Annotated in this window: 41 protein-coding genes; 28 read left to right on the forward strand and 13 right to left on the reverse strand. The window is 70.3% G+C overall.

Translation table 11 applies throughout. The features are described from left to right. Window positions 1–284 precede the first annotated feature (284 nt). The gene (locus tag Pth03_RS14970; RefSeq protein ID WP_203944866.1) at window positions 285–1544 is read left to right on the forward strand and encodes a nucleotide sugar dehydrogenase; all 1260 of its coding nucleotides are present in this window, start codon (window positions 285–287) and stop codon (window positions 1542–1544) included. A 4-nt stretch (window positions 1545–1548) separates the two neighbouring features. On the opposite strand, the gene Pth03_RS14975 is transcribed toward Pth03_RS14970, so the two are convergent. Beyond that, window positions 1549–1872, reverse strand: a complete 324-nt coding sequence (locus tag Pth03_RS14975) for a carboxymuconolactone decarboxylase family protein (RefSeq protein ID WP_203944867.1) — start codon at window positions 1870–1872, stop codon at window positions 1549–1551. 156 nt (window positions 1873–2028) lie between these two features. Next, entirely contained in the window at window positions 2029–3030 is a 1002-nt protein-coding gene (locus tag Pth03_RS14980) for a pirin family protein (RefSeq protein WP_203944868.1), read from the reverse strand. Window positions 3031–3273: 243 nt separating this feature from the next. On the opposite strand from Pth03_RS14980, the gene Pth03_RS14985 reads away from it, so the two are divergent. Together Pth03_RS14985 and Pth03_RS14990 are read left to right on the forward strand one after the other, a co-directional pair. Beyond that, window positions 3274–3945, forward strand: coding sequence for a hypothetical protein (locus Pth03_RS14985; protein WP_203944869.1), 672 nt, complete (start codon window positions 3274–3276; stop codon window positions 3943–3945). A 14-nt stretch (window positions 3946–3959) separates the two neighbouring features. Continuing rightward, the gene (locus Pth03_RS14990) at window positions 3960–6917 is read left to right on the forward strand and encodes an AAA family ATPase (RefSeq protein ID WP_203944870.1); all 2958 of its coding nucleotides are present in this window, start codon (window positions 3960–3962) and stop codon (window positions 6915–6917) included. Window positions 6918–6936: 19 nt separating this feature from the next. Here Pth03_RS14990 and Pth03_RS14995 read toward each other — a convergent pair whose 3' ends face one another. Beyond that, on the reverse strand, window positions 6937–8442 hold the full coding sequence (locus Pth03_RS14995) for an aldehyde dehydrogenase family protein (protein ID WP_203944871.1): 1506 nt from the start codon (window positions 8440–8442) through the stop codon (window positions 6937–6939). Between the two features lie 38 nt (window positions 8443–8480). Beyond that, window positions 8481–11354, reverse strand: coding sequence for a helix-turn-helix transcriptional regulator (locus Pth03_RS42100; protein ID WP_203944902.1), 2874 nt, complete (start codon window positions 11352–11354; stop codon window positions 8481–8483). 411 nt (window positions 11355–11765) lie between these two features. Between Pth03_RS42100 and Pth03_RS15005 the strand changes: the two genes are divergently transcribed. From Pth03_RS15005 to Pth03_RS15035, 7 genes are read left to right on the forward strand one after another with little or no spacing between them, the layout of a single operon-like run. Continuing rightward, window positions 11766–13115, forward strand: coding sequence for an SWIM zinc finger family protein (locus Pth03_RS15005; RefSeq protein ID WP_203944872.1), 1350 nt, complete (start codon window positions 11766–11768; stop codon window positions 13113–13115). 11 nt (window positions 13116–13126) lie between these two features. After that, the gene (locus Pth03_RS15010) at window positions 13127–14581 is read left to right on the forward strand and encodes a DUF5691 domain-containing protein (RefSeq protein ID WP_239119049.1); all 1455 of its coding nucleotides are present in this window, start codon (window positions 13127–13129) and stop codon (window positions 14579–14581) included. Further along, a complete protein-coding gene (locus Pth03_RS15015; protein WP_203944873.1) occupies window positions 14578–15645 on the forward strand; it encodes an ATP-binding protein in 1068 nt (355 codons plus the stop codon). The genes Pth03_RS15010 and Pth03_RS15015 overlap by 4 nt, the downstream gene beginning before the upstream one ends. Further along, a complete protein-coding gene (locus Pth03_RS15020; RefSeq protein ID WP_203944874.1) occupies window positions 15635–17848 on the forward strand; it encodes a DUF5682 family protein in 2214 nt (737 codons plus the stop codon). Before Pth03_RS15015 ends, Pth03_RS15020 begins: the two co-directional genes overlap by 11 nt. Further along, the gene (locus Pth03_RS15025) at window positions 17848–18978 is read left to right on the forward strand and encodes a VWA domain-containing protein (RefSeq protein ID WP_203944875.1); all 1131 of its coding nucleotides are present in this window, start codon (window positions 17848–17850) and stop codon (window positions 18976–18978) included. The genes Pth03_RS15020 and Pth03_RS15025 overlap by 1 nt, the downstream gene beginning before the upstream one ends. A 10-nt stretch (window positions 18979–18988) precedes the next feature. Continuing rightward, complete coding sequence (locus Pth03_RS15030; RefSeq protein ID WP_239119050.1) at window positions 18989–20350, forward strand: MFS transporter; 1362 nt, start codon at window positions 18989–18991, stop codon at window positions 20348–20350. Between the two features lie 17 nt (window positions 20351–20367). Continuing rightward, window positions 20368–21363, forward strand: coding sequence for an enolase C-terminal domain-like protein (locus Pth03_RS15035; protein WP_203944876.1), 996 nt, complete (start codon window positions 20368–20370; stop codon window positions 21361–21363). 574 nt (window positions 21364–21937) lie between these two features. Here Pth03_RS15035 and Pth03_RS15040 read toward each other — a convergent pair. Next, a complete protein-coding gene (locus tag Pth03_RS15040) occupies window positions 21938–23350 on the reverse strand; it encodes an LCP family protein (protein ID WP_239119051.1) in 1413 nt (470 codons plus the stop codon). Window positions 23351–23454: 104 nt separating this feature from the next. Between Pth03_RS15040 and Pth03_RS15045 the strand changes: the two genes are divergently transcribed. Further along, window positions 23455–24414: an alpha/beta hydrolase gene (locus Pth03_RS15045; protein ID WP_239119052.1), complete on the forward strand. Its 960-nt coding sequence runs from the start codon at window positions 23455–23457 to the stop codon at window positions 24412–24414. Here the strand turns inward: Pth03_RS15045 and Pth03_RS15050 are convergent. Next, window positions 24387–25877 (reverse strand): alpha/beta hydrolase family protein, encoded by a 1491-nt coding sequence (locus Pth03_RS15050; RefSeq protein WP_203944879.1) that lies wholly within the window; start codon window positions 25875–25877, stop codon window positions 24387–24389. The genes Pth03_RS15045 and Pth03_RS15050 overlap by 28 nt on opposite strands. 126 nt (window positions 25878–26003) lie before the next feature. On the opposite strand from Pth03_RS15050, the gene Pth03_RS15055 reads away from it, so the two are divergent. Then, entirely contained in the window at window positions 26004–27113 is a 1110-nt protein-coding gene (locus Pth03_RS15055) for an exonuclease SbcCD subunit D (RefSeq protein ID WP_203944880.1), read from the forward strand. A 34-nt stretch (window positions 27114–27147) separates the two neighbouring features. Next, window positions 27148–30633: an AAA family ATPase gene (locus Pth03_RS42105; RefSeq protein ID WP_203944881.1), complete on the forward strand. Its 3486-nt coding sequence runs from the start codon at window positions 27148–27150 to the stop codon at window positions 30631–30633. Here the strand turns inward: Pth03_RS42105 and Pth03_RS15065 are convergent. Then, the gene (locus Pth03_RS15065) at window positions 30614–31324 is read right to left on the reverse strand and encodes a M50 family metallopeptidase (RefSeq protein WP_239119056.1); all 711 of its coding nucleotides are present in this window, start codon (window positions 31322–31324) and stop codon (window positions 30614–30616) included. The two genes, Pth03_RS42105 and Pth03_RS15065, sit on opposite strands and share 20 nt — an antisense overlap. Before the next feature lie 112 nt (window positions 31325–31436). Between Pth03_RS15065 and Pth03_RS15070 the strand changes: the two genes are divergently transcribed. The 5 genes from Pth03_RS15070 (at window position 31437) to Pth03_RS15090 (ending at window position 37219) form a co-directional block, all read left to right on the forward strand. Next, window positions 31437–32522, forward strand: coding sequence for a magnesium and cobalt transport protein CorA (locus Pth03_RS15070; protein WP_239119053.1), 1086 nt, complete (start codon window positions 31437–31439; stop codon window positions 32520–32522). 79 nt (window positions 32523–32601) lie between these two features. Beyond that, window positions 32602–33084, forward strand: coding sequence for a PadR family transcriptional regulator (locus tag Pth03_RS15075; RefSeq protein ID WP_203944883.1), 483 nt, complete (start codon window positions 32602–32604; stop codon window positions 33082–33084). Between the two features lie 2 nt (window positions 33085–33086). Beyond that, window positions 33087–34058: an ATP-binding cassette domain-containing protein gene (locus Pth03_RS15080; RefSeq protein WP_203944884.1), complete on the forward strand. Its 972-nt coding sequence runs from the start codon at window positions 33087–33089 to the stop codon at window positions 34056–34058. Between the two features lie 4 nt (window positions 34059–34062). Next, window positions 34063–34917, forward strand: coding sequence for an ABC transporter permease (locus tag Pth03_RS15085; RefSeq protein ID WP_203944885.1), 855 nt, complete (start codon window positions 34063–34065; stop codon window positions 34915–34917). 88 nt (window positions 34918–35005) lie between these two features. Continuing rightward, the gene (locus Pth03_RS15090) at window positions 35006–37219 is read left to right on the forward strand and encodes a thiamine pyrophosphate-dependent enzyme (protein WP_203944886.1); all 2214 of its coding nucleotides are present in this window, start codon (window positions 35006–35008) and stop codon (window positions 37217–37219) included. Between the two features lie 4 nt (window positions 37220–37223). Here the strand turns inward: Pth03_RS15090 and Pth03_RS15095 are convergent, their stop codons facing one another. Then, a complete protein-coding gene (locus Pth03_RS15095; RefSeq protein WP_203944887.1) occupies window positions 37224–37811 on the reverse strand; it encodes an SACE_7040 family transcriptional regulator in 588 nt (195 codons plus the stop codon). A 39-nt stretch (window positions 37812–37850) separates the two neighbouring features. On the opposite strand from Pth03_RS15095, the gene Pth03_RS15100 reads away from it, so the two are divergent. Genes Pth03_RS15100 through Pth03_RS15115 form a run of 4 tightly spaced genes read left to right on the forward strand, consistent with a single transcriptional unit; the run spans window position 37851 to window position 43386 of the window. Then, window positions 37851–39425, forward strand: coding sequence for a carboxyl transferase domain-containing protein (locus tag Pth03_RS15100; RefSeq protein WP_203944888.1), 1575 nt, complete (start codon window positions 37851–37853; stop codon window positions 39423–39425). 8 nt (window positions 39426–39433) lie between these two features. Beyond that, on the forward strand, window positions 39434–41356 hold the full coding sequence (locus Pth03_RS15105) for an acetyl/propionyl/methylcrotonyl-CoA carboxylase subunit alpha (protein ID WP_203944906.1): 1923 nt from the start codon (window positions 39434–39436) through the stop codon (window positions 41354–41356). Then, window positions 41347–42240 carry a hydroxymethylglutaryl-CoA lyase gene (locus Pth03_RS15110; RefSeq protein ID WP_203944889.1) on the forward strand — a complete coding sequence of 298 codons (894 nt, stop codon included), beginning with the start codon at window positions 41347–41349 and terminating at the stop codon, window positions 42238–42240. Before Pth03_RS15105 ends, Pth03_RS15110 begins: the two co-directional genes overlap by 10 nt. Continuing rightward, window positions 42241–43386 carry an acyl-CoA dehydrogenase family protein gene (locus tag Pth03_RS15115; protein WP_203944890.1) on the forward strand — a complete coding sequence of 382 codons (1146 nt, stop codon included), beginning with the start codon at window positions 42241–42243 and terminating at the stop codon, window positions 43384–43386. A gap of 142 nt (window positions 43387–43528) precedes the next feature. Here the strand turns inward: Pth03_RS15115 and Pth03_RS15120 are convergent, their stop codons facing one another. Beyond that, window positions 43529–44419, reverse strand: coding sequence for an AraC family transcriptional regulator (locus tag Pth03_RS15120; RefSeq protein ID WP_203944891.1), 891 nt, complete (start codon window positions 44417–44419; stop codon window positions 43529–43531). Window positions 44420–44598: 179 nt separating this feature from the next. On the opposite strand from Pth03_RS15120, the gene Pth03_RS15125 reads away from it, so the two are divergent. After that, complete coding sequence (locus tag Pth03_RS15125) at window positions 44599–45681, forward strand: aldo/keto reductase (RefSeq protein WP_203944892.1); 1083 nt, start codon at window positions 44599–44601, stop codon at window positions 45679–45681. A gap of 137 nt (window positions 45682–45818) precedes the next feature. Here Pth03_RS15125 and Pth03_RS15130 read toward each other — a convergent pair whose 3' ends face one another. The 3 genes from Pth03_RS15130 to Pth03_RS15140 all read right to left on the reverse strand — a co-directional run bounded on the left by Pth03_RS15130 (window position 45819) and on the right by Pth03_RS15140 (window position 48656). Then, window positions 45819–46646 (reverse strand): hypothetical protein, encoded by an 828-nt coding sequence (locus Pth03_RS15130; RefSeq protein WP_203944893.1) that lies wholly within the window; start codon window positions 46644–46646, stop codon window positions 45819–45821. A 9-nt stretch (window positions 46647–46655) separates the two neighbouring features. Then, complete coding sequence (locus Pth03_RS15135) at window positions 46656–47561, reverse strand: hypothetical protein (protein WP_203944894.1); 906 nt, start codon at window positions 47559–47561, stop codon at window positions 46656–46658. 309 nt (window positions 47562–47870) lie between these two features. Then, the gene (locus tag Pth03_RS15140) at window positions 47871–48656 is read right to left on the reverse strand and encodes an enoyl-CoA hydratase/isomerase family protein (protein ID WP_203944895.1); all 786 of its coding nucleotides are present in this window, start codon (window positions 48654–48656) and stop codon (window positions 47871–47873) included. A 135-nt stretch (window positions 48657–48791) separates the two neighbouring features. Here Pth03_RS15140 and Pth03_RS15145 point away from each other — a divergent pair, with 135 nt between their 5' ends. Both Pth03_RS15145 and Pth03_RS15150 read left to right on the forward strand, forming a co-directional pair. Further along, on the forward strand, window positions 48792–49139 hold the full coding sequence (locus Pth03_RS15145) for a winged helix-turn-helix transcriptional regulator (RefSeq protein ID WP_239119054.1): 348 nt from the start codon (window positions 48792–48794) through the stop codon (window positions 49137–49139). 299 nt (window positions 49140–49438) lie between these two features. Further along, window positions 49439–50071, forward strand: a complete 633-nt coding sequence (locus tag Pth03_RS15150) for an ISAs1 family transposase (RefSeq protein ID WP_203944897.1) — start codon at window positions 49439–49441, stop codon at window positions 50069–50071. A 45-nt stretch (window positions 50072–50116) separates the two neighbouring features. Here Pth03_RS15150 and Pth03_RS15155 read toward each other — a convergent pair whose 3' ends face one another. Further along, window positions 50117–50539 carry a hypothetical protein gene (locus tag Pth03_RS15155; RefSeq protein WP_203944898.1) on the reverse strand — a complete coding sequence of 141 codons (423 nt, stop codon included), beginning with the start codon at window positions 50537–50539 and terminating at the stop codon, window positions 50117–50119. A 172-nt stretch (window positions 50540–50711) separates the two neighbouring features. Here Pth03_RS15155 and Pth03_RS15160 point away from each other — a divergent pair, with 172 nt between their 5' ends. The 3 genes from Pth03_RS15160 to Pth03_RS15170 are packed head-to-tail and all read left to right on the forward strand — an operon-like array spanning window position 50712 to window position 52277. Beyond that, window positions 50712–51059: a hypothetical protein gene (locus Pth03_RS15160; RefSeq protein ID WP_203944899.1), complete on the forward strand. Its 348-nt coding sequence runs from the start codon at window positions 50712–50714 to the stop codon at window positions 51057–51059. A 58-nt stretch (window positions 51060–51117) separates the two neighbouring features. Beyond that, window positions 51118–51696, forward strand: coding sequence for a hypothetical protein (locus tag Pth03_RS15165; RefSeq protein ID WP_203944900.1), 579 nt, complete (start codon window positions 51118–51120; stop codon window positions 51694–51696). Further along, window positions 51684–52277: a hypothetical protein gene (locus Pth03_RS15170; RefSeq protein WP_203944901.1), complete on the forward strand. Its 594-nt coding sequence runs from the start codon at window positions 51684–51686 to the stop codon at window positions 52275–52277. The genes Pth03_RS15165 and Pth03_RS15170 overlap by 13 nt, the downstream gene beginning before the upstream one ends. Window positions 52278–52281 lie beyond the last annotated feature (4 nt).

Consider the following 52281-nt stretch of genomic DNA (forward strand, 5'->3'; position numbering starts at 1 on the left):
GGGCCCGCCGACGTTCATCCGGGCGATGATCTCCATGACTCGGATGCGGCCGTCGGGCTTCATGCGCGCTCCTTCGTGGTCACGTCGCAGAAGCTAGCTGGCCGTTCGGCCGATTCAACGGCACCGGAGCGGCGCAGAGGAAATGTTTCCCCTATCCCTACCGGCAGATGATCGAGTTCGCCGGTGATCGCCTTGCCGCGACCGGAGATCGCCGATCTCCATTACGGAAGCCTTACACGGTCAATCTCCGGTACGGCCGGGCCCGGCTCCTAAGGTCGTGGGCCATGAGAGACAAGCTGGTCGTCGTCGGGCAGGGATACGCTGGCCTGCCTCTGGCCATGCGGGCGATCGAGGCCGGGTTCGACGTCACGGGGATCGACGTCGACGAATGGCGGGTCAAGCGGCTCGCCGCGGGCGAGTCGTGCATCGGCGACGTCACCGACGGGGCGCTCGCCGCCGCGCTCGGCTCGGGACGCTACCGGATCAGCACCGACTACGCCGACGCCGCAGGCTTCGACACCTGCGTCATCACGGTGCCCGCCCCGCTGCACGACGGCGTGCCCAACCTGAGCCACATCGGGTCGGCGGGCCGATCGCTCGCGCCGCTGCTGCGCGCGGGCACGACGGTGATTCTGGAGTCCACGACCTATCCGGGCACGACCGAGGAATACCTGCGGCCGCTGCTGGAGGACGGGTCCGGGCTGCGCGCCCCCGAGGACTTCCGCCTCGGCTACAGCCCGGAACGTGCCGACCCCGGCAACACGCGGTGGCGGCTGGACAACACGCCGAAGGTGGTCTCCGGCATCGACCCCGCTTCGCTGGAGCAGGTCAAGGCGTTCTACGACCGGATCGTGCGGGAGACCGTGCCCGTCTCCTCGGTGCAGGTGGCCGAGCTGTGCAAGCTCCTGGAGAACACCTTCCGGCACGTCAACGTGGCCCTGGTCAACGAACTGGCGATCTTCGCCCGTCAGCTCGGCATCGACGTGTGGGAGGCGGTCGACGCCGCCGCGACCAAGCCGTTCGGTTTCATGCGCTTCACCCCCGGTCCGGGCGTCGGGGGACACTGCCTGCCGATCGACCCGTCGTACCTCTCCTGGAAGGTGAGGCGCGGCCCCGGGCACAACTTCCGGTTCGCCGAGCTGGCGAACGCCATCAACGACCACATGCCCGACCACGTGGTGAACCGGCTCGCCCTGGCGTTGAACCGCCGTTACCGCTCGATCAGGGGCAGCCGGTTCCTCCTGCTGGGCCTGTCGTACAAGAAGAACACGGGGGACTGCCGGGAGTCCCCCGCAATTGAGGTGGCCAAGGCCCTGTGCACGCTCGGCGCCGACGTCAGGGCGGCCGACCCCCACGTGGACGACTTCCTGCTGCCGGTGGGGATCGAGCTGGTCGAACCGACGGGCGAGGAACTGGCCCGCGCCGACGCGGTCGTCGTCCTCACCGACCACGACCGCTTCGACTACGACCTGGTGCAACGTTCCAGCGAGTTCGTCTTCGACACCCGAAACCGCTGCAACGGGCCCAACGTGGAGCGCCTGTGACGCGCTAGGCGGCCATGAACCTGGTGATCAGGTCTTCCACCTGCGCGTTCAGGCGTGCTCCACGTGCCGAGCCCGCGTAGTGCGTCACGAAGATGACGATCTCGCGCAGCTCGCTCGGCGTCAGCTCCCCGGTGCGCAGGGCCGCGTCGAGCTGGGCGGCGGTCTCCTCGGCGAGTCCCTGCTCGACGAGGAGACCGAGGAGGAGCAGGCGACGGTCCCTGGTGCTCAGCGCCTCGCCCGACCACACCTCCGCGAACATGTGCTCCACTGCCGTCCCGAATTCCAGGGTCCTCGCCCTGCGGTCGAGGTCATCGATGTTGTCGCTCATGCGGCACTCCACGTCCGTCGGCCCAGATTTCGAGACATGCACGTAAATGTCGCGTTCGGGGGGATCAGGTGTTACATGACCGGCTGGTCCAGTCCGAGCGCATTGTCACAAGAGCACGGTTGCATGAACGTTGCACCGTTTGAATGACCGTCAGGGTCACAAGTTCTCGTCCGCCGTCGACAGGTGGGGGACGTGCTCGGCCGGGACCACCCCCATGCGGCCCGCCTGGAAGTCCGCGAAGGCCTGGGCGAGCTCTTCGCGGGTGTTCATGACGAAGGGTCCGTACCGCGCGACGGGCTCGTGGATCGGCAGGCCGCCGAGCACGAGGATCTCCCAGCCCTGCCGCGAGGCCAGCGGCTGCTTGTCGGCCGCGCGCATGGTCAGCGCGCCCGCCGTGCCCTTGTAGCCGCCGAAGACGCCGAGCTGGCCCTCACGCAGCGGGCGGTCGTCGGGGCCGACGAAGCCGTCGCCGCTCAGCACATACACCAACGCGTTGAAGTCGGCGGGCCACGGCAGGGCCAGCCGCGCTCCGGGAGCGACCGTCGCGTGGAGGTAGGTGATCGGCGTGTACGTCATGCCCGGCCCCTCGTGGCCTGCGAGCGACCCCGCGATGACCCGGACGAGCGAGGAGCCGTCGTCGCTGGCGAGCAGCTTCACGTCACCCCCGCGGATGTCCTGGTAGCGCGGCGGCACCCACTTCTGTGCGCGGGGCAGGTTCACCCACAGTTGAACGCCGTGGAACAGCCCTCCGCTCGCGACCAGCTCCGGCGGCGGCTGCTCGATGTGCTGCAGGCCGCTTCCGGCGGTCATCCACTGGGTATCGCCATCCGAGATGAGCCCGCCCCCGCCGTTCGTGTCCCGATGCTGGAAGGCGCCGTCCATGATGTACGTCACCGTCTCGAAGCCGCGGTGCGGGTGCCAGGGAGTGCCCTTCGCCTCGCCGGGGGCGTATTCCACGGCCCCCATGTGGTCGAGCAGCAGGAACGGGTCGGCCAGTGAGAGCTCCACATCGGGGAACGGCCGGCGTACGGCGAAGCCCTCTCCTTCCAGATGGCGTCCCGCGGTGACGACGCGGGCGACGGGCCGCCACGCCGTCGCCGCTTCGGGCAGGCGGGGGAGGCGGGGCAACGTGAGTGTGTCTGCGGTGATGGCTGGCATGGCGTCTCCTCTGTCGAATACGCTCCGCGCAACAACTATTGATATATCAACTATTCCACGTCGGCTTTCCGCCATCTCCGGTCACAAGTGCAGCCAACTCCCGGGCAAGATTTGGTCAAGTTTTCCAACCTGTCCGGGATCTCGCATGAGATGGATACTGGGAAAACGGGCAGTTATACCTCGTAGACCCGCAAAGCGGAGGTTGGTGCCTTAGTGGATAGATCGCGGGCGATTTTCGGGGTGGTGACGGCGGCTACGGCCGCCGTGTTGTTGTCCGGGTGCGCTGCGCCCGATTACACCTACGTGCGGGGCAGCGACGGGTCGACCTATTTCAAGGTCCCCTCGGCATGGAGACAGGTCGACGCGAACGCCTTCGACCAGGTCTTCTTCGGCGACATGCAGACGGCCAAGGCGCAGATCGCCAAGCAGAACACCTGGATCGCGGCCTACGACGCGCAGGCAGCCCGGCCGTCCGCGAACCATTTCCTCGCCGGCGAGCAGGGCGCCGTGGACCAGCCGTTCGTCCTGGCCAAGGTCCAGAAGCTCTCCGACGAGGAGAAGAACCAGGTGTCGCTCGACATCCTGCGCAACGCCAACGGACTGCCGGTCGCCGTGACGGCCGACGTCCGCAAGCAGATGGAATCCACGCAGGGCTTCCCGTTCCAGAAGTTCGAACTGCTCAGCGACCAGGTCCTGCCTGCACAGGACGGCATCCGGGGCGTCCGGACCATCTTCAACCTCAGCGTCGGCAACGGGCCGGTGCAGACCTTCGACGAGACGTCGTTCCTGTCCGCTGACGGATCGATCGTCTCCACGCTCCTGATCCGCTGTTCGGCGGCGTGCTTCCGGCAGCAGTTCTCCGAGATCAACCTGGTCGCACAGTCCTTCAAGGTCAAGCGACTCCTCAACCAATGAAGGAGGCCCCTCATATGAGCACGGCCACGCCGCCACAGCACCACCCCGAGGGGCTGCGCGAACCCGGGTCAGGCCCGGAGGAACGCGACCTGAGCACGAGGAAACGCCTCGCGATGTGGGACAGGATCAAGTTCCTGCTGCTCCTCGCCCTCGCGTTCGGCGTTCTGCTGTGGAACACCACGGTCACCTACCAGGGGATCATCTCCTTCTCCGACGCGCTCAAGCTGACCGTCCGCGACGCCTCCTGGGTCCTCTGGCTGGCCGGGCTCGAAGCACTCCGGCAGGTGCACTTCTTCATCAGCGAGAGGTCGTCCGGCTACCACCGGTTCTGGATGAACAAGATCTTCGGCGGGTGGAATCGCTGGACGCACCGCCGTTTCACCGACTGGAACCGCTTCCGCATCGCCCGCGCGATCAAGTGGCTCGTCGCGATCGCCGTCGTCGCCCTGGTCCTGGCCAAGATCCAGAAGACCTCCCCGCTCGAGGCGCTGTTCAACGTGCCGGGGACGATCTGGGGTTACCTGCCCCTGGCCCTCCAGATCGTGGCGGTCGTGCTGCTCGGCATCCTGCAGTTCGTCGCGATCTTCTGGTTCCTTTCCCGCGGCGGCGTCGACGTCTACTTCCCCGACGACATCAAGACGCGGTTCTCCGACGTCTGGGGCCAGGACCATGTGGTCGAGCGGGTCAAGGAGAACATCGTCTTCCTGGAGAAGCCCGATGAGATCGAGGCCAAGGGCGGCTACGTGCCCAGCGGCATCCTGCTGTGGGGCCCGCCGGGCACCGGCAAGACGCTGATGGCCGAGGCCGTCGCCGGTTCCACCGGCAAGCCGTACGTCTTCGTGGACCCGGGCGCCTTCATCAACATGTTCTTCGGCGTCGGCGTGCTGAAGGTCAAGTCGCTCTTCCGCAAGCTGCGCAAGCTGGCCCTGCGCTACGGCGGAGTGATCGTCTTCTTCGACGAGGCGGACTCCCTGGGCAACCGCGGCGCGCTCGCCCAGGGCGGTCCGGGAGGATGGGGCCGCGCGACCCCGGCGCCGTTCCAGGCGGCCGGCTGCAACGGGTTCTCCTACCTCGACAGGGACACCCAGTGGATGCTCGGCCGGCGGGCGCTGGAGCAGGGCGTCCCCGGCTCCGTCTCCAGGTCGGGGGCGTTCGTCAACCGCCTCGTGTACGGCGCGGGCATGGGCGGCGGCGGCGGAGGCATGGGCACCCTGGAGTCGCTGCTGACCGAGATCTCCGGTCTGAAGAAGCCGAGGGGCTTCGTCAACCGGCACGTGCGGCGACTGCTCGGCATGCGCCCGAAGCCGCCGCCCAAGTACCGCATTCTGATCATGATGGCTACCAACCTCCCCGAGGCGCTCGACGAGGCCCTGCTGCGGCCCGGCCGCATCGACCGCATCTACAAGGTCGGCTACCCGTCCAAGGAAGGCCGGATCCGGACCTACCACGGGTACTTCGACAAGGTCCGGCACGCGCTGACCGACGAGCAGATCGACAAGCTCGCCACGATCACTCCGTACGCCACGGGCGCCACGATCAAGGACATGGTCAACGAGTCGCTGATCACCGCCATCAGGGACGGCCGTGACGTCATCACCTGGTCGGACGTCATGCGGGCCAAGAGGCTCAAGCAGCTCGGCCCGCCGGAGGACGTCGAGTACATCGAGAGGGAACGGCACGCGGTGGCCGTGCACGAGGCGTGCCACGCCGTCGTCGCCTACCGCACCCGGCACCACCTGGAGATCGACCTCGCCACCATCGAGAAGGGCGCCGACTATCTCGGCATGGTCGCCAGCATCAAGCCGGAGGACCAGTTCACCCGGTGGAAGTCGGAATACGAGGCCGACATCATGGTCTCCCTCGCGTCCCTCGCCGGTGAGCGGATGTTCTTCGGCGAGGACAACTCCTCCGGCGTCTCGGGAGACCTCCAGTCGGCCACGCTGCTGACCGCGCTGATGGAGGCACATTGGGGCATGGGCCTCGGCGTCGCCTCGCTCCCGGCGCTCCAGGAGCTCGGGCTCAGGGAGGGCAAGGCCCACCGGCAGGGCGGCTCGAACGGCGGCGTCGGCTTCACCGGAACCCCGGCGGCCAACCGCGACGAGATGGTGCCCGACATGCTCCCGGAGCGCATCGAGTTCAACCTCGCCCAGCTGCTGGAGCAGACGGCCGAACTCCTCCGGGAGAACCGGCGGGCCGTGCTGAGCGTGGCCCACGCGCTCGAGTACCACAAGACGCTGAACGGCGACGACGTGGTCGCCGTCATCGAGGGCAGGCCCGGGCCGCTCATCGACGGCACGGTCTACGAGTCCGAGTCGTTCTACGAGGAGATCGAGGTCTACCACACGGCCGCGGCCCAGGCTCATCGCAACCACACCAACGTGCCGGTCGACCTGCCGATGCCTGCGACCCGGATGCTGGAGCCGACGGCCGTCGTCGCGCCCGGGGCGGTCGACCGGGGGACGGTCGCTCCGCCGGCCACCTTCCCGCCCGCGGGATACGGCGGCAACGGCAACGGGCAGGTGACACAACCGGACTTCGTCCCGTGGAACGGCGGGCCGCCCCCGGCGGCGACCACCCCGACGATCCCGAGCACGCCGCCCTCGACCGCCCAGAGGCGGGACAGGTCGTTCGGCACCGTGTGGGGTCTCATCGGCGGGCTCGTCGCGCTCGTGGTCATCGCCCTGCTCGGCATGGCGTTCGCCGTCGGAGGCGGGAGCTCCACCGCCACGGTGGCGGGCGGCATCACCGGCTCCACCGCCCTGGTCCTCGGCGCGGCCTTCGTCGCCATGGCCGGCGGCATCGCCGTCGCCGTCGCCGTGGTGCGCGCCCACCAGGCCGGCCGCAGACGGGCCGAGCAGGCCAGGGACGCCGCGGCCGAACGGGCCCAACTGCTCGCCGCGGCGATGGATCCCGAGGTCGCGATGCGCCTGCTCGGCTACGACGGCCGCCGCGGCCCCGACAACGTCACATGACCCGTCACATGACCCGGAGCTAGATGCGGAAGCCCAGGTCGGGCGTGATCTCGGCCACGTCCATCTGGGCCTTCTGCAGCCTGCCGGAGTAGTCCCAGTTCATGGCCTGCCAGCGGGTGAACTGGTCGAGCACCCACATCCCGCTCTGCCTGCTGCCGTTGCCCGACTTGCCGTTCCCGCCGAACGGCAGGTGGGCCTCGGCGCCCGAGGTTGAGTTGTTCACGCTGATCATGCCCGCGGACACGCCCTCACGGAAGCGGAAGACCGCCTGGGGATCGCGCGTGTAGATCGACGAGGACAACCCGTAGCCCGGCCTGTTGGCCAGCTCGATCGCCTCGTCGAGGCCGGTGAAGGTCGTCACGCCCACGATCGGGCCGAACGTCTCCTCCATGAAGAGCCGGTCACCCGGCCGTACACCGTCGACGATCACCGGGTGGTAGTAGAGGCCCTCGCCCTCCATCCGCCCCGTGGAGCCCGGCAGCACCGTGTGGTGCGGCTCGATCCACGTCAGGTAGTCCTCGTACCGCTCGGCGAACTTGTGGTCGAGCATCGGGCCGTAGAGCACCTCGCCGTTGGGGTCGCCGATCTTCGCGTTCCGCACGGCCTCGGCGAACCTCGTCAGGAACTCGTCGTGCACGTCCTCGTGGACGATGACGGTGCCGAGTGAGGTGCACCGCTGGCCTGCCGTACCGAAGCCGGCGAACAGCGCGCCTTCGACGGCGAGGTCGAGGTCGGCGTCGGGCATGACGACCATCGGGTTCTTGCCGCCGAGCTCCAGGCAGGGCGACTGGAGGTGGCGGCCGCACAGCTCGCCGACGGCCCGCCCGACGGCGGTCGAACCCGTGAAGCCGACCTTCTGCACGGTGCCCTCGCCGAGCGCGCGGTCGAGCCCCGCGAAGGTGGCGGCGCCGTCGGCGAAGACGATGTTCAGCACGCCGTCGGGCAGCCCGGCCGCCGCGAACAGCCGGAACAGCGCGTGCGCGGAGACCGCCGCATATTCGGCGGGCTTCCAGACGACGGCGTTGCCGCACAAGAGGGCCGGCACCAGATACCAGGAGGGCACCGCGACCGGGAAGTTGCCCGCGGTGATCACCGCGGCGACGCCGACCGGCACGCGGAAGGTGAACAGGCTCTTGTCGGGCATCTCCGACGGGACGGTCTGGCCGTAGAGCCGGCGGCCCTCTCCGAGGAAGAAGTCACACGTGTCGACGATCTCCCTGACCTCGCCCAGCGCCTCGGCGTACGGCTTGCCGACCTCCTGGGTGACCAGCCGGGCGAGGGTCTCGGCGTTGGCCTCCACCAGGCGGCCGATCGACGCGATCACCCGGCCGCGCACAGGAGCGGGAACCCGCGCCCACTCCCGCTGCGCCGCGGCGGCCGTACGGCAGGCGTCCGCGAACACGTCGGGGCCGCCGAGCTGGACGGTCGCCACGGTCTCCGCCGGACGCGCCGGATTGATCGACTCGTACGGCGTGCCAGAGGGGCCGTCCTTGCCGCCGATGACGGAAACGATCTGCCGAGTCACCGCTGACCTCCGGAATGATTTCCTGTCTGGAGCTTTGATTACACAGTATTTCCAGCACCCGTGCCATCGTCGGGCATCCCCGCCCGGTGGGCCACGGCGGCAGCCTGCGTACGGCTGGACACGCCGAGTTTGGCGAGGATGTTGGAGACGTGCACGCTGACGGTCTTCTGCGAGATGAACAGCCGCTCGCCGATCTCCCTGTTGGGCAGTCCCACGGCGACATGCGCGAGGACCTCGCGTTCACGGCCGGTCAGCCCGGTCAGCAGGCCCTCCGCGCCCGGGTCGGCGCCGGTGAAGCGGGCGCGTCGTCCCAGCTCCGTCAGAGCCGCGCGGAGCGGCTCCGCCCCCAGGCGGTCGGCCACCTTCGTCGCCATGGTCCATTCGGCGTGCGCCTGCTCGCGGTCGCCGGTTTCGAGCAGCGCCTCGGCGAGCCGCCACCGCGACCTCGCCTCTTCATAGACGAAGCCGAAGCCGAAGGCCTCCGTCGCGGCGCTCCACGCGGCCGGGTCGGCCTCCCCCCAGGCGCGGCGCCAGTCGGCCTCGGCCCTCGCCAGCCAGGCGGCTGCTTCGGGTCCGAGCTGAGACCTGCGCAGGCCGGAGGGGCCGTTGGCCGCCGCCCAGCGGGCCCGCTCGACGAGGTCGTCGGCCAGTGCCCTGTCGCCCTCCTGCCTCCGGTCGGCCAGCGCCCACAGGCCCGTGGCCGCCACGCGGATGACACCGGGGTCGAACGGTTCGATCGTGTCGAGAACGGCGCCCACGTGAGTGAGCGCACTCTCCTGGTCGCCGCGCCACAACGCCAGCTCGGCCGCCAGGCACCGCGCCATGTAGGCGACCAGCTCGTCGGACCAGAAACCCGCCAGCCACCTCAGGCGCTCGTCGGCGTCGGGGCGGCCGCGGGCGACCTCGACGAACAGCGCGAAAGAGGACAGCACCGCCTCCGCCTTCGTGCCCACCCGGATGCCGAAGTCGGCCGCCAGCCGTTCCGCCGCGTCCCAGTCGCCGCCGGCGAAGTGCACGAGATATTGGAGGAACCGCAGATCGGTCCCGTAGTTGCTCCAAGTGAGGCCGGTGTCGTGGGCCAGCAGGACCCCGAGTTCGGCGGTCTCGGCCGCCATGGCGAGTTCGCCCCGCTCGTACTGCAGCCGTGCCTGCGTGAAACGGGCGCGCAGGTCGATGGACAAGTCGCCGGAGGTGCGCCGGGTGGCTTCCGCCAGCAGTTCGGCCGCCCGGGCCGCGCTCCCCGTGCCCTCCTCGAAGACGGCCAGGCTGACCAGCGCGCTCGTCTCGGCGTCGCGCGCCGACGTGGCCCGGGCCACCTCCAGCGCCCGGGTGGCGGTGGCGATCGCCTCGTCGATTCGATAGACGTGCCACAAGACGCGGGCGTAGGTGGCCAGCGCCCGGGCCAGCAGGGGGCTCTCGGGCGCGAGTTCGACCGCCTCGCGGGCCGTCTCGATCAGCCCGGGGGACTCGTCGTCGGAGTCGATGCGGTAGTAGGCGAGCCGCTCGTCGGTTTCGGCGATCAGGACCGGGTCGACGGCCAGCCGGCGCAGCCGCTGAAGCTGGGAGATCGCCCTTCGGTAGTCGCCGCTCGCCGCCGCCGCGGCCGCGCTGTCCAGCGCCAGCCTGGATCGGGGCGCGCCGGCCAGCGTCTCCGCGCCGGGCACCTGGTCCCACAATTCCAGCACCTGGTCGAAGTGCCGGTGCGCCTCGGCGGGGGCGCCGAGCTCGACGGCGAGTCTCCCCGCCTCGACCGACGACCGTAGGGCGCCCGTCAGGTCATGGCTCGCCAGATGGTGGTGGGCCAGCTCGGCCGGCGAGCCGCCCCGCGCGGCCAGCAGGCCGGCGAACCTCGCGTGGAGCCGGGTCCGCTCGCCGGGCAGCAGGTCGTCGTACACGGCCTCCTGCAGCAGAGCGTGCCGGAAGGAGTAGCCGTCCGTGCTCGCCGTGAGCAGCCCGCGCGAGACGATCTCCCGCAGCGCGTCCTCAAGCGGCAGGTCGGACAACCCCGCCGCATCCCGCAGGAGATCGTGGTCGACCCGGCGGCCCGCCACGGCGGCGACCCTGAGCACCTGCCTGGCCGTGTCCGACAACGTCTCGACCCGGGCCAGCAGGAGGTCGGCGAGCGTCCCCGGCAGGCGCTCACCGTTTGCCGAGGCGGCGAGAAGCTCCTCGGCGAAGAACGGATTGCCCCCGGCCCGGTTCACCACGCCGCCGATCACACCGATGTCGGTGGTCTCCTCGAGCGCGGCAAGGTGGGCCCGCATGGCGTCGTCGGCGAGAGGAGGCAGCTCGATCGACGTCACCAGGGGCAGCCGCTGCAGTTGGACGAGCACGGGCCGCAGCGGATGACGCCGGTGCAGGTCGTCGCTGCGGTAGGTCCCGACCAGGCAGACCCGTTCGCGCTGCATCATGCGGGTGAGGAAGACGAGCAGGTCGCGGGTGGAGCGGTCGGCCCAGTGCAGGTCTTCGAACACGAACATCACCGGCCGGTCACGCGTCACCTCGGCGAGAAGGTCGAGCACCGAGCCCAACAGCCGCTGCTGCGCGAGCGCGCCGGACATGTCGCCGGACCCCGCGTCCGCTCCCGGCAGCAGGCGCTCCAGCACGGGCCTGGCCGCCACCGCGGAGCGGAAGGGGCCGTCCGGGTCCGCAACCGCGCCGCGCAACGCGTCCGCCAGCGGCAGGTACGGCAAGGCGTCGCCGAGCTCGGCGCACTGGCCGGCCAGCGTCGCGAATCCGCGCCGCCTCGCCTGCTCGCACAACTCGGCGATCAGGCGGGTCTTGCCGATGCCCGCGTCGCCGCCGACGAGCGCGACGCCGGCGAGCCCGTCCTTGGCGGCGTCGAGCACACCCGTCAGCCGACCGAGTTCTGTGGAACGCCCGATCAGCGCGGATCGTCCCGTTCGCGCCATCACGATCGTGAGTATTGCATGCGCCCCCGACGGATTCCCGCCCCTCGTTTCGCCGGACGGCGGCCCGGGGTGAAGGAGTCCGGGGAAGATGGCCGATTCGATCGCGCATTCGAATACGGTCGTGCATCATTGGGGTTGCCGAGGACGGCGGGGCCTGGGTGACGCCGACAGCCTGCAGCGGTCCGTGAAATCGAATCCGAGAGGGGTCCGGCCTCATGACACGCACGCCTGAGATCGAAGCGGTGCCGCACTCATTCTGGCGTCGGCCGGCATGGCCGTCGGCGACATCGTGCGGGTGACCAGCTACCTGTGCGACGCGTCCTACGCGGAGGCGAACGCCGCCGCCTGACCTTGCTCGCGTGCTTCGCGCTGGAGGGGGATTTGTCGGAGGGAGTGGTTACTGTGCGGCGCGTGATCGAACGGTGGAGCCGGGATCAGGTGCTCGCCCTGGCGCCCGACGCGGCCTCGCAGAAGGCGGCGGCCGGTGCCGGAGCGCCTGCCAAGTGGTCGGGAACCGGCGCGCTTCCCGACGTGGTGTGGGGAGAGTGCAAGGGCAGCGGCGCGACGCCGTACCGCGCTTGCGTCGACCTCTCCGAGCCCGCGTACAAGTGCAGCTGTCCCAGCAGGAAGTTCCCCTGCAAGCACGTGCTCGGCCTCCTGCTGCTGTGGGCGACGGGCGAGGTGCCCGACGGCGGCGAGCCCGCCGGATGGGCGGACGAGTGGCTGCGGCAGCGGCGCGAGCGCGCCGAAAAGCAGGAGGAGGCGAAGGCCACTCGCGAGCCCCGTTCCCCGAACGGCCCGGCAGACGGCCCGGGAGACGGGCCGGCGGCCGGCTCGGCGACGTCCGCGCAGCGGGAGACCAGGGTCACGGCGGGCCTGTCCGAGCTGGAGCGCTGGCTCGCCGATCAGATCGCCCACGGAATCGCGGGTACGCAGCAGACCGGCCTGGCCGACTGGGCCGAACTGGGCAGGCGCCTGGTCGACGCCCAGGCGTCCGGAGTCGCCGGCGCGGTGGCACGGCTGCCCCGGCTGCTGCGCGAGGAGCACTGGCCGGGCATGCTCCTCGGCGAATACGCGCTGATCCACCTTTTGGCGGTCGCGCACCGCCGTACGGCGGAGCTGCCCGACCCTCTACGGGACACCGTGCGGTCGCGGGTGGGCTTCCCGGTCTCCCGGGAGAGCGTGCTGGCCTCGCCCCGCCTCCGGGACACCTGGGACGTGATCGGGAGCCGAGACGAGGAGCAGGACAGGCTGGTCGCCCGCCGGGTCTGGTTACAGGGCAGGGCCACCGGCCGGGCGGCGTTGGTGCTGTCCTTCGCCCCCATCGGGCAGGTCCTCGACGCCTCACTCGTGACCGGAATGACCGTCGACGCCGAGCTCGCCTTCTACCCCGGGTCCTCCCCGTTGCGCGCCTTAGTCGCGGAGACGCACGGCACGAGCGCCCGCACCGCGGCGGCGCACAGGGCATGCCGCCCTCCCGGCATGCGGCTCACCCGCGTGCCCGCCCTCATCGCCGGCGTGCTCGCGGGCGATCCCTGGACGGATTCCTGGCCCGTCGTCATCGGCGGTGTCGTCCCCGCCCGGGACGCCCTCCTTGATGAGGAAGGGAACGGGCTGCCACTGCATCCGGAAGGGGGCGTTCCGTGGCGGCTGCTGGCCGTGTCGGGCGGCCACCCCGTGACGGTGGCGGCCGAGTGGACGCCGCGTGGGCTCCGCCCTCTGACGGTCTGGGACGAGGAAGATCAGGCGGTGCGACTGTGAAGACTCCCACTGTGAACACCCCGACTGCGGACCCCGCGGCTCCGAACGCTGTGGTGCCGACTGGGGAGGCGGCGAGTGCCCCGGCAGAGGACGCCTCGTGGGAGGAACTGGTGTCGGCGGCTCTGGTGGGCGCCGACCGGCGCTCGGTGCCGGCCGTCAGGCTGCTGGAAGACGCGGCTGTGCAGGTGACGCGAGCACGCGCCGGGCGGCGGCCGCACGCGGGCCGGCTCCCCGGCCCCGCCGCGGAGGAGACGCGCCCGCTCGCCTCCCGCGCTGCGGGCGACCGGCTGGCCCGGATGCTCGGCGGCGAGCAGGCGCGCCTGGTGCCCGAATGGCTGGAGACGGCCGCGACCGCCGGGGTGCGCGTGCCCGCCCACCTGATTCCCGGGCTCCTCGACCTCGGCGCACGCGACCGGTCGATCCGGCCCCACCTGGGCCCGCTCGCCGGGGCACGCGGACGCTGGCTGGCCGAGCTCAACCCCGCCTGGGCGTACGTGCTGGAGGAGGCGGTCCTGCCCCGCGCGGAGGGCGAGACGCCGGAAGCCGGCGAGACGTGGGAGTTCGGCACGCGGGGCGACCGCAGGGCCTATTTCGCCGCGTTGCGCGCCGCGGCCCCCCTCCGGGCGCGTGAACTCCTCGAAGAGGGCTGGGCCAAGGAGACGCCGGAGGACCGCGCCGCGTTCGTCGGCCTCCTCGGCGACGGGCTGAGCATGGAGGACGAGCCGTTCCTGGAGGCGGCGCTCGACGACCGCCGACGCGAGGTGCGTCAGGCCGCGGCCGACCTGCTCACCCGACTGCCGGAGTCGCGGCTGGCCGGTCGGATGACCGAGCGGGCCGCGCGTTTCCTGACGAGGAACGGCGGCAAGCTGGTCGCCGAGCCGCCGAAGGCGTGCGACAGCACGATGGAGCGCGACGGAGTCAGACCCGGCCCGCCTGCCGGCATGGCCAAGCGCGGGTGGTGGCTGCAGCAGGTGCTGGCCCGCACGCCCCTGTCGTTCTGGCCCGCGCACTTCGGCCTGAGCCCAGAAGAGGTGATCGGGCTCAAGATCGGAGACTGGGCCCGCGAGGTGTGGATGGGCTGGACGCGGGCGGTGATCCTGCAACGCGACGCCGCCTGGGCCCGGGTGCTGTTCGAGGCCGAGCCACTCACCGACCTGCTGTCCGTCCTTCCGCCGGAGGAGCAGTCGGCCCGGGCCGCGCTGCTGGTCGCACGGGAGCCGATGGACGGCAAGATGATCATGACGTTGGGTGGTGTGGCCCGGCCCTGGGGCACCCATCTGGCCAGAGCCGTGCTGAAAACCATCGTGGAGACCTCGGGCATGCGGCCGTGGGACGCCGGGGAGCTGATCCGGCTGGCCGGTGAGCGGCTCGACCCCGCACTGCACGCCCACGTCGAACGGCTCGGCGTCACCGAGCTCGCCGCCACTTTGCGATTCCGCCATGACATGTTGAAGGAGCTTTCGTGACGACCGTCCTGCGCCCCCATGCGGAAGACCAGTACGCCGACGAACTGGCGATTCTGGCGAAGGACGACGACCGGCCGCGGCCCCCGGGCTGGCGCCTGTCGCCGTGGGCGGTGACCGTGTACCTCCTGGGGGACGGCGACCAGATCACCCCGAAATACGTCGGGCCCCGGCGCATCGTCGAGGTGGCGGTGGCGACCCTGGCGACCGACCGGGCATTGCTCCTGCTCGGCGTGCCCGGCACGGCCAAGACGTGGTTGTCGGAGCACCTCGCCGCCGCGATCAGCGGCGATTCGACCCTGCTCGTGCAGGGGACGGCGGGCACGGCGGAGGAGGCGATCCGCTACGGCTGGAACTACGCCCGCCTGCTGGCGGAGGGCCCCTCGCGGGACGCGCTGACGCCGAGCCCGGTGATGCGCGCGATGTCCGAAGGGCGGCTGGCCCGGGTGGAAGAGCTCACCCGGATGCCCTCGGACGTCCAGGACGCCCTCATCACCGTCCTGTCGGAGAAGACCCTGCCCATCCCGGAGCTGAACGAGGAGGTCCAGGCCGCCAAGGGCTTCAACGTCATCGCCACGGCCAACGACCGGGACCGGGGCGTCAACGACCTGTCGAGCGCGTTGCGCAGGCGGTTCAACACCGTCGTTCTGCCCGTCCCGGCGAGCGCCGAGGAGGAGGTGGAGATCGTCTCGCGCCGGGTCGCCCAGCTCGGCCGGTCGCTGGAGCTGCCGGACACCCCGGCGGGAATGGAGGAGATCCGCCGTGTGGTCACGGTCTTCCGGGAGCTTCGCGCCGGCGTTACTGCCGACGGCCGCACCAAGATCAAGTCGCCCAGCGGCACGTTGAGCACGGCCGAGGCGATCTCGGTGGTGACCAGCGGCATCGCGCTGGCGGCCCATTTCGGTGACGGGGTGCTGCGCCCCGCCGACATCGCCGGCGGCATCCTCGGTGCGGTCGTCCAGGACCCGGTCAGCGACCGGGTGGTGTGGCAGGAGTACCTCGAAGCCGTGGTCCGCGACCGCGACGACTGGCGCGACTTCTACCGGGCCTGCCGCGATGCTGGCTGACGGGGCGCTCGCCCCGGCGATCCTCGGGGTGCGGCACCACGGACCGGGTTCGGCGAAAGCCGTACGGGCTGAGCTTGAAAGGCTCAAACCCGACATCGTGCTCATTGAGGGGCCGCCTGAAGCCGACGCGATCGTAGCGCTGGCGGCCGATCCGGACATGGAACCGCCGGTCGCGCTGCTGGCGCACGTGCCGGGGGAGCCGTCCAAGGCGGCGTTCTGGCCGTTCGCGGTGTTCTCCCCCGAATGGCAGGCCATCACCTACGCGCTGGGCGCGGGAGCCGAGGTGCGCTTCTGCGACCTTCCGGCCGCGCACAGCCTCGCCCTGAACGGGGAGACGCACGCGGAGGCCGAGGCCGGGCACCGCGATCCGATCGGGGAACTCGCACAGGCTGCGGGCTACGACGATCCCGAGCGCTGGTGGGACGACGTCGTCGAGCACAGCGGGGAGGGCGGCACGCTCGAGGTCGTCGCCGAGGCGATGGCGGCCGTGCGCGCCGGGCACCGGGCGGCGGGCACCGAGGCCGTGCGTGAGGCGGCCATGCGCAGGGCGCTGCGCAAGGCCGTCAAGGACGGGTTCTCCACCGTCGCCGTCGTCTGCGGCGCATGGCATGTCCCAGCACTGAGCGACCTGCCCCCTGCCGCTGAGGACGACCGCCTTCTGCGCGGCCTGCCCAAGGTCAAGGTGGACATGACATGGGTGCCGTGGACACACGGGCGTCTGGCCGCGCACAGCGGCTACGGCGCGGGCGTCGTGTCGCCCGGGTGGTACGACCACCTGTTCTCCGCCGCCGACCGGCCGGTCGAGCGCTGGCTCGCGGCGGCCGCGGGGGTCCTCAGGGAAGAGGGCCTGCCCGTCTCCTCCGCCCACGTCATCGAATCCGTACGGCTCGCCGAAAGTCTCGCTGTGCTGCGCGGCAGGCCCCTTCCGGGCCTGTCGGAGGTGACCGAGGCCGCCAGGGCCGTGCTCTGCGAGGGCGACGAGATGCCGGTGCGGCTGATCCAGCGGCGCATGGTCGTGGGGGAGAGGCTCGGCGGCGTTCCCGCGTCGACGCCGATGGTCCCGCTCCAACGTCACCTCAGGGACGAGCAGCGGCGGTTGCGGCTCAAGCCCGACGCGAACGCGCGCGACCACGACCTCGATCTGCGCAAACCGCTCGATCTCGACCGCAGCCGCCTCCTCCACCGGCTCAACATGATCGGCGTGCCGTGGGGGACCACCCGTCAGGCGCGCGGGAAGGGCACGTTCAAGGAGTCGTGGACGCTGGAGTGGCGGCCCGAGTTCGACGTGTCCCTCATCGAGGCCGCCACGTGGGGCATCACCGTCGAGGCGGCGGCCGGCGCCCGGGCCGGGGAGTTCGCGGCGGGTGAGGACACGTCCCTGGCCGACCTCACCGCCCTGGTCGAACGCTGCCTGCTCGCCGACCTGACCGGCGCGCTGCCCGGCGTCCTGCAAGCGATCAAGGACAAGGCCGCGCTCGACGGCCAGATGGCCCACCTGATGGCGGCCCTTCCCGCCCTCGTGCGGGCGCAGCGGTACGGCGACGTCCGGGGGAGTGCAGGGCTTGCCGCGATCACCGGCTCCCTGCTTGTCAGGATCTGCGCCGGCCTGCCGTCCGCGCTGACCGGGTTGGACGACGACGCGTCGCGGCAGATGGTCGCCCTGATCGACGGCGTGCACACCGCGGTCGGGCTGCTGGACGATGAGCGGCCGTCCGGCACCGGACCTCAGGACCGTGACCTGTGGCAGGCGACACTCGCGAGCCTGGCCGGGCGCACCGGCCTGCCCGGAATGATCGAGGGCCGGATCGTCCGCATCCTGTTCGACTCCGGCTCCGGCATGGACGTGGCCGACGTCGACGCCCGCATGGCCCGGGCGATGTCGCTCGGCAACCCGCCCGACAGGGCCGCTGCGTGGATGGAGGGATTCCTTTCCGGAGGCGGCCTGCTGCTCGTGCATGACGCGAGGCTCCTCGCGACCGTGGACGGCTGGCTCACCGGGTTGTCCGCGGAGGCGTTCGTCGATGTGCTTCCGCTGCTCAGGCGCACCTTCTCGACGTTTGCGCCGCCCGAACGCCGCATGATCGGCGACCGCGTCAGGTCGGGAGCCCCCGGCAGGGACGCGCAGGCCGCCTCTGCCGACGTCGACGACGAGCAGGCGGCGCCTGCCGTACGAACCGTGCTGGAAATCCTGGGGAGGGCGTGATGGACGAAAGGGCCCGCCGGTGGCGGCTGGTGCTCGGCGGGGCGGCCGAGGGCACCCTTCAAGGCCCCCTTGACGGCTCCGACGCCGACATGGACGGCGCGCTCTCGGCACTGTACGAGCGGGACGGCGGCCTGGGCGCGTCCGCGCCGAAGGTGGCGCGCTGGCTGGGGGACATCAGGGAGTACTTCCCCTCGACCGTCGTCCACGTGATGCAGAAGGACGCCATCGAGCGGCTCAATCTGTCCCGGCTGCTACTTGAGCCGGAGATGCTCGAGGCCGTCGAGCCCGACGTCCACCTTGTGGGCACGCTCCTGTCGCTCAACCGTGTGATGCCGGACAAGGCCAGGGAGTCGGCGCGGGCCGTCGTGCGCAAGGTCGTGGCCGACCTCGAGTCGCGGCTGGCCCAGCGGACCCGTGCCGCGGTGACGGGAGCGCTGGACCGCTCGGCCCGCACGCACCGGCCGAGACGGCCGTCCGACATCGACTGGAACCGGACGATCCGCGCCAACCTGAAGAACTACCTGCCCGATCGCAGGACGGTCGTCCCGTCGCGGCTGGTCGGTTACGGCCGGCGGGAGCGAGCCGTGCAGCGCGAGGTGGTCCTGTGCATCGACCAGAGCGCCTCCATGGCCGCGTCGGTGGTCTACGCGAGCGTCTTCGGAGCCGTCCTGGCCTCCATGCGGTCGCTGAAGACGTCACTCGTCGTGTTCGACACCGCGGTGGTCGACCTCACCGACCAGTTGCACGACCCGGTCGAGGTGCTCTTCGGCACCCAGCTCGGCGGCGGCACCGACATCAACCGGGCCATCGCCTACGGCCAGAGCCTGATCACCCGACCCTCTGACACCATCTTCCTGCTGATCAGCGACCTGTATGAGGGCGGAGTCCGAGAGGAGATGCTGCGCCGGGTGGCCGCGATGACCGCGGCGGGCGTCCAGGTGATCGTGCTGCTCGCTTTGTCGGACGAGGGCGCGCCGCAGTACGACCACGACAACGCGGCGGCGCTCGCCCACCTGGGCGTGCCGGCGTTCGCGTGCACGCCCGACGCCTTCCCCGAGCTCATGGCGGCCGCGATAGAGCGCAGGTCCTACGACCAAGGCCCGATGGTCCCCGCCCGGACCACGCCGTAACGTCCGGGGTGTGGCATCCGTGTTGATCGAATCTCCCGTCCGCTCTCCGAGCCGCCGCGCCCTGAGCGTCGGCATGGTCTCGCTGACCATGCTCGTGGCGTTCGAATACCTCGCGGTGGCGACGGCCATGCCCGTCGTCGGCCGCGAGCTCGACGGCTACCACCTGTACGGCCTGGCCTTCAGCGGCGGCCAGGCCGCAGGCATGATCGCCACGGTGGCGGGCGGGCGCTGGAGCGATGCGAAAGGCCCACGCGCACCCCTGTGGGCCGGAGTGGCGGCCTTCATGGTGGGGCTCGTCGTCGCCGGGACGGCCCCCGCGATGGAACTCTTCCTCGTCGGCAGGTTCGTGCAGGGACTCGGCGGCGGCCTGTTCAACGTCGCCATCTACGTCCTGGTCGCCCAGGTCTATCCGTCCCGGGAGCACCCGCGGGTGTTCTCCCTGCTGGCGACCGCGTGGGTCCTGCCCTCCGTGGTCGGGCCCGCCATCACGGGCATCGTCGCCGAGCAGCTCAGCTGGCGATGGGTGTTCCTCAGCGTGCCCGTCTTGGCCGTCCCCGCCGTACTCATGATGTGGCGGGGCATGCCCGCCGAGCTGCCCGAGCCCGCCGGCGGCCGGGCCGGACGCGACTTCGTGCCCGCCCTCGTGTGGGGAGGCCTGGCGGCGGCAGGCGCGGCCCTGCTGCAGTACGGCAGCGGCTCGGCGGAGCCGTGGCTCGCCGTCGCGGGGCTCGTCCTTCTCCTGCTCGCGTTGCCGCGGCTGCTCCCTCCGGGCACGCTACGGGCCGCGCGCGGCCTTCCCGCGGTCGTGGCGCTGCGGGGGCTCGCCGCCGGGTCGTTCTTCGCGGCCGAGGTCTTCGTGCCGCTCACCCTGACGACCGGGCGGGGGCTCAGCCCGGCAGAGGCGGGCCTGGCGCTCACCGGCGGATCGCTCGCCTGGTCGCTCGGTTCGTGGATCCAGGGTCGCGTCGCCTGGCACAGGCGGACCTTCCTCCGAATCGGCACGGCGTCGATCGCGGCGGGCATCGCGATCACCGGCCTGACCGTGTTCGGCGGTGTTCCCGTGCTCGTGGCCTTCGGCGGCTGGATCGTGACGGGGCTCGGCATCGGGCTTGTTTATCCGACTTTGTCCGTACTGACCCTCGAACTGTCCGCGCCGGGGGAGGAGGGCAGGAACTCCGCCTCGCTCAGCATCGGGGAGTCGGCCTACTCGATCGTCGCGGTCGCGATCACCGGAGCCCTGTTCACCGGGCTCGGTGGCGCGACGGCCGTGCAACTGGCCTGCTTCGGACTGCTCGTCGTCATGGCCGCGGCGGCCACCGCGGTCTCCGGCCGTTTTGACCACGCTCGCGGAACGGGCACCATGGAGATCTGAAACAAGGGGGATTTCCATTGCCGCGCGTCCGGGAACTCGAGACCTTCAGGTTGACCCTGCCGTACGGCAGGCGTCCTGAATGCGCCCTGGTGAAGATCACTGACTACGGCGGCATGTCGGGGTGGGGCGAGATCGCCGGGCCGTGCACTGAGGAAGTGCTCGAAAAGACGCTTCCCGCGTTGATCGGCGTCGACTGGGAGCACCCGTCCGAGCTGGGAGAGATCCCTGGCGGGACGGCGGGAGACATGGCCTGCTGGGACCTGTGGGGCCGGATGAACGGCGTCCCCCTGTCTCATGCCCTCGGCGGGACCCGTACGTCGCTGATCGGCACCGTCAGGGTGCAGGCCGACCGCTCGCTGGAAAGCATGGTCGCCCGGGTGAACAGGCACGTCGGAGCCGGATACGCGCATGTGACGATCGACGTGCACCCGGGATGGGACGTGGAGCCCGTCCGTGCCGTGCGCGCCGCCTATCCCGGGCTGGCCATCGCGGTCGACGGGCGCTGCGCCTACACCGACATCACCCAGCTTGAGGCGCTCGACTCCTACGACCTCGCCGCCATCGAGCGGCCATGCACCGACATGCTGACCAGCGCCGAACTCCAGGACCGGGTGAACGCGCCCGTGGCCGTCGAGGTGCATTCGTGGGCCGCGCTCGACGAGGCCGTCTCCCTGCACGCTGGACGCGCCCTGCTGCTGCGCCCGGCGAAGTTCAGCGCGCTGGGCGCGGTGAAGGCGGCGCACGACCGCGCCGTGGAGGCGGGCTGGGACATCGTCTGCTCGGGAGGCTTCGGAGCGGGGCTGGCCCGGGCCGCCACCGTCGCCGTCGCCAGCCTGCCCGGGTGCACGCTGCCGAGCGACGTCGCCGAGCCGCCGCAGAGCGCGCAGGTGGTCGTGCCGCCCGTCGGCGCCTCAGGCGGCGTCGTCGCCGTCCCCCTCACGCAGCCCGGCCTGGGCCACAACGTCGACGAAGCCCGCGTCCGCCGCCTGGCCAAGGACACCTTCCACGTCTGATTTCCAGCGCGACCCTGCAATTCAGGGGGGTGATCATGCAGAAGCTCGGCGGAACGGCGACCGACCTGCGCACCCCCCTTGCCCGTGATCATGCAGAAGTTCGAGAACATGTCATCTGACCTGCGCATTCACGGTTCGTGATCATGCAGAAGTTCGCCTGCGTCCTATCTGACCTGGGCAGCTGCTCATCGTGATCATGTACAAGTTCGTACGGATCCCGTCCCACCTGCACGTCATCCGCTCGTGATCATGCGCGCTGCTGGCTTGGCCGTACGGCCTCGCCTGTCTCGCCATGGGAGTGCATGATCACGAAGTGGAATCATGCTGGTCAAAGAGTGATTCGCCGAACTTCTGCATGATCACGAACGGCTGCGCTGCTGGTCAGAGGCGTTCCGGCGAACTTCTGCATGATCACGGGCGGAGTGCGCGCAGGTCGGGCGCCGTGTCTCCGAAGTTCTGCATGATCACGCAACGTGTTGGGGCTGGTCGGTGCGCCCTTCCGCGAACTTCTGCATGATCACCAATAAGGGGGCTGCATGATCACCCTCAAGGGGCGTGATCAAACCTTGACGGGTTAGGCGATGCCGCAGCCGGTGGTGATGGGGGTTCCGACGGGGGCCCCGGCAAGTGTTCCAGCCGGCGCCGCGGGTGTGGGTGTGGCGGCGGCGTGGAGATGGGCGGGCATGGCCGAGTCGCGGAGGGCCTCGGCGGTGAGCGTCCTGATCCGGTCCCAGTCGGGCGAAACCGTGCTGATCAACGGCGGTGTGAACTGCAGGGTCGTCACCCCGGCCTGCTTCACCTTCCAGGCCAAGGGCACCAGGTGTTCCAGCATCGGGCGGGGGATGTCGGTGCTGACGATGTCCCGCGTCACGTCGGCCATCGTGCCGAAATGGGCGAGCACGGTCGCGGGGTCGGCCTGCCTGAGCAGGGCGCCGAAGACGCAGCGCTGCCGGCGCATCCGGTCGTAGTCGTCGCTGAGCGTGCGTGAGCGGGCGTACCACAGCGCGTCCTCACCGTTGAGCCTGCGGGTGCCCGCGCTGACGGTGCCCTCGTCGTGCGAGCCGAACGTGATGTCGCGCTCGACGGTGAGAACCAGCCCGCCGAGCGTGTCGACGATCTTGGCGAAGCCCCAGATGTTGACCATCGCGTACCAGTCGACCCTGAGGCCGAGAATGTGGCCGACGGTGTCCTTCAGGGTCTGGGCGCCCATGTGGGTGCGGCCGCCGAAAAGCTCGGGGTGGTTGTCGGCGTACTGCCACACGGAATAGAGCAGGTCCTCCCGCCAGCCCGGTTTGGACTCCGGCAGGGAGAAGCCGTACGGGAAGCGCGCGGCCATGGGGCTGCCCGGCGGGAAGCGCACATGTTCGAGGTTGCGCGGCAGGCCGAGCAGCACGGTGTTCCCCGTGCGCACGTCCACGCTCGCCACGTTGATGCTGTCGGTTCTGATGCCGACGCGGCTCGGGTCGCCGTCGCCGCCCAGCAGCAGCACGTTGACGCGGTCCCGTCCGGCCCAGGGGTCCTGCGGCCTGACCGGATCGCCGGGAAGCCCGGGGGCGGCGGCGAAGACGGCGTCGAGGGTCCGGTGCGACACGAGGGCGTATTCGGCGACCAGGACGAACGGCGCCGCGACCACGACGGCCATCGTGCCGCAGGCCACGCCGGTCACCACCTGGGCTCCCTGCGGCAGGTCTCCGGGGCGCAGGACCACGAACGAGTGGACGAGCAGGAAGATCCAGCAGATGCCGGCCGCCAGCGCGGCGACGGTGATCTCGGTCAGCCAGGCGAGCGCGCGCCCGGCCAGGCCGGCGTCGGCGGACGAGGTCACCACGCTCACGCAGACGGCCGACACGGCGTACGCCCCGAGCAGGGCGAACCCCGTGCGCCGCCACCCGGCGCGCAGATGGGCGAGGCCCGGCACCAGGGCCGACAGGGCGACCCAGCCGATCAGCGCCGTGGTTTTTCTCGTCGTTACATCCCAAGAACGCACCTTTCTCATTGAAGCCGCAGGCCCCCGGATATACCGACGCATCACCGGCGTCCAGCGATTCGCTACCGGCCGTTTGCCTTGTCCGTTAACGGGCGCCGTTTACCATGTGCGCCGTGGATGACATCCTCGGCCCCGATTACCAGGCCATTACGCTCCCCATGGGCCACGACGCCGAGGGAGAGGTCGTCGCGACACTCGTGTGCCGCCCCGTCCCAGGCTCGCGGCGGGCCGTGCTCTACATCCACGGCTTCACCGACTACTTCTTCCAGACCCACGTCGCCGACCACTTCATCGCCCAGGGCATCGGCTTCTACGCTCTGGACCTGCGCAAGTACGGCCGGTCGTTGCTGCCGCACCAGACGAGGGGACTGATCGGGAGCGTCACCGACTACTTCCCCGAGATCGACGAGGCGGTCCGCGTCATCCGGCGCGACTGCGACGAGCTGACGATCAAGGCGCATTCGACCGGCGGCCTGATCGCCGCCCTGTGGGCCGACCGGGTGCGCGGCCGCGGTCTGGTCGACGCGCTGGTCCTCAACAGCCCGTTCCTCGACCTCAACGTTTCCGCCGCGGTCCGTGGAGCGGCCGACGCGCTCGGGGGAGTGATGGCGAGGCTCCCCGCGAAGGCGGTGCTACCGCTCGGAACGGCCACCGTGTACGGCGCGAGCCTCCACCGCGACCACCAGGGCGAATGGGACTACGACCTCGCGTGGAAGCCGCTGGAGGGCTTCCCCGTGCACGCGGTGTGGCTGGCGGCGATCAGGAGGGCGCACCGGCGCCTCCACGCCGGGCTGGGCGTCGACGTGCCGGTGCTCGTGCTCGCCGCCGAGCAGAGCCTGCGCGTCCGCGACTTCGTGCCGGGGGCGCACGGCGCCGACGTGGTGCTCGACACCGAGCAGATCGCCAAATGGTCGACGAAGATCGGCCCCCGCGTCACCTGCGTGCGCGTGCCGGGCGGCATGCACGACCTGACCTTGTCGGCCGCGCCGGTCCGCAAGCAGGTGCTCGCCGAGATCGACCGCTGGATGGCCTACGCCTACCAGGGGAAGGAGTACAGGCCGTAATAGGCGGCGGTGACCAGCAGCAGCCCGGTGCCTCCGAGCACCCCCGTCAGCACGGTCTTCTGCCACAGGGTGGGCTCCCACCCGTCACGCAGGCCGCTCAGCACGGCCGCGCCCGCCGCCACCTCCTGCACGAGCATCACGACCGCCAGCGCCCGCACGACCAGCCATCCGGCCTGTACGGCAGGCCACGCACCGGCCTGGTTGACCGAGAAGAGCACGATCAGCGTGATGAACGCGAGGACGGCGGCGAGTTCGCCGAGGCCGGTCCAGCCCATCCAGCGCAGCCGCCGCCGTACGGCCGGCCACGCGTCGGCGGCCGACTGGAGGGAGGGGCCGCCACCCCTGATCCGGACCACCATCTCGGTCACCGGGGCCGCGGCGTAGCCGGCGGAGGCCAACATGATCGTCAGCCAGAAGATCGTGCTGCCGCCGTACCACGGGGCCGCCGGAACGTCGCTCGCCTCGAACCGCTGGACGGGCGTGGCGCCAGCGATCGGCACGGCGGGCTTGGCCGTACCGGGGAGGTCCTTGATCCAGTTGGCCAGGGTGGGCAGGTAGTCGGGCACGTACGGCCCGCCGGTCATCCGCATCGCGTGGTCGGCCCCGGCGAGGAAGCGGATGGTGTAGTCGGGGTCGCCGCCCTCGTCCATGGCGGTCGTGAGCGTCTCGGTGCTCTCCACGAACGGGATCGAGGGGTCGTCGGTGCCGTAGAGCGCGAGGACCGGCTGCTTCATGCCGCGTAGCGCGGGGAAGCCGTCGTGGCGCAGGAAGTCGAAGCCGACCCCGCCCATGGCCCGGGTCAGCAGGTCGCGCACGCCGGTCGGCGCGTACAGGCGCTGCAGTTGCTCGTTGAGCGCCCACGCGACCTGCCGCAGCGGGGACACGTTGGGCGAGGACACCAGGACGACGTATGCCACGTCGGGGCTGGCGGCGGCGATCGGCACCACCCAGCCGCCCTCGCTGACCCCCCACATCCCGGCCCTGGACGGGTCGACGTCCGGCCTGGCCAGTAGTACGCGCAGCATGCGCAGCGCGTCGTCGGCGAGCAGGGAGAAGTCGCGCTCGCGGAAGTTGTAGCCGACCGTGCGCTTGTCGTAGGAGATGTTCACGATGCCGGCCTTGGCGAGCCATTCGGACTGACTGGCGAACTCCGATCCGCTGCCCGACCCCGACCCCTGAACGAACACCATCGCCGGGTGCCTGCCGGGTGTCGCGGGCGACCTGATCGTCGCGGTGAGCGTCTCGTCCTTGGCTGCGACGGCGACCCGCTCGGTCTTGATCGGCGCCGAGGTGTCGACGTGCCTGAGCTCGGAGGCGGGCTGGGCGGGCAGTGAGCGGAACTCCGCGGACGCGGCCAGCGGCGCCGGATCGAAGGCCGGCGGAGACAGGACATAACCGATCGCCGCGAGTGCGATCATCAGCACACTCGCCGCGATTCCCAGCGTGCCCCGGCCGACGTTCATGAGGCCGCTCCCCGATGGATCATCGTTTACTCAACTTAGGCTAAGTCATTACTCGATCACAGTGCCGGAGGCCACAGAGATCAATGGGGCCACATTTGTCGGAGGGACCTGTTAGTTTCCTGCGCCATGCGCGTTCTGCACACCTCCGACTGGCATCTCGGCCGGTCGTTCCACCGAGAGAGCCTGCTCGGCGCCCAGGCCGCCTTCGTCGACCACCTGGTCGAGACGGTCACGGCGGAGCGCGTCGACGTCGTGGCGATCTCCGGAGACGTCTATGACAGGGCCCTCCCGTCGGTGGACGCGGTCAAGTTGTGCGACGAGGCCCTGGCCAGGCTCAGAGCTCTCGACGTGGACACCGTGCTGATCAGCGGCAACCACGACTCCGCCGTACGGCTCGGCTTCGGCGCCGGCCTCATGGACCGGGTCCACCTGCGGACCATCCCGTCGAAGGCGTGGGAGCCGGTGGTCGTCGGCGACACGGCGTTCTACGGCATCCCCTACCTGGAGCCCGAGCTGGTCAGAGGCGAATGGGAGCTGGCCGAGCGCACCCACACGGCCGCCATCTCGCACGCGATGGACAGGATCCGCGCCGACAGGGCCGACCGGCGCAAGGTCGTGCTGGCCCACGTGTTCGTCACCGGAGGCGAGGCGAGCGACAGCGAGCGGGACATCAGTGTCGGAGGGGTGTCCCACGTGCCGCTCGCGGCCTTCTCCGGGGTCGACTACGTGGCGCTCGGACACCTGCACGGCCGCCAGTCGATGAGCGAGACCGTGCGTTACTCGGGGTCGCCCATCGCCTACTCGTTCTCCGAGGTGAACCAGCGCAAGGGCTCCTGGCTCGTGGACCTGGACGCCGGGGCGCAGGCCGCCGAGTTCGTCCCGGCGCCCGTGCCCAGGCCCGTCGGCACGCTGAAGGGCCGCATCGACGACCTGCTGACACAGGAGAGGTACGCCGACCGCGAGGACCACTGGCTCCAGGTGACGCTCACCGACCCGGTACGGCCACGCGAGGCGATGGAACGGCTCCGGCGTCGCTTTCCTCACACGCTGGCGTTGGCCTTCGCCCCCGACGGCCCGGCCGCCGAGTCCGCCCGGCCGCCCCGGATCGCGGGACGCGCCGAGATAGACGTGGCCGCCGACTTCGTGCGCGCGGTGCGCGGGGAGCCCGCCGACGAGGATGAGATCCGCGTGCTCGGCGAGGCCGTGGAAGCCTCCAGGATCAAGGAGTTCGCGTGAGAGGGTCGTGCGGGTTCCGGGCGAGGGAGGCTTCGTGAGGTTGCACCGGCTGGAGCTGGAGGCATTCGGGTCGTTCCCCGGGCGTGAGGAGGTCGACTTCGACGCGCTCGGCGAGGCCGGCCTCTTCCTCATCCACGGCCCGACCGGCGCCGGCAAGACGACCGTGCTCGACGCGGTGTGCTACGCCCTCTACGGCCGGGTGCCGGGCCGCCGCGACAGTGCTCGCAGCCTGCGATGCGACCACGCGCCGCCGGGCCGAGGCCCCAGCGTGTCGCTCGAGACGACGATCCGGGGGCGGCGGCTGCGCATCACCCGCTCGCCCGAGTGGTCGCGGCCCAAGTTGCGCGGCACGGGGGTGACCAAGGAGCCCGCGAAGGCGCGGGTGGAGGAGTTCACCGACGGGTGGCACGCGTTGACCACCCGTTCGGATGAGGCGGGGCACCTGATCGGTGAGCTGCTGGGCATGAACGCCGACCAGTTCTGCCAGGTCGCCATGTTGCCCCAGGGCGCGTTCGCGCGCTTCCTCCAGGCGGACGGAGACGAGCGGCGCGCTCTCCTGGAGAAGCTGTTCTCCGTCAAGATCTTCACCGATGCCGAGGCGTGGCTGGCCGAGCACCGCACCCGCACCGGCCGCGACATGCAGGAGCTGCGGCAGAAGGCCGACGCCGTCGTCGACCGCATGCGCGGCGCGGCCGGAGACGGGCTGCCCGTCCCCGACGACGAGCCGGAGTCGGTGATCGGCGTGGCCGAGTCCGCGCTGGAGCGGGCCGCCGACGAGTGCGTGCGCAGCCAGGCCGTGATGCAGGAGGCCCGCGAGCGGCTCCAATGGGGGCAGGAGCTCGCCGGACGCCGGCGCAGGCACGCCGACGCGCTCGCCCGCCGGGAGGCGCTGGACGGCGTGGCCGAAGAACGGGCCGACATCCAGGCGATCCTCGACGAGGCCGCGCGCGCCGCCCAGGTCCTGCCGCTCCTGCGCCAGGTGGAGCAGCGGGCCGAGACCGCCGCCAAAGCCAGGCGACTGGCCGCGGACGCCGTGGCCCGCGCCCTGCCCGGAACGCCGGCGCCGGATGAGGACAGGCTCGCAGAGCTCGAGCGGGAGCGCCGCGACGAGGTCGCCCGCCTGCGTCAGCTCCTTCCCGAGGAGACGCGGCTGGCCCAGGTTCGCGCCGGCATCGAGGCCGCCCGGCGGAGGGCGGCCGCCGCCGGGGAGCGGGAGGCGGCGGTGGCGCTGCGGCTGGCGGCGCTCCCGGAGGAGCGGCGCGCGGCCGACGAACGGGTGGAGGCGGCGCGCCTGGCCGCCGCGGGCGTCCCCGGCCTGCGCGCCGCGTGGGAGTCGGCGGCACGGCTGGCGGAGCTCACCCGCGCCATGGGAGCGCTGGAAGCCGAACTGGTCGAGCTGGCCGACGGTGAGGCCGGGCTGCTCGCCGAGCAGGCGGAGCTGCCCGGCGTGCTCGCCGGCGCCGAGGACCGGCTGAGGGAGGTTCACGCCGAGGCCGCCGGGATCCCCGCGCTTGAGGCCGCGTGCGGGGCGGCTCGTGACAGAGCCGAGGCGGCGGAGCTGCGCGACGCGCTCACCGCCGAGCTCGCGGCGGCCGAGCGTGACCGGCACGCCGTCACCGACCGGGCGCAGGAGTCGCTCGACCGGCTCCTGAAGGTCCGCCAGACCCGCATCGAGGGCATGGCCGCCGAGCTGGCGGCCTCCCTCGTCGCGGGGCAGCCGTGCGCGGTGTGCGGGTCGGCCGACCATCCCTCCCCGGCCGTGGCCGCCGGCGAAGCGGTGGACGCCGAAGACGAGCAGGAGGCGCAGGAGGCGTTCGAGGTCGCCAGGGGGGTGCGCGAGCAGGCCGAGTCGGTCGTCGCGTCGCTGGAGTCCCGGCTCGGCGAGGTCGAGCCCCGTTCGGGGGGGCTGGCGGCGGGTGAGGCCCGCGCCGCGCTCGCCGAGGCGGAGGCGGAGCTGTCCCGCGCGCGTGAGGCGGCCGCGACGGAGCCTGCCGTGTCCGCGGAGGTGCGCGGGCTGTCGGCCCGGCTCGACGCGGCCCGCGACCGGGCCGCCGCGGCGGCGCTGCGGATCGCCGAGGCCAAGACGGCGCTGGCCGCTCTGATCGACGAGCGCGCCCGCCTGCACACGGCCGGGGACACGGCCGCGGACACGGCCCAAACAGGCACGGCCCGAACAGACGCGGCCCAACAAGACGCGACCCGAGACGTCACCCAAGGAGGCCGGGCTCAGGGAGATCCGGCATTCGCCGGGGCGGATGCCGAAACCGGTGCCGCCGAACGGTTGCGGGAGGCGGAGCGCGCACTGCGCGATGCCGAGGCGGAGGCGGCGCGCGAACCCGAGCTGGCCCAGGCGGCCGCCCGCCTCGCAGCCGAGCTCGATGACCTGACGGGTCAGGCCCACGAGGCCGCGCTCGAGGCGACGCAGGCGCGGGCGCTCACCGAGCAGCTGTCGGCGGAGGAGGTCAGGCTGGCCGAGCTGGTGGACGCGGCGCGAGGCCGGGACGTCTCGCTGGCCGCCCGCCTCGACCGGCTCGCCGACGAGGCCGACCTCATCAGGGACGCGGCCCAGGCGGCGCGTGCCAGCGCCGCCGCCGGCCGCGAGCACGCGGCGGCGCTGGAGCAGGCCGGGGAGGCGGCGGCCGAGGCGGGGTTCGCCGGGCTCGAACACGCGGGGGCCGCGCTGCGCGCGCAGGCCGACCTGGACGCGATGACCGAGCGGCTCCGGTCCCTCGACGCCGAGCAGGCGGCCGTCGACCGGCTCCTCGCCGATCCCGAGCTCGTCGCGGCCGCCGCGGAGCCGGCCCCCGATCTGGTGGCGTTGCAGGAGGCGCACGACACGGCCGAGCGGGAGCACTCCGGCCGCACCTCAGCCAGGGATCTCGCCCGGGACAGGGTCGAGCGCCTCACCGGCCTGGCGGGCGAGCTGGGCGAGGCCCTCGCCCGCTATCGGCCGGCCGAGGAGAGGCATCGCCTCGCGCGGCGGCTCGCGGAGCTGGCGGGCGGCACGTCGCCGGACAACCAGTGGCACATGCGCCTGTCGTCGTACGTGCTGGGGGAGCGCCTCAGGCAGGTCGTGGAGGCGGCGAACGAGCGGCTCGACCGCATGTCGTCGGGGCGTTATCTCCTGCAGCACGACCTGCGCCGCGCCGCGGGAGACCGGGGCAGGTCGGGAGGCGGGCTCGGCCTGCGCGTGCTGGACGCGTGGACCGGCGTCGACCGCGACCCTGCCACCCTGTCGGGCGGGGAGAGCTTCGTCGCCTCGCTGGCGCTCGCCCTGGGCTTGGCCGACGTCGTCACGGCGGAGGCGGGAGGCGCCGAGATCGCCACCCTTTTCGTGGACGAGGGCTTCGGCACGCTCGACGAGGACACCCTCGACGACGTGCTCGACATCCTCGACGGCCTGCGTGAAGGCGGCAGGGCCGTCGGGATCGTCAGCCACGTCGCCGAGCTGCGGGTGCGCATCCCGGTGCGGCTCCAGGTCCGCAAGGGCCGGTCGGGTTCTACGCTGTCGGTCCGCTGACCATCAGCAGGTAGGCCCCGGACGCGAACGCGGCGCCGGACACGAGCAGGAACAGCACGACCCAGAACGTGCCCGGCAGGCGGGTCAGGCGGGCGAGCTGGTCGGCGTCGGAGTCGGCCGCCCGTCCCCTGCGCCGCTTGCTCTGCAACTCGATGATCGGGCGCAGGCCGCCGAGCAGCAGGAACCAGACGGCCCCGTGCGCGAGCACGCCCTGCACGTCCTGCGGCGCGTACCACGACAGCGCGAAGACCGCCCCGCCGACGACCAGCAGCGACACGACGCCGAAGAGGTTCCTGATCATCAGCAGCATGCACGCGAGCAGCACCAGGACGGCCCACAGCAGCAGCGTGACGTAGCCGGAGGCGAGGAGCCGGGCCGCTCCGAGCCCGAGGAGCGAGGGCGCGACATATCCGGCGGCCGCCGTGGCGATCATGCCGGGGCCGGTGGGCCTGCCCCGGGTGAGCGTCACGCCGGAGGTGTCGGAGTGGAGCCGGATGCCTTGCAGCTTCCTGCGGGTGAGCACGGCCACCAGGGCGTGCCCGCCTTCGTGCGCGATCGTGACAAGCCCGCGCGAGATGTGCCACGCCGGCCGGTAGGAGACGATCGCGAGCGCGACGACTCCGGACACGATGATCAGCCAGTGCGGGGGTGCGACCTGGGTCGCGGTCAGCTGGTTCCAGACGGCGTTCAGTGGGGCCACCTCCGCGGGGAATCGTACGGCCTGTCGTGCCGGGGAGGGCATCAGGCTCTACCGTCTATGTGTGGCTGAGCGGCGAATGCGTGGATTACGTGGCTTGATGCGGATGAAGCCGGAACAGGCTCCCGAGCACTCCTTGGACCCGAGAGCGGGCGCCGAGGAGGCGGCGCACGAAAGCGTCGTCAACAACGCGGTGTACCTCGACGGCAAGCGGGTGGACTCCCCGGGCTCGCTGCCCGCCGCCATCGCCTCGCTGCGCTCCCGGCCCGGGGCGATGGCCTGGATCGGCCTCTACCGGCCGGGGGAGGACGAGCTGGCCAGGGCCGCCGAGGAGTTCGGCCTGCACGAACTGGCCGTGGAGGACGCCATCGTCGCCCACCAGCGGCCGAAGGCCGACCGCTACGGCGACACCCTCTTCGTCGTGCTCAGGGCCGCTCAGTATCTCGACCAGCCGGAGAAGGTCGAGTTCGGCGAGCTGCACGTCTTCGTCGGCCCCGACTTCGTCCTGACCGTACGGCACAGCGAGGCGCCGGACCTGTCGAGGGTGCGCCGCCGCATGGAGTCGAACCCGGATCTTCTGCGCCAGGGTCCGCAGGCGGTGCTGTACGCGATCCTCGACGCGGTGGTCGACGGCTACGCGCCGGTGGTCGCCGGGCTGCAGAACGACGTGGACGAGATCGAGGTGCAGGTGTTCGGCGGCGACCCTGCCGCGCCCCGGCGCATCTACGCCCTGTCGCGGGAGGTGATCGAGTTTCAGCGGGCCACCAGCCCCCTGGTCGGCATGCTCGACGGATTCATCGCGGCCTCGCCCAAATACGGAGTGGACGAGGAGCTGCAGAGTTATCTGCGCGACGTGTCCGACCACGCGATCACGGTGACCGAGCGCGTGTCGGCGTTCCGGCAGATGCTCCAGGACATCCTGATCGTCAACTCGACCCTGGTCAGCCAGGCGCAGAACGAGGAGATGACCAAGCTCACGGCGGCCAGCATCGCCCAGGGCGACGAGGTCAAGAAGATCTCCGCGTGGGCGGCCATCCTGTTCGCGCCGACGCTGGTCGGCACCATCTACGGGATGAACTTCGACCACATGCCGGAGCTGCACTGGCTGCTCGGCTACCCGTTCGCCGTGCTGCTCATGGCGGCGGTCTGCCTCGCCCTCTATCTCGTGTTCAAGCGCCGCGACTGGCTCTGACCGGTAAAGCGCGGGTCAAAAAGGGCCTTGCTCTGCCGACTATCAAGATATATCGTTCAGCTATCTCGATAGTTGACGGATGATGATGGACGACGATCTCAGACTTCCCCCGCACCCTCCTCTCGCGCCCCGCGTCCGACGCGGCGATGTGCGCGTGGCCCTGCTCCGGCTGCTGCTGGAGGAGCCGCGCAACGGCTACCAGATGATCGAGGAGATCTCCCGGCGCAGTGGCGGCGTCTGGCGGCCGAGCCCCGGCTCGGTCTATCCGGCGCTCCAGCAGATGGAGGACGAGGGACTCGTCGAGGGCGAGGAGTCCGGCGGCAGCCGTACCTATCGGTTGACCGGGGAGGGGCGGCGGCACGCGGACGAGCGGGCCGAGCCGTGGGACGAGGTGGCCCGCAGCCTCCCCGAGGACCGGCACGAGCTGCGCCTGTTGTGGGCCCAGCTCGGCGAGGCGTTCGTCCACCTCACGCACGTGGCGGGCGACCGGCAGGTGGCCGAGGCCAAGAAGCTCCTCAGGAGCACTCGTCAGGAGATGTTCCGGATTCTCTCGGAGGGCTAGAGATGGATGCCGCGGTGTCCGTACGCGGGCTGAAGAAGACCTACGGCAAGGTCGAGGCGGTGAAGGGGGTCGACTTCGACGTCGCCCCCGGCGAGGTGTTCGGCTTCCTCGGCCCGAACGGCGCGGGGAAGACCACGACGATCAGCATGCTCTGCACGCTGATCACCCCCACCGGCGGAACCGCCACGGTGGCCGGGCACGACGTGGTGACCGAGCGCGGGCGGGTGCGCCAGAACATCGGCCTGGTCTTCCAGGACCCGACTCTGGACGGCTACCTGACCGCCGAGCAGAACCTGCGCTTCCACGCCGAGTTGTACGGCGTGCCCAAGGCGGTGCTCGGCGACCGGCTGCGGCAGGTCATGGAGATGGTGGCCCTGTGGGATCGCAAGGACAGCAAGGTCATGACCTTCTCCGGCGGCATGAAGCGCCGGCTGGAGATCGCCAGGGGCCTGCTGCACTCGCCCCGGGTGTTGTTCCTGGACGAGCCCACGGTGGGGCTGGATCCGCAGACCCGCTCGGCCATCTGGGGCTACATCAACAAGTTGCGCCTGACCGAGGACATCACGATCTTCATGACGACGCACTACATGGAGGAGGCGGAGTTCTGCGACCGGATCGCGATCATCGACCACGGTGAGATCGTCGTGGTCGACTCTCCCGAGGCGCTCAAGGCGAGCATCGGCGAGGACCGGGTGCAGATCCAGACGGGCGACGACGAACGGGCCATCGCGCTGCTGCGGGAGCGTTTCGGCATCGAGGCCGCCGTCCGCGAGGGACAGGTCACCTTCGCCGTCGCCTCCGGCGAGGCCTTCGTGCCGCGGCTGTTCGCCGAGCTCGGGCTGCCGATCAGGTCGGTGAGCGTCTCCCGCCCGTCGCTCGACGACGTCTTCATGTCCTACACCGGTTCCACGATCCGCGACGCCGAGTCGGGCGACGGCAACGCGTGGATGCGGGCCATGGCCAGAGGAAGGTGAATCGATGACCGCCGAAGTGGTCCGGGTGAGCGTCCCCCCGATGAGCGGGTCCCACGACGTACGCGCGATCAAGGTGGTGCTCCACCGCGAGCTGCTGAGGTTCGTGAACGACCGCACCCGCATGGTGTCGATGCTGATCCAGCCCGTGTTGTGGCTGTTCGTCATGGGCACCGGGCTGGGCACGCTGGTGCGCGGGGTGATCCCCGGCGTCGACTACCGCACGTTCATGTATCCCGGCATGATCTCCATGACCGTCATCATGACGGCGATGTTCTCCGCCGGCTCGATCGTGTGGGACAGGGAGTTCGGCTTCCTGCGCGAGATGCTGGTCGCTCCGGTGGGCCGGGGCTCGATCGTCGTCGGCAAGTGCCTCGGCGGAGCCGTCGTCGCCACGGCGCAGGGCGTGATCATCCTGGCCATGGCCGGCCTGGTGGGCGTGCCGTACGAGCCGGGTCTGATCGTCACCCTGCTGGGTGAGATGTTCCTCGCGGCGTTCACGATCACGGCTTTCGGGGTGCTGCTCGCCGCCCGGATGCGCAACATGCAGTCGTTCTTCGGCGTTATGCAGATGGCCATCATGCCGATGATGTTCCTGTCCGGCGCGATGTTCCCGCTGGCCAACCTGCCGTCGTGGCTGCACGTGCTGACCACGGTCAACCCGTTGACATACGCCGTCGACCCGATGCGCCAGGCGGTCTTCGGGCACCTCGACGTGCCCGATCAGGTCGGCGCGATCCTCAATCCGGGGGTCACGTGGTTCGGCTGGCAGCTTCCTGTGATCATGGAACTCGGCCTGGTCGCGGTCGTCGGCGCCGGCCTGCTCGGCGTCGCGGTCACCCAGTTCAGCCGGACGGAGTGACGCGCCCTTCGGGGGTGCGGAAAACGAGATCTCAACGGACTCCTCACTGTGCGGGACGGAGCGTGCATCCTGCGACATAATCGGGCTTGTGGTGCGCGACGATGTGGAGACCCATTTCACCGAGGCCGTCGGCGCTCTGACGCCGGGATCCCCCAGGGATCCGAGCCTTCCGGTGCGACCGGGAACGAGCCTGACCGGCGCCCGCTGCCGGGAGCTGTTCGAGGTGCAGCTCGCCAGCCGGCTCCTCGACGTCGCCGCCCGGTTGCTGCGCGAGCGCGGTGAAGGCTTCTACACGATCGGGTCCTCCGGACATGAGGGCAACGCGGCGGTGGCCTCGGCCCTGCGGGTCTCGGACCCGGCCCTGCTGCACTACCGGTCGGGCGCGTTCTACCTGACCCGCTCGGCCCAGGCCGGACGGCTCGCCGAGGAGGGCCTGCGGGACGTGCTCCTGGGGCTGGCCGCCTCGACGGAGGAGCCGATCGCGGGAGGCCGGCACAAGGTCTTCGGCCACCACGACCTCGCGGTGATCCCGCAGACGTCCACGATCGCCAGCCACCTGCCGCGCGCCGTCGGCGTGGGCTTCGCCATCGAACGGGCCCGGACGCTCGGCGTGCCGTCCGGCTGGCCGGACGACGCGATCACCGTGTGCAGCTTCGGCGACGCCTCCGTGAACCACGCCTCTGCGCTGACCGGGCTCAACACCGCCGCGTACGGGCGGTTCCGCGGGCTCCAGCTCCCCGTGTTGTTCGTCTGCGAGGACAACGGCATCGGCATCAGCGTCAAGACGCCGCCCGGCTGGGTCGAGCAGTCGCGCCACCCCCTGCTGGAGTATTTCGAGGCCGACGGCTGCGACCTGGCCGACATCCACGACGTTGCCCTGCGCGCCGCCGAGCACGTGCGCACGACCCGGTCGCCCGCGTTCCTGCGGATGCGCACGGTCCGTCTCATGGGCCACGCCGGCTCCGACGTGGAGATCGGCTACCGGACGCGCAAGGAGATCGCCGCCGACCTGGCGCGCGACCCCCTGGTCGGTACGGCACGGCTCCTCGTCGAGGCCGGCCTGGCCGTACCGGACGAACTGCTGTCGCGTTACGAGGCCGAGCGCGACCACGTGATCAAGCTGGCGATGGAGTGCACCCGCAGGCCGCGGCTCGTCTCGGCCGAGGAGGTCATGGCGCCGCTGGCCCCGCGCGACGCCGGACGCGTCGCCGCCGAGGTCGCCCGAGTGGCGCCCGGCGAGGTGCGGGACCGCACGTTCACGACGCCGCCGGAACTGGAGGGCAAGCTCACGCTCGCGCAGTCGATCAACAGGACGCTCGCCGACGCGATGGCCGTGGACCCGGGCGTGCTGGTGTTCGGCGAGGACGTCGCGCGCAAGGGCGGCGTCTACGGCGTGACCCGCGGCCTGCTCCGCAAGTTCGGCGCCGAGCGCGTCTTCGACACCCTGCTGGATGAGCAGGCCATCCTCGGCCTCGCGCTCGGGTCGGGGCTCTCCGGGCTGCTGCCCGTGCCCGAGGTGCAATATCTCGCCTACCTGCACAACGCGCTCGACCAGATCAGGGGCGAGGCGGCCACGCTGCAGTTCTTCTCGCAGGGGGCCTACCGCAACCCGATGATCCTGCGGGTCGCCGCCTACTCTTACCAGAAGGGCTTCGGCGGGCACTTCCACAACGACAACTCGGTCGCCGCGCTGCGCGACATTCCCGGAGTGGTCGTCGCCTCACCCGCCCGCCCCGACGACGCGGCCGCCATGCTCCGCACCTGCCTGGCCGCCGCCCGTGTCGACGGCAGCGTCTGCGTCTTCCTGGAGCCGATCGCGCTCTATCACACGCGTGATCTGTTCGACGACGGCGACGGCGGGTGGCTCGCGCCGTACGCGCCGCCCGCCCGGTGGGGCGAGACCCATGTGCCGATCGGGCGGGCCCGCTCCTACGGCGACGGCCGCGACCTGACGATCGTCACCTTCGGCAACGGGCTGCGGATGAGCCTGCGGGCGGCGGTGAAGCTCACGGCCGACGAGGTGGGCTGCCGGGTGCTCGACCTGCGCTGGTTGTCGCCGCTCCCGGTGGAGGACCTGCTGCGTTCGGCCGACCTGACCGGAAACGTGCTGATCGCCGACGAGACCCGCGGCAGCGGAGGCGTCTCGGAGAGCGTGATCGCCGCGCTCGTCGACAACGGCTTCACCGGCCGGATCGCCCGGGTGACCTCGCGGGACAGCTTCGTGCCGCTGGGCGACGCGTCCTCCACCGTCCTGCTGTCGGAGGCCGACATCGAACGGGCCGCCCGCAAACTGCTCGCCTGAGCGGCTAGCGGAGTGAGGCGAAGGCCGCCCGGGCCATCTCGCGCAGGAGGGCGGCCATCGCCTCGGCAGACAGTTCTCCCGCGCTGCGCGGGGTCGAGTTGAGCAGGCCGAAGACCGCGTGGGTGGCGGCCCGCAGCCGCGCGGGCGGGCACGAGGGGTGCAGTTCGCTGAGCACCGTCACCCATTCCTCCACGTAGAGCCGCTGCAGCCGCCTGATCGCCCGGCGGGCCGGCTCGGGCACGTTGTCCAGCTCACGCTCGTGCACGCGGATCAGCGCCGGATGGTTCAGCGCGAACTCGATGTGCCCCGCCAGCAGGGCGTCGAGTGCCGCCTCCGCCGTGGCGGGGGTGGTCGCCAGCCGGGCTCCCTGCTCGTGCAGGCGCTCGCTGATGTCGAGGAGCATCTCGCTGAGCAGGGCCTCCTTGCCGCTGAAGTGCCGGTAGAGCCCGGGGCCCGAAATGCCCACGGCCGAGCCGATGTCCTCGATGGACACCCCGTGGAAACCCCGCGCCGCGAATAGGGCGGCGGCCGCGTCGAGGATCTCGCCGCGGCGATTGCGGGTAGGGGTTCGTGCGGTGGTCACGGCAGCCATGGTAGACGAGGCCAGTTAATGATGGCTAACATCCGGAACATGAGCGAAAGTGCCTGGCCGGTGCTGGAGAGCACGTGCGATCCGGGCGCCGAGCCGTACAAGCGGAACGCCGAGGCGAACGAGGCGCTCGCTGCGGACCTGCGTGACCGGCTGGCGGCGGCCGCCAAGGGCGGCCCGGAAAGGTCGAGGGAGCGGCACGTCCAGCGGGGGAAGCTGCTGCCGCGCGACAGGGTGGACACCCTGCTCGACCCGGGCTCGCGTTTCTTGGAGCTGTCCCCGCTCGCCGCGAGCGGCCTGTACGGCGGGCAGGCGCCGGCCGCGGGGATCATCACCGGGATCGGCCGGATCTCCGGCCGCGAATGCGTGGTCGTCGCCAACGACGCCACGGTCAAGGGCGGCACGTACTACCCGATCACCGTGAAGAAGCACCTCCGGGCCCAGGAGGTCGCGCTGCACAACAACCTGCCGTGCGTCTACCTGGTCGACTCCGGCGGAGCGTTCCTTCCCGAGCAGGACGAGGTCTTCCCCGACCGCGAGCACTTCGGGCGCATCTTCTACAACCAGGCCACGATGTCGGCGCGGGGCATCCCGCAGATCGCGGCCGTTCTCGGCTCTTGCACGGCGGGCGGGGCCTACGTGCCCGCGATGAGCGACGAGGCCGTGATCGTCCGCGGGCAGGGCACGATCTTCCTCGGCGGCCCGCCGCTGGTGAAGGCGGCCACCGGCGAGACCGTCACAGCGGAGGAGCTCGGCGGGGGAGAGGTGCACGCGCGGGTCAGCGGCGTCACCGACCACCTGGCCGACGACGACCCGCACGCGCTGAAGATCGTCAGGGACATCGTCGCGACGCTCGCGCCGCGCGCCCCCCGCCCGTGGGACGTCGCCCCCGCGGAGCCCCCGGCCCACGACCCGCGCGAGCTGTACGGGATCGTCCCGCAGGACACCCGCACCCCCTACGACGTGCGGGAGATCATCGCGCGCGTCGTCGACGGCAGCAGGTTCCTGGAGTTCAAGGCCGAGTACGGCCCCACCCTGGTCACCGGGTTCGCCCACATCCACGGCCACCCAGTGGGGATCGTCGCCAACAACGGCATCCTGTTCAGCGAGTCCGCCCTGAAGGGCGCGCACTTCATCGAGCTGTGCGACCGGCGCTCCATTCCGCTGGTGTTCCTGCAGAACATCAGCGGGTTCATGGTCGGCAAGGCGTACGAGGCCGGAGGCATCGCCAAGCACGGCGCCAAGATGGTCACGGCCGTGGCCTGCGCCCGGGTGCCCAAGTTCACCGTGATCGTCGGCGGCTCGTTCGGAGCGGGCAACTACGCGATGGCCGGGCGGGCCTACTCGCCGCGGTTCCTGTGGATGTGGCCGAACGCCCGCATCTCCGTCATGGGCGGCGAACAGGCGGCCGCCGTGTTGTCCACCGTGGGCAACGCCGACGCCGACGAGATCAGGGCGCAGTACGAGCGTCAGGGCAGCCCCTATTACTCGACCGCGCGGATCTGGGACGACGGGGTGATCGACCCCGTGGACACCCGCACCGTCCTCGGCCTGGCGCTCGGCGCCGCCGCGAACGCCCCCCTCGAACCCGTCGGCTACGGCGTCTTCCGGATGTGAGGCTCGTGATGTTCGACAGCGTGCTGATCGCCAACAGGGGCGAGATCGCCGTCCGGATCATCCGGACGCTGCGGGCCCTGGGCATCCGCTCGGTCGCCGTCCACAGCGACGCCGACCGCGACGCCCCCCATGTGCACGCGGCTGACCTGGCCGTACGGCTCCCGCGCGGATACCTGGACATCGAGGGCGTGGTCGAGGCGGCCCTGCGCTCCGGGGCCCAGGCCGTGCACCCCGGATACGGATTCCTGGCCGAGAACGCCGCCTTCGCCCGCCGGGTCGCCGATGCCGGGTTGGTGTTCGTCGGCCCGCCCCCCGCCGCGATCGAGGCCATGGGCGACAAGATCCGGGCCAGGGACACCGTCGCGGCGGCGGGAGTGCCCGTGGTGCCCGGCCTGGTCCCCGGCGAGGGTCCACTGGACGCCGCGCGATTGGAGGCCATCGGCCTTCCCGCGCTGATCAAGCCGTCGGCGGGCGGCGGCGGCAAGGGCATGGTGCTGGTCAGGTCGGCGGAGGAATTCCCCGGCGCGCTCGAGTCGGCCCGCCGTACGGCACTGGCCGCCTTCGGCGACGGCACGCTGCTGGTCGAGCGGTTCGTGGACGGTCCCCGCCACATCGAGATCCAGGTCATGGCGGACGCGCACGGCAACACCGTCCACCTCGGCGAGCGCGAGTGCAGCCTCCAGCGGCGGCATCAGAAGATCATCGAGGAGGCGCCGTCGCCGTTGCTCGACCCCGAGACCCGTGAGCGCATGGGCGCCGCGGCGGTCGAGGCGGCCCGGTCCGTCGGGTACGTCGGGGCGGGCACCGTCGAGTTCATCGTCCCCGGGAGCGCGGGCGGAGCCGAGTTCTTCTTCATGGAGATGAACACCCGGCTCCAGGTGGAACACCCCGTGACCGAGCTGGTGACCGGCCTCGACCTGGTCGAGCTGCAGCTCAGGATCGCCGCGGGGGAGCCCCTCGCCTTCGGCCAGGGGGACGTGCGGCTGCGCGGCCACGCCGTCGAGGCGCGGGTCTACGCCGAGGACCCCGCGCGCGACTTCCTCCCGACGGGCGGCCGGGTGCTGGCCCTGCGGGAGCCCGCGGGGGTCAGGGTCGATTCCGGGCTCGCCGAGGGCATGGTCGTCGGCAGCGACTACGACCCCATGTTGTCCAAGATCGTGGCGTGGGCCCCCGACCGCGCCGGCGCGCTGCGGGCACTGGACGCCGCCCTCGCCGAGACCGCGATCCTCGGCGTCACCACCAACGTCGGCTTCCTGCGCGCGCTGCTCGCCCATCCCGACGTGGTGGCCGGGCGGCTCGACACGGGGCTGGTCGAGAGGCATCTCGGCGACCTCGCCGGGGACGGGGTAGTGCCCGATGAGGTGCTGGCGGCGGCCGCGCTCGTGCTGCATCACCGGGAACCCAGTGACGACCCGTGGGATGTGGGCGACGGCTGGCGCCTGGGCGAGCGGGCCTGGACCGACCACCGGTACGCGAAGGTCCGCGGCTCCGTGGGTGACGCCGAGATCGAAGTTAATGGTCGTTCACTTTCGGGGCGGCTCGAACTCGACGCGGGCGAGGCCGTCGTCACGATCGACGGGATCACCCGGCGCTACGCGACGGCCTCCGACCGCGGCGTCGTCTGGCTGGCCGAGGGAGGGCGGGCCTGGCCGTTCCCCCGGCACGAGCCCGGCGACCCCGCCGACCGCCCCGGCGGCGCCCGCGGCGGCGACGGCGTCGTCCGCAGCCCCATGCCCGGCACCGTGCTCGTCGTCAAGGCGGCCGAAGGAGACCAGGTCGCCGCGGGTCAGCCGCTGCTCGTCGTGGAGGCGATGAAGATGGAACACACCGTGACCGCGCCCGCCGACGGGGTGCTCACCGAGCTGCGCGCTCGGACCGGGCAGACCGTCGAGCTGGACGCCGTGCTGGCGAAGGTGACGCCATGCGAGTGACGATCTATGAGGTCGGGCCGAGGGACGGGCTGCAGAACGAGAGCACGGTCGTGCCCGTGGACGTGAAGCGGGAGTTCATCGGCAGGCTGGCCGCGGCAGGTCTGACCACCATCGAGACGACCAGCTTCGTGCACCCCAAATGGGTGCCCCAGCTGGCCGACGCGGAGGAGCTGCTGGACAGCCTGTCTCGCGTTCCCGGCGTGTCCTACCCGGTGCTGGTGCCGAACGAGCGTGGGCTGGACCGGGCCCTGGAACGCGGGGTCAGGGATATCGCGATCTTCGCCAGCGCGACGGACACGTTCGCCCGGGCCAACCTCAACCGCACGCTGGAGTCCCAGTTCGAGATGTTCGAGCCGGTCGTCGCGCGCGCTCTCGACCACGGCATGAAGGTCAGGGCGTACGTGTCGATGTGCTTCGCCGATCCCTGGGAGGGGCCGGTCGCGCCCGCCCAGGTGGTGGAGGTCGGACGGCACCTGCTCGACCTCGGCTGCTACGAGCTGTCGCTCGGCGACACGATCGGCGTCGGGACGCCCGCCCACGTCACCGCGCTGCTGGAGGCGTTCCAGGACGCGCGGACCGACGTCGCACAACTGGCCGTGCACTTCCACGACACGTACGGCCAGGCCCTGGCCAACACCCTCACCGCGCTGCGGATGGGGGTGACGACGTTCGACTCATCGGCCGGAGGCATCGGAGGCTGCCCGTTCGCCAAGAGTGCGACCGGCAACCTCGCCACGGAAGACCTGGTCTGGATGCTGGACGGCCTCGGCATCGAGACGGGCGTCGACGTCTGCGAACTGGCCTCCACCAGCCTGTGGCTCGCCGGGAAACTCGGCCGCCCGAGCCCCTCCCGGGTCGTCCAGGCCCTCGCGAAGGAGCTGTGAATGCTGCGCGACGAGCACATCGAGCTGCGCAAGACGGTCGAGGCGTTCGCCCACGAGGTGGTCGCCCCGGTCATCGGCGACTACTACGAGCGGTGCGAGTTCCCCTACGACATCGTCCGCAAGATGGGCGCCATGGGATTGTTCGGGCTGCCCATCCCCGAGGAGTACGGCGGCATGGGCGGCGACTACTTCACCCTGTGCCTGGCCCTGGAGGAACTCGCCCGGGTCGACTCCTCGGTCGCCATCACCCTGGAGGCAGCGGTCTCCCTGGGCGCCATGCCGATCCTGCGGTTCGGTACGGCGGAGCAGAAGGAGCGCTGGCTTCCCAAGCTGGCCTCGGGAGAGATGCTGGGGGCCTTCGGCCTGACCGAGCCGGGCGGCGGTTCCGACGTGCCCGGCGGCATGCGGACCACCGCCGACCTCGACGGCGGCGAATGGGTGATCAACGGGACCAAGGCGTTCATCACCAACTCGGGCACCGACATCACCGGCTTCGTCGCCGTGGCCGCGATCACCGGTCGCAACGGTGTGAAGCCGGAGATCTCCACGATCATCGTGCCGTCGGGCACGCCCGGCTTCACGGTGTCGAAGAAGTATTCCAAGGTCGGCTGGTCGGCCTCCGACACGCGTGAACTGTCGTTCTCCGATTGCCGGGTGCCGGCGGGCAATCTGCTCGGCGTACGCGGCCGCGGCTATGCCCAGTTCCTCCAGACCCTCGACGAGGGGCGCGTCGCCATCGCGGCCCTGTCGGTCGGCCTCGCCCAGGGCTGCGTGGACGAGTCGATCCGATACGCGGCCGAACGCACGGCCTTCGGCCAGGAGATCGGCCGCTACCAGGCCATCCAGTTCAAGATCGCCGACATGGAGGCGCGGGTCCACACGGCCAGGCTGGCCTACTACCACGCCGCCGAGCGCATGCTCGCCGGCCTGCCGTTCAAGAAGGAGGCCGCGATCGCCAAGCTCGTCTCGTCGAACGCGGCCATGGACAACGCCCGCGACGCGACCCAGGTCTTCGGCGGATACGGCTTCATGAACGAGTTTCCCGTGGGCCGGTTCTACCGCGACGCCAAGATCCTGGAGATCGGCGAGGGCACCAGCGAGGTGCAGCGCATCCTGATCGCCCGCGAACTCGGCCTGGGCGCCTAGGGCGGGCGACACGCCGTACTGACCCGTCGTGCGGCCACCAGGACCGCAAGGGACCCGCCCGCGTCTTTGGGCGGGTCCCGCGCAAGCGACGACGACCGGTAACCCTGGGAACGGCATGCGCTCGTAGAGCGGTGTCGGCTGGCTACTCCTGGACTATGGCCATGGTCTGCAGGCGTACCGCATCCTGCCCCGGCGGCATCCCGAACATGCGCCGGTATTCGCGGCTGAACTGTGACGGGTTGTCGTAGCCGACGGCATAGCCGATCGCGGCCACATCGTTCGGTGCGGAGATGAGTTCGATACGGGCCTTCTGCAGCCGGATCTGTTTTTGGTACTGGAGCGGGCTCATCGCGGTCACCGCGCGGAAGTGCCGGTTGAGGGACGAGACGCTCGTGCCGATGTCCGAGGCGAGGTCGTCGATGCGGATCACCCGGTCGTACCGGGACCTGATCCAGGCTATGGCGCGGGCGACGAGGGCGAGGCGGCTGTCCGCCGCGCCGGCCTGTCTGATCAGGGCGTTCTGGGGTCCGTTCAACAGCCGCCAGTGGATCTCCCGTCGCACTCCGTCCCCGAGCACCCGGAGGTCACGTGGCTCGTCCAGCAGGCGTACCAGCCGGACGAGGGCGTCGAGCAGCTTGTCGTCCGCGTTGCTGATCGCCATGCCCGGTCCGTCGTGGGGCCGGATGGCGGTGGGCCCGCCGTCCACCAGCAACTGGGCGATCAGCGAGGGCTGGAGCCGCAGCCCGAGCGCGAGGAACGGCTCGCGGCGGCTGGCCTGTGTGATCTGCGAGGTCAGGGGGAGGGCGACGGTCACCACAGCGGCCTGGCCGGGGTGGTGCTCGAAGACATGGTCGCCGAGGGCCGAGCGCTTCACTCCCTGCACGACCAGGGCCAGCATCGGCTCGGTGACCGTGGCCATCGTCTCGGTCACGTGGTGGGCGGCGAACACCATCGCGTCCTCGACCCACAGGGGGCGGGGGCTGTCCCCGGCGAGTCGCACGATCCGACGACCGAGTTCGTCCAGGTGGCTCATCACTCGAGTGAACCACGTCCCCGGGTGCACGTGCATCATTATCCGGGCAACTTTGAGCGGATCGTGCAATGGATCGAGCGCAACGGCCTAGGTGATCATGCCGTTGCCTCGTTCAATGGAGACGTATTCGGAGACCGCCTTGTCGGCGTCTCGTCATCCCATGAACGTGGAGGTCCACGATGTCGCTCGATTCCTATGTCACCCTCGGCCGCTCCGGCCTGCGGATCAGCCCGTTCACGCTGGGCACGATGACATTCGGAGAGGATTGGGGCTGGGGAAGCAGCGCGGAGGAGTCGACGAAGATCCTCGCGGCCTATATCGATCGTGGTGGCAATTCGATCGACACCGCCAATGTCTACACCAACGGCCACTCGGAGAGGATCATCGGCGACTACCTCGCCGGCCGGCCGTCGCAGCGTGACCGGCTCGTGCTCGGCACGAAGTTCTTCGCCAATCTGTATGAGAACGACCCGAACGGCGGTGGACCCAGCCGTAAGGCCATCGTGCAACAGCTGGAGAACTCGCTGCGCCGCCTCCAGACCGACTACGTCGACATCTACTGGCTGCACAACTTCGACCCGGTCACCCCGGTGGAGGAGACCCTTCGCGCGCTGGACGATCTGGTCGGCGCCGGCAAGATCCGCTACGTGGGCTTCTCCGACGTGCCGGCGTGGGCGACCGCCGAGGCGGCCACACTCGCGCGGTTGCGCGGGTGGGCTCCGATCATCGCGGTGCAGTTGCAGTACTCCCTCCTCGAGCGGACCTCGGAGGGTGAGCTGATCCCGATGTCCCAGGCGCTGGGCATGGGCGTGATGCCGTGGTCCCCGCTGCACGGAGGGCTGCTGTCGGGCAAGTACTCCAGCGCCGGCACCACGATCCCGGACGCCAACCGCACGCGGATTCCCGGCGAGCCGACCGCGGCCGACCTGGCCGTGATCGACGCCGTGAACGCCATCGCCGAGGAGGTGGGTGCGACGTCCGCCCAGGTCGCCCTGGCCTGGGTGCAGGGGCGGCCCGGAGTCACCTCCACCCTGATCGGCTCGCGCAGGATCGACCAGTTCGAGACCAACGTCGGTGCCTTGGACGTGACGCTCAGCGAGGCCCAGCGCACCACGCTGGATGAGGTCTCGGCGCCCAAGCTGAACTTCCCCGCCGAGAACAACCGGCTTCTGGCGCCGAGCCTCCAGTTCGCGGGGGCGACGGTGGACGGCCGTTCCTCGGTCGTGTCCCCGTTGCTGCACGCTTCCAGCGCGCGCTACTGACCACCGCTTGCCCGGAGCCGATGAAGTCGATCACCGCTGGTCGCGTTGCCCATCGGCGGTGGCTACACCGTGCCCCGGCGGTGCGTGCGATCGAACCCGAACACGAACACGAATCGAGGAGTCCTGATTTGTCAGGCCTAATCAGGGCATGCCAGGGCAGGGTCCTCCAGCCTCATCAAGCCACCGGGGGTACCGTCCTCTTTATTGGCTTTGGTGCACAGGAGGATGTCCGGCTGGTCTTTCAGAGAAGCACTGATCTCGAAAGGTCCCTGGGCCGGCATGGTGTATGTCTCGCCATTCGCGAGAACTCTGAATTCGAGACTGTAGGAGCATCGCCCACACGATCCGCCCCCGATCCACAGATTACGGCTCCATCCATTCTCGGAATCGCGGGCCAATGTATCGCCGGGAAGGCTCGCCGTGCTGGTGGCTCCAATGGTCAGGTCGGGAACGGTGTAGGGAGGCGAAGGCGCGTCATGCGGATCACGACACGAGACAACGGTCTGGTTTGGTGGCAACTGTGTGTTGGAATGCAGAACCGTGCTCACCCGTATTTCGTCGGGAGGTTCCAGGAGATTATCTAATGTAAAGGAAAAGTTGCCGAAGCCCACCTCGGTCCCGCCGTTGGCGTGCGCCCAGGAAGCGTAGTCATCGCAATCCAGTAGTTCCTCGAGAGATGCCATGGCGGCGCGCCCGTCAGGGAAGACGTAGATGTTCTCGGTCCCCCTGCCTTGATTCGAGGTACGGAGATGGAATACGGATAAGAAAGGAGGGTCCCTTATCACGTTGATCGGTGTCGCCTCTGGCAGAGGAGTCTTGGCGGCGGTTCGCTCGCCGAGCACCTTTATCGGTGCTTGAGGTCGAGGGCCGGAGGGCTTTCCCATGGCGAGGCCTGCCACGAGCGCCAGCGAAACCAAAGCGAGTGCCATTACGACGCGGAGTACGCGAAACTGATTCGGAGACATCCCCTGACACTACTTCCAGCTGTCTCGAGGGCCGCACTTGACGTGCCTGGCGCAGAATAGTCTCGGAGCCACCTGTTTGATGTGGCCCCCGGCAATGTCGAAGGCGCTGCCGAAGGTATTTGCCAGCCCTGTAGTGGCAAAGGGCGGCTTGTCCGCCGCGGGAGCCATCACCTGGCGCACGGAGCCGTCGATATAGACGCTGATCTCGGCCCGCCAGAAGTTGAGAAACCTGGTCGCGTCGCCTCGCATGGAGATCGCGATCTGCTCGCCGGGCTTCAGCACCACTCGGTTGTGCGCGAAATAGTCTTCACCCAGAGTGCCGTCAGGGTTGATGGACCGCGCGTGCGAGTTGAATGAATCCAGGTCGAACCCCAGCTCGATGACCTTGTCGTTGGCTTGGGGATTGAGCCATACGGCGGTCCCCTTCGGGGGATCCTTCCGGGTCAGTATTTTGAACGCGATGCCCACGAGGGCGATGTCGTCGTGCGAACGATTTTCGACGATGACCATGTCGGTGGACGCGAGTGCCTGATATCCATCCTTGCCGAGCCCGAAGTCTTTGCTCTGAAGCATTTGATAAAGCGCTTCCACGTCGGGAAACTTCTTCGGGTCGTCGTAGGCCAGCACGACATCGCGATCCGTATTGGGATTTTCAAAGGCATATATGGTGACGTCGCCGGGCCCGGTCAGCCGATCCACCGCGGCGACCAGTCGTGGCGCGTAACTCGTCACCAGAAAGGTGGTCAAGGTGGTGACGACCAAGATGCTCAGCGCCTTCGGGCCACCCAGTAGTTTTTTCCATAAGGGAGTGCCGCCCGAGGAATTCTGCCCAGAAGGATCGCTGGGGTCTGCATGCGCGGCATCATTGGCACGCCGTAGGGGCTTGGCCGCCTTACGTGCTCCTTTTTTCGCCATAATGCCCCTGAAGGCTAGATTTCTGACGTGGATATATTTCTACAGCAACAAGATCCCCATGTCGACGGCTATGTGAGTTCAGGCGAAAAGACGCCGAATAACCCTGAATGCGAGTTTTGTACCGCTATGGCGGCTCGTGTGGCGCGCGAACTCGGCCCGAGCGCCTGACCGGAAACCCAGGGCTGAAGTGCTCTCGGTTGGTGAGACCCGGCCCATAACCAGCCCTTGCCGCCACCAGTGCTCATGCTGACGAGCGGGTACCGGAACCGCACGTGCCCGGGCCGACGCCCGCGACGGGTACCGGGGCGGTCAGGCCCCGGCCATAGGCCCACGGTTGTCCCTGGACGATTCCGCTCCGGCTCCGAACGCCCGGGGAAACAAATCGAGTTCCAGGCGCAGGCCATCGGCTAGGGGCAGGTCGAGCCCGCCGTCGACAGCCTGTTTGGCCAGCTCCAGGGCGGTGGCGCGCCTGGCCGCGAGCGCAGCCGCCCACGCTGCCGCGGCGTCCAGCGTCGTGCCGTCGGCGACGACCTGGTCGACAAGCCCGATGCGCAGCGCCTCTCCGGCGGACACCGGCTCACCTGAGAAGATCATGTACTTTGCCCGAGCCGGACCGACGAGCCGGGGCAGACGCTGAGTGCCGCCGCCTCCGGGGAACAGACCCAGCGTGATCTCGTGCAGGCCGAGCCGGGCATTCGCCGCGGCGACACGGAAGTCGCACGCCAGCGCCAGCTCCAAGCCGCCGCCGGTCGCGACTCCGCAAATGGCGGCGATGGTCGGGCGCGGAATGGCGGCGACCGCGGAGTTGGCGGCGTGGAAACGCTCCCCGATGTACCGGGCCAGCGCCGGATCGACGGTGTCGAACTCGGTCGGGTCACCGCCCTGAGAGAAGACCTCGTCACCGCCCCAGACGACGACCGCTCCAGGAGGGTCGGCGGCCAGCTCGTCGGCGGCTGCTCTGATTTGGTTCAGGACGACGGTCGAGAGCGCGTTGCGGCCGGGCCGATCGATGCGAAGGACGGCCACGCCGTCGGACCGGCGATCGATGGAGACGAAGGACGTGGTGGCACTGCGGGCCGTGGGCGTGTCGGGCATGCCGTTCATCCTGAAGGCATCGGTATCCTTTGTGAAGTAGGCACCCTCCATATATATAGGTACCTGATGGATACTGAGAAGCGCGTAGGACCCCCCACATACGCAAAGGACTGCCCGTCCCGGACCGTGCTCGAAGTGCTGGCGAACAAGTGGACGCCGTACGTACTCGGGTTGCTGGAGAAGTACCAGCGCCCGCTGCGGTTCACCGAGCTCCGCCGAAACATCGAAGGCATCACCCAGAAATCGCTGACCCAGACCCTGCGGTCCCTGGAACGGGACGGTCTGATCAGCCGTACGGTCTATCCGACCATTCCGCCGCGCGTCGACTACGCCCTGACCGAGCTCGGCGTGAAGGCGGGACGCCTCACCACCGCCATCGCCGACTGGTCCGTCGACAACGCCCTTCTTGTGCACGCCGCCAGACGCGCCTTCGACGGCCGTTCGGAGGCGACGCCACCGGCATCCTTCCCACCTGATCGGTGAGTCACCAGGTCTGGATCAAGCCGGGCAGGTGCTGCGGCTCGTACGCGGGTGGGCTGAGCAGCAAGGTGCCACCCCGCCGCCGGTCGGCGGCGGGGCGGGGTGTCGGCTTCGCCGGCGCGCAGAGGTGGTTACAGCCGCCGGGTCCCGTGCGGCTTCCGGCGGCGGACGGCTGGCGGTCACCCCCCGAGCATGGTCACGGCGGGAATCCGCCGTTACCAGCACATCAGTGTGACTCGGTGCCCTGCCCCTCCAGGACCCATGAACGATCAGGGTTGATCGGCAGTGAGATGTGCTCGTGCGTGATCAGCCACACGCCGTTCAGCCGCCGGCAACAGACGGTCGACCGTAGCCATACAGCGCCGTCGAGCCCGTTCTACGCCCGCCAGATCATCGCCGCCGACGGCCACTATCTGTTCATCGTCAAGGGCAACCAGCCCACCCTGCACACCCAGCTCAAGGCCCTGCCCTGGCGCGAGGCGATCCTCAACGACCGCACCGACGAACGCGGCCACGGCCGCCGCGAGATCCGCCGCATGAAGATCTGCGCGGTTCGGCCCGGCCTGCCCTTCCCCCACGCCGCCCAAGCCATTCAGGTCAAACGCCGCCGCACCGACCACCGCACCGGAAAGACCACCATCGTCACCCTCTACGTGGTCACCAGCCTGCCGCCGGGCCGGGCCACCCACGCCCATCTCGCCGCTCTGATCCGCGGCCACTGGAGCATCGAGGCCCTGCACCACATCCGCGACGTCACCTACCGCGAAGACGCCTGCCGCGTCCGCACCGGCACCGCACCCCGGATCATGGCCGGCCTGCGCAACCTCGCCATCGGGCTGGCCCGCCTGATCGGCTGGACCAACATCGCCGCCGCCATCGACCGCTACCGCAGCCACCCGGCCGACGCACTTCACCTACTGGGTTTCACCACATGAGAACGCTTCAGCCCTGACCGGCAACCGCACACCGGCGGTCGGCTGCTATTCGCGAGGCACGCGGAACAGTTGGAGAACCCGGTCGTACGCCGGGTCGATGGCGATCTTGAACGGCCGACCGTCCGGAAGGGAGATGCAGACGACCGTGCGGTTCAACACGGAGGGGAACTCCTCGTCCGTGGGAGGCCGGATCGTGACGGCCGCGTCCCGCAGGGGGATCGTCCGGCGTGACAGCTTGCCGTCCGCGTCGATCGAGTGCGTGATGACGTCCGGAGCGATGGTCACGTGTCCGCCTATCCATCCCCGATGGGCCGCATAGGACGGCACGTCGAAGCCGTGCGCCAGGCCTGGCAACGTGACGGACCCGTCGGGACGCCAGACGGCACGCGGCAGTCTCCAGCCACGGCGGCGTGCCAGCAGGCCGCCCAGCCATGAAGCGACCACGTTGAAGATGAAGTCGCCTATCACGTCCGCTTCCCCTGGGCTCGAGCCGGTCGCCGTTTAGATGCGACACGTGGGCCTCGGGTTCGAATGGATGCGCTGAGCGACGATGAGACCGCCGGCTGTGTCTCCGGCACGGGGCCCCGGTGCGGCGGAAAACCTTTGGCCGAGAGCCGACGGCGTCGCGCAGAATGCGATCGTGGACGAACCCGAAGGTCTGACATTCACCGAAGCGTTCGTACTGGAGGAGACCGACGGCGGCGCCCCGCTCTGGGAGATCGCCGCCGCGTGGACGGGTGACGAAGACCGGGAACGGCATGTCGGGGCGGTTCCGGTGCTCGCCGAGACGCTGACCGCTCTCGCCCGCTATGGCCTGGTGGTGGTTCACGCGTTTCCCGCCTGGCCCGTCGTTGAGGATGAGGCCGTCGAGATCTCGGGAGACCAGCTCGCACGTGCGGTCGCCGAGGTGCGCAACTGGCTGTGGCCGGAGGCGCAGGCCGGCCCGATCATTGCGACGATCACCGACGCCGGCGGCGTGTGGCTGTGACGGCGGTGTCGAGCATGATTCCCGATTTTCACCGGAAGGGCTGGATAAGGTCGGGCTTGTGATCACAGCTGAATTGCCCGATGCGGAATGGGGCCGGGGAACCGGCCGACGGCAATGGTTGTGGTTCGCCGGACCGTCGATCTTCGCGGCGGTGCTCACATGGGTCTACGCGACGCCTCCGGGTGGCGGCGACTTCCTGTTGTTTCTGGCCGCGTTCTGCGCCTGGGCGTTCGCCGGTGTGTGGTGGCTGGCACAGCTCGCGATCCCGAAGACCAGGGTCGCGAAGCTCCTCATGCTGGGTCCCGCCGTTTTCGCGCTGACCATCGGCCTGATCGCCGCGGACGTGCCGCTGCGGCTGACGTTCCTTGCCTCGCAGCCCGCGCTGAACGCGTATGCCGATTCGTTCCCCGGCCACGACGCCGACCCAGAGTCCGTGCCGGTGGGACGTTTCGTCGGGCTGTTCTCCATCGACAGCGCCTACCGGGAATCGGGCGATGTTTATCTCCTCGTGAACGGCGCCGGATTCATGCTGGAGCAGTGCATGTTCGTTCGTACGGCCGGCGGTCACGTGCTCGATCCCCAACTCTTCGAGCCCGAGCATTTGACCGGAGACTGGTACATGGTGTGCGAAGACTGAAGCGGCCGGTGATGATCGGCGAGGGGCCGAAGGCCCAGCCCGAGCAGGCACGCTCGCGATGGCTGTGGTTGTGGTTCGCCGGTCTCCCGGGCCTGGCGGCGGCGTCGACGCTGGTCGCGTCCGCCCCTCCCGGTGGCGACTTCTCCGGCGGCATGATCGCCGCCGACCTCTGGCTGCTGGTGGCCGTGGCGTGGCTGACCCTGCTCCTCATGCCCGCGATGCGCCGGAGTAGGTGGACCGTCTGGGCGCCGATCATCGGCGTCCTTACGGCGATCCTCGTGAGCGTGGGTGTCCCGACACGGCTGGCCTTCATGATCTCCGAACCGGCGCTGGTCGCCTTTGGGCAGTCGCTGCCTGAAGACGATGCCGACGTTTCGGTCAACAGGTTCGTCGGCGTCTTCTCCATCGAGACCGTGCGGCGAGACGACGGCGTGCTCTACTTCGACGTGAACGGGACCGGGGGGATGTTGACGCAGTGTGGGCTCGCGTACGCGCCCGGCGTTCGGGCCACGGATCTCCCTGTCTCCACGGCCGACCACCTGAGCGGCGACTGGTACGCGACCTGCACCGACTTCGACTAGCTGT

Origin of the sequence: Planotetraspora thailandica (genome assembly GCF_016863335.1) — a bacterium.
In the GTDB taxonomy this organism is placed as follows: domain Bacteria; phylum Actinomycetota; class Actinomycetes; order Streptosporangiales; family Streptosporangiaceae; genus Planotetraspora; species Planotetraspora thailandica.

Bases quoted from the DNA above. Each gene is read 5' to 3' on its own strand.
- Pth03_RS15095 (WP_203944887.1), bottom strand. From the start codon at position 37,811: ATGGCTGCCGTGACCACCGCACGAACCCCTACCCGCAATCGCCGCGGC.
- Pth03_RS15140 (WP_203944895.1), bottom strand. From the start codon at position 48,656: ATGCCCGACACGCCCACGGCCCGCAGTGCCACCACGTCCTTCGTCTCC.
- Pth03_RS15085 (WP_203944885.1), top strand. From the start codon at position 34,063: ATGACCGCCGAAGTGGTCCGGGTGAGCGTCCCCCCGATGAGCGGGTCC.
- Pth03_RS15055 (WP_203944880.1), top strand. From the start codon at position 26,004: ATGCGCGTTCTGCACACCTCCGACTGGCATCTCGGCCGGTCGTTCCAC.
- Pth03_RS15020 (WP_203944874.1), top strand. From the start codon at position 15,635: ATGCTGGCTGACGGGGCGCTCGCCCCGGCGATCCTCGGGGTGCGGCAC.
- Pth03_RS14975 (WP_203944867.1), bottom strand. From the start codon at position 1,872: ATGAGCGACAACATCGATGACCTCGACCGCAGGGCGAGGACCCTGGAA.
- Pth03_RS15105 (WP_203944906.1), top strand. From the start codon at position 39,434: ATGTTCGACAGCGTGCTGATCGCCAACAGGGGCGAGATCGCCGTCCGG.
- Pth03_RS15110 (WP_203944889.1), top strand. From the start codon at position 41,347: ATGCGAGTGACGATCTATGAGGTCGGGCCGAGGGACGGGCTGCAGAAC.
- Pth03_RS15100 (WP_203944888.1), top strand. From the start codon at position 37,851: ATGAGCGAAAGTGCCTGGCCGGTGCTGGAGAGCACGTGCGATCCGGGC.
- Pth03_RS15120 (WP_203944891.1), bottom strand. From the start codon at position 44,419: ATGAGCCACCTGGACGAACTCGGTCGTCGGATCGTGCGACTCGCCGGG.
- Pth03_RS14990 (WP_203944870.1), top strand. From the start codon at position 3,960: ATGAGCACGGCCACGCCGCCACAGCACCACCCCGAGGGGCTGCGCGAA.
- Pth03_RS15070 (WP_239119053.1), top strand. From the start codon at position 31,437: ATGAAGCCGGAACAGGCTCCCGAGCACTCCTTGGACCCGAGAGCGGGC.
- Pth03_RS15125 (WP_203944892.1), top strand. From the start codon at position 44,599: ATGTCGCTCGATTCCTATGTCACCCTCGGCCGCTCCGGCCTGCGGATC.
- Pth03_RS15115 (WP_203944890.1), top strand. From the start codon at position 42,241: ATGCTGCGCGACGAGCACATCGAGCTGCGCAAGACGGTCGAGGCGTTC.
- Pth03_RS15025 (WP_203944875.1), top strand. From the start codon at position 17,848: ATGGACGAAAGGGCCCGCCGGTGGCGGCTGGTGCTCGGCGGGGCGGCC.
- Pth03_RS15080 (WP_203944884.1), top strand. From the start codon at position 33,087: ATGGATGCCGCGGTGTCCGTACGCGGGCTGAAGAAGACCTACGGCAAG.
- Pth03_RS15135 (WP_203944894.1), bottom strand. From the start codon at position 47,561: ATGGCGAAAAAAGGAGCACGTAAGGCGGCCAAGCCCCTACGGCGTGCC.
- Pth03_RS42100 (WP_203944902.1), bottom strand. From the start codon at position 11,354: ATGGCGCGAACGGGACGATCCGCGCTGATCGGGCGTTCCACAGAACTC.
- Pth03_RS15050 (WP_203944879.1), bottom strand. From the start codon at position 25,877: ATGAACGTCGGCCGGGGCACGCTGGGAATCGCGGCGAGTGTGCTGATG.
- Pth03_RS14970 (WP_203944866.1), top strand. From the start codon at position 285: ATGAGAGACAAGCTGGTCGTCGTCGGGCAGGGATACGCTGGCCTGCCT.
- Pth03_RS14980 (WP_203944868.1), bottom strand. From the start codon at position 3,030: ATGCCAGCCATCACCGCAGACACACTCACGTTGCCCCGCCTCCCCCGC.
- Pth03_RS15130 (WP_203944893.1), bottom strand. From the start codon at position 46,646: ATGTCTCCGAATCAGTTTCGCGTACTCCGCGTCGTAATGGCACTCGCT.
- Pth03_RS15075 (WP_203944883.1), top strand. From the start codon at position 32,602: ATGATGATGGACGACGATCTCAGACTTCCCCCGCACCCTCCTCTCGCG.
- Pth03_RS15045 (WP_239119052.1), top strand. From the start codon at position 23,455: ATGTGCGCCGTGGATGACATCCTCGGCCCCGATTACCAGGCCATTACG.